Here is a 57,671-nt window from a genome sequence, read left to right on the forward strand (position 1 = left end):
TTGCCCATTTCCATTATTCCCTTGTTGAGACCCTCTTCCATTGTTCCCTTGCTCGTTTTCGTTATTTCCCTGTTGAGATCCTCTTCCGTTGTTCCCTTGCCCATTTCCATTATTCCCTTGTTGAGATCCTCTTCCGTTGTTCCCTTGCTGATTCCCATTATTTCCTTGTTGAGCTTCTCTACTGTTATTCCCTTGCCCATTTCCATTATTCCCTTGTTGAGATCCTCTTCCGTTGTTCCCTTGCTGATTCCCATTATTTCCTTGTTGAGGATTTCTTCCATTGTTCCCTTGCCCATTTCCATTATTCCCTTGTTGAGATCCTCTTCCGTTGTTCCCTTGCTGATTCCCATTATTTCCTTGTTGAGCTTCTCTACTGTTATTCTCCTGTTGATTCCCTCTATTTTCTTGCTGAGATCCTCTTCCATTGTTTTCTTTTATTTGCTTCGATGGCTGTTCCTCTGTTTTCTTTTGTTCTTTCTGCTCTTGCTTTTCATATTTTTTTTCTTTTACAGGAGACAAATCGAGTGTTGCATCAGGAGATGACTCCGGGTGTGATTGCACCTCTTCTTCGTTTTCCACCGGATTAGACGGGGTGACAGGAGGCGTAAGTGATTTGTTCTTCTCATTCTCTTGCTTTATATAAACACCTGTGCCAATTCCAGCTTTTCTAGCATTCTCTCGTATTTGCATTGTGCTACTTTGATATTCAACTGTAATATGTTTTAGCTCATATTCTTTCTTTAATTCTTTCATTGCCTTTTCCAAAAGTGGTTCTAGTGCCTTGTCCTTTGCAACAGCTGTTAGCATAACTTGCTTATCATTCGTTAAATACTTATCCTCTTGACTTTGCTTTATAATAGTACGTATTACTTCTTGTAATTGTTTATTTTCCCATTGCTTCAATTCTTTTAAAATACGCCTTCCATCATCATTACAAGCCTGCAAATTTATAACACGAAAATCCTTTGTTACGCTCACCTCTAAACTTGGATTTATATCAACTGAGACGTAAGCAAATACTTTTTCTTCTGGTTGGTTGTAGAAAAACAGCACTGCAAATAGAAAACAAGCAACAAGTATTGATGCAGGCTTTAAAAAGGAAGGAATCGAAAAATGCGATGCTTTTTGTTCTTGCTCATCAAACGAGATTTCCTCCCCGATTATGCAAGAATCCCCTTTTCTTTTACACGTAATAAACTCTCCATTTGGTGTTAAAACAACTACGCTATGCTTTTTTATATCCATCACAATTCCTTTATTCATCATGCTTTTCCCCTCTTATGTAATCCAGAATATATGTATAGTTGTTTGCAAAAATAATACACATTGCAATAATGTATTTTCTATGTCGTTCCAACGTTTTACGACTTACCCTAACACGCGGTTCAATCTGTTTAAGCGGTAACTTTTTCTTTCGGAACAGCTCTTCCATCATTTCCTCTTCTTTTATAATTATTTTCACAATTTCTATTAAGTGCTCACGTGTATCACGATGCTTAGGAGATTCTTTAGCAAGCTCTGAGAATGTGATTTTAAACTCAGCTAGCACACTTTGAAAATGAAGAATTTCCTCCTTACGGTTACTATTTTCCATCTCTTTCATATACTCCGTAAGCGACACTTGCATTTCTAACATTTCCTCTTGCTCATCTTCTTTTAAAAAGACAAAGTTATGTTTAGACTCCTTACGTATATAGTCAATTACATCTCTTTTTATAAGAAGATCAGCAAACGCTAAAAAGGATTTTCCTTTTGTATAGGAATACTTTTCAATTGCTTCGTTAAACGCAAACAATCCAATGCTATATTCATCATCCTGTTCTGTAATATATCGGCGGCAGACAGATGAGATTGATTTTCTAATAAAAGGTTGATACTGTACGATAAACGCTTCTTTATCTTCTTCATTATTTTGTATGTTACATACGATATCTTCTATTTTCGGTTTTCTTAAGATCTTCATTACTAAACTCAACACTTGTAATCTCCCAGCCTCCTTCAAATAGCAAAATGGCCACTACACAAGTGACCATTTAACCAGATTTTCTTGGTACTTTTCTTCGGTCTTGTTTTCTTGCTGTTAGTTATATTTTTAGAGTCTAACGTTTTCTTAATGATTTTTTCTTTTCTCTCGGCACTACAGTTAAGTTTGTATTTTTATCTACTTTCTTATTTTCTACCGTTCGTTTTGCTTATTCTTTTTCTATTTTATCTGCAATCCTTGAATAACTCTCCTCTATATAATTGGTAATTTCATCCTTTTACTTTGGATGCCCACTTAATCTAGTAATTTTATTAATACTTCTATATTCTTTCATAGTCATTTTTCTTCTATTTATTTTTTCCACTATACATATTCGGAGGAGTACAAAGTTTTATGGGGGTCAAAAAATATTTTCATAAAAAAATACATATTTATTTCAAAAATAAAAACCATCAATTTGAAAAAGGGTAATCAAATTGATGGTTTTCTTATAGTATCTATTAAATTAAGTTGGATTCTCATCATATCTAAAAAAAGTACTAGCTATCCTCTGCCGCTTTTCTCCACTTTTATCTTTCTTGGTTATCATAATATGTCTTATCTGCGTATTTTCTATCATTTCCTTTTAGATAAGCTAAAATTACTTTTGGATTTTTAAATAAAGTCCAGTCTCCATATGTATCAAATCTTCTGCATGAAGTTATCATTCCATTTTTAATAGTACCGAATTTCTTATTATTTTTCTTTCCCCACTCTTTTAAACGTTTTGCGAAATCTGCATCTTCTGCCATAAGCATGTTTTCATTAAATCCATTGATTGCCATAAAGTCTTTTCTATAGCACCAAAAAATCCCTACAGATATAGCTCCGTACTTAAAAAGTAAAGGGATTATGATTAACATTGCGGAGAGAAATATTCCTAAAGATATTCTTTCAAACTTCCCATTCACCCCACCACCAATGTATTTACCTGAAGCTAAATATTTATCTACATTAAACAACATAGACTCTGTCATTATCGTATCAGCGTCTATAGTAACGATTATTTCTCCACTGGCTATTTTAGCCCCTGCATTTCGAATTTTAGATAAGTTTTTATCGTTATTTTTCAATGTAATACAATTATAAGATTTTGCTATTTCCTCTGTTTTATCTGTACAACGATTTAAAACAACTATAACTTCCGTTTGCTCTTTATATGCCTCTGATGCCTTTGCAATTGAATCTAAACATTTTCTAATGTACTTTTCTTCATTATGCGCAGGAATTATAATAGAAAACTTCACATCTTTTTTCAAATTAACTCCTAAAGATTCGTTTGTCTCAGTCATAATATTCCCCCCTTATTTTATAAGGTAAATATCTGTTATACATAACGTATATTAAAATTCAATAAATTATATGATAGGAACTGCAGGTAAACTATTACTTGAGTATTAAAAAACAAAAACGTTATTCTTTCTAAATAAGCAAAATTACTAGAAAGAATAACGTTTTTTATTAGTTACATTAATATTTTATTCGTTGCTTTATTTCTTCAAAACGAGCATGTATAATTTTTCTGATATCTGGATGATTCTTATATAAAGTAACAGTATACATGATGGAAGATGCAAGAATAGTAGACCATATTAACCAACCTCCAGCATGAGAAAGAACTTTAATTATTTCACTCTTAAATTCTTCCTGTCCGTCATGAAATGTATAGCTGAGTAGTTACCTTATTTTTAAAAAAACATTCTGATTATTTCTTTTTCACTTCTTCTACAAATTCCCATGTCTCTCCGTTATCTTTTGATTGATAAAGTGCACTACTATCGCCATTGTAGTCTCCATCTGCCCCTTGTCCAACTAACATATTAAAAACCCCATCTTTCTCATATGGCATACTAGGAGAATCAAAAGGACTTATTGTGGACTGTGTATGATCTAATTTCACTTCATGCGGCGGATATTCTACCTTTTTGAAAGATACTCCCCCATCATCTGTGCGATATAACTCTCCTTCATTACCAGAAGGCCTAATTGCTCCTAAAAACCCAAGTTTATCATTTATAAAAATGATTCCTGATACACTACCAATCCCCCCATTAAATGGGTCTGGATTGATAACCTCCCATGTTTTCCCTTCATCACTAGTCTTGCTTAATGAATAAAAGGCGCTCCCTAATGCTTTATCTGTCATATTTAGTTTATAACCAACTTCTTTCGATAGGAAAAACTGTTCTTTTTCATTCTTTAAATCTTGTTGTTCCTTCTCTTTAAGCCTATCTTCTTTTGGAGGCGTCTTTGATTTACTCCAACTTGCGTCACTTATTAAATTATATCTAGCAGGGACTAGCTCTTTCTCTTTTCCAGGGACAAATATAGATACAGTATATCCAATGATATCAGAAGCTGCTTCTTTAACACTCTGCCTCTTACCATCCTCAGTAATATTAATAATTCCCTCTGTATTGGATCCCCAATTTCTTTTTCCATAATAAATCAACCCATACTTACTTTCATTCCATTTTTTGACCGTTTGCTTAACTGGGATCGCCTTAACCGTTTTAATTAAAGGTTCTACTAATTTATCATCATTATAATCAGGCTTTGCATATCCATCTCGTATTATAGTAATATCTTCTGATTTCTTCTTATTATAAGAGATTAAATAAGTTTCTTCTTTCCCATCAACATTTTTCCCATAAACAAATGTATCAAACGCTGTGATTGTTCCATCTGAATGAAATGTAAGATCAAAATCAGTTGCCATATACAATTTCTTTGGCAAAGGATATTTTTTATTGATATCTTCAAAAATACCTTCTACTCCAGATTTATATATATTATTATGTTTAAGTTTAACTGACCTTTCATGTTTTAACTTTTCTATAAACCATGCCAATTTGCCATTGTAATTTATTGCACTTTTATAAATCTGCATCCCATAAAATGATGTAATTGCAACAATAATGATAATAGAAATGGATCTCCATGCTATTGAATTTGTTAATTTTTTAGATTCATATTCTCTATTTTTTATCACCCGCATTGTAGTAAATGTAGTTATGGATATAAAAAGTACTATACATAATAACAAAATGTAAATATTATAATTCATTCTTCCGTACTGACAGTATAAGGCCAACTCATAACAAAAAATCCCGTATACAATTATTAGTATTGGATTTGTTACTAATGACAGAAGTATCCTTTTTGTATTTTCTCTAAATATAGAAACCACTCCTAAATATATGAATTACTGATATTAAGTATACTTTATGAATATTCACCATTCTTATCATTGGATTTATACACATTCAAATAATATTTTCCTTGTTTCGCTACGAGTTTTCCCTTTATAGTATTTCCTTCATCTTTACCACAAGCTACGTAATTTTACATGTCTGATTCATGATAAAGTACCCATGTCATCCCAATATTTTGTTCATTTATCACAGAAATAACTACTTCTTTCAGAACTATAACATCAAACGTTTAAACATCTGTCTGATCAGGAGTAATCAGATTCCCTTTTACAAGCGTATTGGAAGTCCTTCTCCTCTTCGAGGGATCCACCTGTTTGCAGTTCTTGTTTTACAGTAACTTTTGTTTGTTTTTTACTTTCTTTTCTTTTCCTCTACTATCTTCCACTGTTAGTTCCACATTATATGTTCCTTTTTCTCCATATACGTGGGTAGGATTCGCTTCTGTACTTGTTGTACCATTACTATAAAATTTATTTTCTTCATTAAAAAGCATTTTTAATTTTTTTATATACTCTTACTGTCGACGTTCAAAAGCTAAACGTACTGCAAGACCTGTCAATACGCTTGCCATAAGCCAACGCTGCACTCGCAGCCACGTTGGACGTGTGCCAAACCATTTCGCAATTTTACTTGCTGTACATACAATTAGAAGGTTAACTATAAAGCTAACAGTGATTTGCGTAAGGCCCAAAACTGCACCTTGAAAAAGCAACGATCCCTTCTCTGGATCTTCAAATTGAGGTAAAAGTGATACATACAAAATAGCAATCTTTGGATTCAGAAGATTAGTCATGAGTCCCATTAAAAATAATTTCCGTGGTGGTTCATTAGAAATCGTACGAGGTTCCATAATAGATATAGCACCCGGTTTAATCGAATTCCAAGCTAGCCAGAGTAAGTAAGCAGCACCTGCCCACTTTACTGCCTCATATACAGCGGGAACCGCAAGGAATAGAACTGTAAGTCCAAACATAGTTGCGATTATATAGATTACAAATCCGAGCATGATGCCCAATAAAGAAATAAATCCCGCCATACGTCCCTGCGTAATGGAACGGGAAATGAGATAAATCATATTAGGCCCAGGTGAACAAACCATGCTAAGCGAAACAATTGCAAAAGCTATCAAGGTACTCAAGCTGACCATAAACCTTCCCCCTTTATGTTACATAAAATTTCCTATTATACATTTTATCATGATTGGGGAGAGAAAAAATTAATATAAACCGATGCAGCTAAGTAATAGTATCGGATCGAATGTAGTGTAATCACATATTTCTCATTCTCTTAAGTAAGGACTAAAAATAACCTATCCATAGAGCTACTAAAACCACTACGAATAAAGCAAAGCAACATGTAATATTTCGAATCCACTTTTGTATATCATCAAAATACTTTTCTATAAATGCAGTGTAAATAGAAAGCATAAGAAGTAGCACAATGAAAGTAAAAAATCCCAATTTATCGTTAAATTTTTCATTAGTAAATGTACTTACATGAAGGAATAGAAAAACAAACGTTACTATGAATAGCTCAAATAATCTTTTTTTATTCAATCTGCCACCACCTTACAACAATTCCCTTTTATTCCATTTTATCAGAACATACTGTGTAGCAGTATATGAATATTATATTCATTTCAAAAAGGCCAACAATACAAGATCGTTAGCCTCTACTTTCCATATTCGCACCTTTTATCACTTTACTTCCTAACAACCGGAATCCACATTTCACCAAATACTAGGCCATTTCTCTGTCCCATCTCAACCGTTGTATTCGGTCCACCAACATAGGCAAAATCCTTTGCTTCTGGTAAAGCTTGACCGAAGGCGATGCCAGTAAGCTTATTACTTAGCTCTTTAGCCGTTTTGTCTTCCCCTTTCACTACTAAGTATTCTCCCCTCGGAAACTGAATCACTCTAGATTCTTCTTCTATTTGTGCTTCTGTCATGACACCCGCATAATACATCATTTTGTTATTCACCGCTTCGCTCACGGAAAAAATGTATTCATTTGTAGCTAAAGCTTTTAAAGTGTCCAGCCTTCCATCTTCTTTAACAGCCGACCAAAAGTCTTCCTTTTCTTTATTTATTCCAGCAAAGTTTGTGTATTCACTCTTAATTTCAGTTCCAATACCTAACACAATAAAGCTATCTTTTTCTTCTATAGTATAATTTTTCATATTCAAAACCTGCCTCTTTTTTTATTAATCAAACGATTTATCTTTTCATCTGATACGTTTATAATACCTTTAAACCATGTCAAAAAATGATACTGTTTAGGAGACCAAAATGAAAAAAGTTGAACGGATTAATACAATTATGCGGTATATCAACAACCGCTCTCACTTTACAATTTCTGAAATTATACAAGAATTTAACATCTCACGGTCGACAGCTATTAGAGACATTAGAGAAATTGAAGCTATGGGAATGCCACTGGTCGCTGAAGTTGGGAGAACGGGTGGATATTTTGTTATGCATAATTCTATCCTGCCCGTTGTTCGCTTTACTGATAATGAAGTGAAAGCTCTTTTTATTGCCTTTATGGCTACGAGGAATCAACAACTTCCCTACCTAAAGAGTCGTCAATCTTTAGCCGAAAAACTACTAGGACTCATCTCAGAAACCCAGCAAGATGATCTCGTTCTTTTAAATCAACTCTTGCTTTTCCAAGGGACTAACCCTCATAATCCCGATCTACTTGAGCTTTCTGATCTCCCCCATCCTATGTTAGAAAAACTCATTCAAATCCTTCTTTTGGATAACCATTTATTGATTACTATGAAAGAAGATGAAGAAATCAAGACTTATCCAATTTATCTATTGCACCTTTATCAAGAAAAAAGCCATTGGATCATTGAAGGGTTTGACTTAAAAAAAGAAAAGAAGATGATGTTTCCTGTCGATGATCTCATTAATATCGAACCATACACGACGAACAAAAGGCTAAATAAGAAAAAGATTTTAGAAAAACTAAGTAAGAAGGACGAAATAATCAACTTGGTACTTGAACTTGGACCAAAAGCAATTGCCCAGTTCAAAAAATACCATCCTTTAAAAATTTCAATATCTTATACTAATCCTTACCAATCTACAGCCATTTTAAAAACTTTTATCAATGTTAACAATCCCGATGAAGTGACGGAAATAATAAATTGGCTGCTTTTTCTAGGGAAGGATATTAAAATCAAAGAAATACCCGATGAAGTATTAGCAGATTTACAAAAACGAGTGTGCTTATACATTCCATAAGCAGTGAGCCTCAAATATTAAGCTTTATCACTGGATAATTATCCTATTTTTAAATACCATTTCATTTACTACAATGAGAGCATGATAAATAATAAAAGCACGGAAAATCTCCCGTGCTTTTCTAAATATATATTATTCCTGAAGGTTTCGTTTATCACGTTTCTTACCCTAACTGACGTTTAAATGCTTTACTGGCGAAAAAGTAAGAGATGACCATTATACCTACGCACCAAGCGAGCGCAATCCAAATATCGTTTCCAACAGTTCCTTCATATAAAAGAGCACGAATCGCATTCACGATTGAAGTTACAGGCTGATTCTCTGCAAACGCACGAACAATTTTTGGCATCGTTTCGGTAGGCACAAAGGCCGAACTAATAAATGGAAGAAAAACTAGCGGGTACGAGTAAGCAGTCGCCCCTTCCATAGACTTTGCCGTCAGCCCTGGAATGATAGCCAACCATGTTAGCGCTAACGTAAACATTCCTAGTATCCCAGCTACTGCAAGCCAATCTAGAATATTAGCACTGGAACGGAAACCCATTAAGAGTGCAACAAGAATAACCACCACGATAGTAAGTACATTAGCAACCAGAGAGGTTAGAACGTGAGCCCACAATATCGATGAGCGCTTAATAGGCATCGTAATGAAACGTGCCATCAGCCCACTCTTTACATCCGTAAAGAGTCGCACGGAAGTGTAAGCTACACCGGATGCGATAGCCATTAGCAAAATTCCCGGCAATAAATAATTAACGTAGTTTTCCGTTCCAGTTTTTATTGCGCCGCCAAACACGTAGACAAATAATAGCATCATCATAATCGGTGTAATCGCTACTGTAATAATTGTATCCGGACTGCGCATAATGTTACGCATTAAACGACCTAGTAATACACCTGTTTTACTTTTCATTTACATCTCCTCCTTTTTGCCAATGATCGCAAGGAATATTTCTTCCAATGTCGGTTGCTTCTCGATATACTCCACTTTTGCTGGCGGGAACATCTCTTTTAGTTCAGCAAGAGTACCTGTCGTAATAATTTTTCCGCCATGCAAAATAGCGATACGGTCTGCCAGTTGTTCTGCTTCCTCCAAGTACTGAGTCGTAAGCAAAATAGTTGTACCGCTACCAGCAAGTTCCTTGACTGTATCCCACACTTCGATTCGCGCTTCAGGATCAAGTCCAGTCGTTGGTTCGTCAAGAAAAATAACTGCTGGCGCCCCAATCAAACTCATCGCGATATCAAGCCGGCGCTTCATCCCGCCTGAATACTGATCTGCCCTTTGGTTTGCCGCATCAGTCAGGCTAAATCTTGCAAGTAGATTGTCAGCAACTTGAGCGGGATTGGAAACACCACGTAATTTGGCGATCATTATCAAGTTTTCCCTCCCAGTCAGCATACCGTCTAAAGCTGCGAACTGCCCTGTCAAACTGATACTTTGACGAACATGATCTGATTGACTCTGTACATCAAATCCACAAATACTTACTTCACCGCTATCTTGCTTCATTAGTGTCGAAAGGATGTTGACCGTTGTCGTCTTTCCCGCTCCATTTGAGCCTAGCAGCGCGAAAATTTCTCCACGCTGCACCTCAAAATCTACCCCTTTTAAAACTTCCTTGTCTTTAAAGGATTTTTTCAAGCCTTTTACAGAAATCGCTGCATGACTCATACTTTTTTCCTCCCTATAAAAATGTTTTGCGAAGACTATTTATTTACCTCTATCTATTTAGTATCACTGATATTCTGTATTACTTAGTACCGAGTTAAAAATATAACTGAATAGCTATGATGGCAATTCATATGTGTAACCAGCTAATCAGTCGGTACTACTTATTCCATTTATTTTTTTCTCAATTTCTTCATAATACTTTCATTCAAATCTTCACGATACTTGGAGACGTAAGTTTTAGCATTTGCCACTAGTTCGTCAGCAAAGGAAGCCACGTCATCCCCAGTAATGTCAAGCACTTGTCTTCCTTCTGCTGCACCAGCTTCAAACAAATCGATTAATTCATACTGTATGTGTAACATATCCATCCCGTTACCCGCTGAGAAATTCCACATGTAGTTTTGAATTTTCTTAAATACAAATTGGTAGTCCTCTGGCAGAGCCTCAACTCGTGCCATCATCATTTTGTACTCTTTTTTATCACCAATTAACTTTTTGAACATTTCTAACATCTTATTTTCCTCCTTTTTTATAAAACCGAACAAGAAATTCCCAAAGTATCGGCCGGAACGTTTTATCTTATGAACCTATTTTGACTTCAAGACGTTAATTTTTGACGATACAAAATCCCATTTTTTCCAAAACAATTCAAGCTCCTGGCGACCTTCTTCATTTAATGAATAAAACTTACGAGGCGGCCCCATATCTGATGGTTTCTTTTCAATATTCACAAGCTTTTTCTTCTCTAATCGTACGAGGATAGTATACACCGTACCTTCCACAACTTCGGTAAACCCAAGGTCATTCAGGTGGCGGGTAATCTCATAGCCATACGTTTCACGGCGACTAATGATTTCCAGTACACACCCTTCCAGTGAACCTTTCAACATTTCAGTTAAATTTTCCATATCCTGGTCCTCCTTTACCCCCTATTCTGTCTGACTTATATTAAGTATTACAGAGTACTAAGGCGAATTTTTTACTGAGTAGTTTTTTTGAATTCATACTATTCAGTATCACTTATTACATCCACATTGTATGACTAAGTAGCGATAGATGTCAACTGATTTTCAAATTTTTTCTAAAATCCGCTATTACCTATTGTCTACTGAAAATATTTTGAGAAACAATACTACTCAGTATTGCTTATTACAAGTACATTGTATGACTAAGTAGAGATGGATGTCAACTCGATTTTTATATTTTTCTAAAATCAACTATTACCTATTCGATACAGCCTATTTTCTTTTTTTATTTTGCCCCATACCTATCCCACTAAGAAAAGAAAATACCCCAAAACAAAAATTCTACATTTTTATTTTGGGGCGCTATACTATACCAAAGTTAATGAATATGGCTAGCTCTTCTTATTAATAAGACAGATCATTTTTTGTTACGATAACATCATAGCCATGTCTTCTGCTGCATTTGTAATTAGTTTTAAACCAAATGTTTCTTGTAATACATCAAGCACGCCAGGTGAAATAAATTCAGGGGCCTTTGGACCGATGCGAATATCTTGAATCCCAAGACTAAATAGCCCTAGTAAAATGGCAACCGCTTTTTGTTCAAACCATGATAGTACAATACTTACTGGCAATTCATTCACTTCACATTGAAAAGCATCAGCTAAAGCAGCCGCTATTTTCACTGTAGAAATTGAATTATTACACTGTCCTAAATCAATGTAACGCGGAATTTCCGTACCAGGTACAACACCGTAATCCACATCATTAAAGCGGAATTTCCCGCAAGAAGTTGTTAAAATAACCGTTTCTGGCGGAAGTGACGTTGCTAATTCACGATAATATTCTCCGCCTTTTCCCGGTGCATCACAACCGGCGATAACAAAGAAACGCTTTATCTTCCCCTCTTTTACTGCATCAATAATTTCTGGAGCTAATGATAATACTGTATTATGATGAAACCCTGTCACTAACTGTTCATCCGACTCCATATGTACTTCTGGAAGTTCTAGTGCTTTTTGAATCAATGATGTAAAATCATCATTTTCAATTTTTTGTACACCTTCTAAACCTGCAATTTCATATGAAAAGAATCGATCAGAGTACGAGCCTTTAATTGGCATAACACAGTTCGTTGTAGCTAATATGGCACCAGTAAATTTTTCAAAAAGGCGTCTTTGATCATACCATGCCTTACCGATGTTTCCTTTTAAATGTTTATATTTTTTCAGCTGCGGATATCCATGTGCTGGTAGCATTTCAGAATGCGTATAAATATTAATGTCTTTTCCTTCTGTTTGCTTTAATAGTTCTTCTAATGCAAATAAATTATGGCCCGTAACTACAATTGCTTTACCTTCTACACGATTTTGTGTAATTTGTACAGGCTCTGGCACACCAAAATGATTCGTATGTGCCTCATCCAATAACTCCATCACCCGTAAAGCTGATTTCCCAACTTTCATAGCCATATCAATATGCTCTTGTTCGTTAAAGTTAGAATTTGTTAATGTCATATATAAAGCTTCTTGTGTTGTAGCATCTACAAATGCATCCGTATACCCTAGCTGAGCAGCATGTGTGCGATAAGCTGCAATTCCTTTTAGCCCAAACACAATCGTATCTTGTAAACTCGCAATCGTTTCATTCTTGCCACAAACACCCATTACTTTACATCCGCCTGTTGGCGTTTGTTCACATTGATAACAAAACATATCATCCCACCCTCTCCCAATCATTCATTACACCTTAAGCATAATACCCATTGAAAAAAAGTGATGTGATATCAATCACAATAATATATAAAGATTTGTGACAGTTCATATTGTTGACATAATACTTTTATTGACATCCAAAAAATATACATTAGTGTACACACATCTTTCGATACTTTTAAATAGCTAAATAATTAATTTGGAGAAATATATACAACGAAAAATTTTTTTGAATCCCTTATACAAATAATTGCAATTCATCACATATGAAAATAGCGTATTTTTTATTTTAAGGAACTATCATTTTTTTATTACAGCCTTCATTGTAAACCTCTTTATTTACAATACATTTACACTATCTTAACATTACTTACATTATTTATATGATATATTTATATAGAAGCTACTTAAGAAATTTCATATACATTTTATCTTTATGATCTCTAATCTAATCAATAAAAAGATCATGTTATATTTTTATAACAGGGGTGAATTACGATGACTGAAACTTTAAAAACACTTATAATGCTTGATGCTACTTACGTTGTTATTGCAATTATGACAGTACTAGTATTTGTATACTTGGAATTAAAATCTCAGTAATATATGCTGACGTAATCGACAGATTCAGCATTTAAATATAGTTAGAAGAAAGAGAGGAGAAAATTATTTCTCCTTTCTTTTGTATTTCTACAATTTCTTATTTTAATAAATCCAATGTATGTAAAAGTAATCCCTTGTCTCCTACTTCTCCATGACCAGGTACTACCGAATTTATATTTCCATATCGCTTCAGCACATTCTCAATCGATGTAGACCATTCATTTACATACGCATCCGCAACATTTCCTAAATCTTTAGCTTCCGCAGATTTTACTAAACAGCCTCCAGCTAAAATTTGATATTGTGGCAACCAAACAACAATATTATCTTCTGTATGTCCTTTCCCTGGATAGAACGTTTCTACTTTTGTATTGCCAAACTTTAAACTCGTAATTGTTTGTAAATCTCCAAGCGGCTCTTCATATCCACTGTTCTTTGCTAGTTCTGCGGTTAATGCTGTACTATGCGCTTTAATGCCTCTTTCTTTCAACGCTGTTATTCCGCCAATTCGATCAGCGTGCGCATGTGTAATAATGACATCCGTTACGCGCTTCTGAAATTTCTTTTCTACCATTTCTATTAGTTCCTTCGTTAATTTGTTATCCCAAGAAGAATCAACAAGTACTAGCCCTTTAGAAGTATTAAGAACTAGACCGTTCGAAGGAACTGCTTCTCCATTAAAATAACCTAACTCCGTATGAACCCATACATTCTTGTTTAACTGAGATATTGAAATGGTTCCCGTCTCATTTTTGATTACTATTTGCTCTAGCTTTTGTTCTGCTTTCACAGAAGAAATTGTACTAACAAATTGAGTTATTCCTAGTAAACTAACACATACCCCTAATTTTAATAATGTATTCTTTTTCATTTTCTCCATCCTTCCTTTCAAACTAAATAGTTATTACCTATATTAGACAATTCATCTCAAATCTTTGTTCCATCGTTTTTTTACATTTTTTTACACAAATGATAAAAAAGCGTACAAAATGTTGTACGCTTTAAAACTTAATCTTCCATTCCATAATTCTCAAACTCTTCCTCATTCCCATAAAATACATTCAAATCAATATACTTTTCTTTTCCATTATAACCGCTTAATCTCCCGCGGTTCGTGTATTGCCAAAACGTCCATTTTCTCTCATCAGATAAACTCGGTTTTGTAAGAACACTACGAATCCATATATCACATTTTGGATTCGCATCCTTTATATATAAATCATACGCCTCTTGCGTTGCATACAATATTACTTTCTTATCGTAATGTTTTTCTAGCATTTCAATCATGACCGCCAACTCTTTCGTAACATCTTCACGCTTAGGCGGATTATCTTTTTTGTTAGCGTAAAACTCAACATCAATCACGGGTGGCAATGCTTGTTTATATTTTGGAACAGTTCGTATAAATTGCTCTGCTTGTGTTTCACCCTTACTATTGAAACTAAAAAAATGATACGCTCCGATGCGCATATCTGTCTTATTCGCATTCCTCCAATTTTTCGAAAAGTACTCATCCACAAACGAACTTCCTTCAGTCGCCTTTATAAACGCAAACTTCATATTTTGCTTTTCCAACTCTCTCCAATCTATATCCCCTTGATACGATGCGACATCTACACCTTTTATTTCATACTTATCAGCACTTATTTGATTCGGAATGAATATGCCTTGAAAAACTAAGTAAACGACAACACTTATTACACTTATTAAAGTAAAGATTCCTCCTATAAAAAGCTTCTTTTTCATTCATATCACCCATCTTTACAAATTAAAATTCTACTTACCATTCACGCTTTTTATTAATTTTCATTTTTTCTTTAAACGCCTTCTCTAAATCAATATTTAATTTATTTGCTAAATCACATACATTCCAAATTACATCAAACATTTCTAAACCGATTTCTCTTTTCGCATCTTGTATTGTATCACGCTTTAATATGACTTCCGCTAATTCACCTAATTCCGCCATCGTATATATCGTACGCTCTTCAATTGTTGTATCTTGAAATCCTTTTTCTTTACTGAAATTTGATACATACCTCTGAAACTCCACAATATTCATACTTAATCTCCCCTCATTACCAATACTCCATTTTTCTATTACACTTAAAACCTAAATTATATTTTGTTAAATTATAACATTCGGACTATAATTTATTTATAGTCCATTAACGGAGGTGTTTGCAATGACTCTCTTCGCTTCACCAACATTATTTATAGTAGCAATCATTTCATTTGCACTAGCTTATTTCATCGGAGTAAAGCAGTACACTTGGCTCTTATCAGGATTCAACGAACGCCGCGTGCCTGATAAAGTGAAACTATCAAAAATAGTAGGTCTTTATAATTTAATTGCTGGTGTCATTGCGACAATCGGTAGTGTCTTCACTACGCCTAATGTCACAATCGTTATTCCTATCACTCTAATTGGACACTTTATAATCGCCGCTTATGTAAATACACGCATGATGCAGTGAAAAAGATCACCCAAATGGATGATCTTTTTTATAATTTATCAACATATTGCTTCGCTTCTAGTAAGGAAAAACCAAAAGCTTCTCTTACTCTCTTAACTGCTGTAATTTTTTTGCCTTCTTCTACAAGCTGGCGTAGTTCTTTATTAATTTCAGGTTCTCTTTCTATAATTCCCATTTCTTTCGTAATTAATTGTAATCTATCTTCAATTCTCTTTAAACGCGCATCATTTTTCTTTTCAATTGTAGCTAATTTTTCAGCGATATAAATGAAACCAAAGGCTAATATTAGTATAACCATCCAGAATTCCATGAATGTTCCCCCTTACTAACTTTCATTTATTTTATTTCACTAACTTATGTAAATTTTACCACAGGACACATTTACTGTATAATACCACTATATCAAACTGTTAATAAAACCTATTATTTTAGGGGGACGCTTTATGAAAAGATTTTTAAATACGTTACTTCAATTTGTAGTTCTGTCAATCGTGCTACATTTATTATTTGATATAGTTGGTTGGCTTGTTTTCAATGCACCAATTAAAAACAAACAAATCATTATTTCTTTAATAACAATCTCATGGGTTATGTACATGTACCGAGACAAATTTTTTCAAAAGTTCACTTCAAACTAACTAAAAAAGAAAACACTTCATTGGTGAGGTTGTAAAAACGTTATCCTTATAATGAAAATAAAGAAGCTGTTCCTTCCAGCTTCTTTATCTATATAACATTTTTCGCAACAATTTTTATATGTTCTGGTGCGATAATCTCCGTTATACTTTCTTGGAAATCTTCCCGCAACATTTCTTCCAAATGTTCTAACTGCACTTCAACATGTGTGCATTCTAAATTATGTATATTTAACAGTGCATAATGATCTTTTTTCTTAATTACTAAATATTGATTTTCCTCTGTCACAAGTACAGAACCTAATCGGACTCCTAATAAGCGTTGATCATCAAACTTCATAATTACTTCTCCTTCCCTCATATAAACAAAACTACAATGAAAATAATTACATTTATGGAAAAACACGCTTATTTAGACTATATCATAATTTACTAAAATAGAAATATCTTTTTCTGTTTCAATAAAAATCCCTATTTTTTCATATATTTCGATACAAAAAACTTTCTCAACATTAAATTTGAATTTTCAGTTTTTAATTCCGTAAAAATCTATTATAATAAAGTTAATAAATGTTTGACCTCTCCTAATTCATGTACATATGGATGATCAGTAGTTATCGCTACTGATCTATTTTTTTGATTTCAGAAAGTACATACGCTGCATCCTTTCCTACACCACAAATAAGTGCGGAACCCCTTTGAGATTGCCATGGTAAACCGATATAATACAATCCTTTTACTGGACTGATTCCCTTTATATGATTAGGAAATCCTTTCTCATTCACTGCCTGTTCAATTTCAATCCAATTATAATTTTGAACAAAACCAGTTGACCATATAACGCTTTCTGCACTATAAATATCACCATTCTGAAACATAATGTTATTTCCTGATGCACTTACTACTTTTTCTTGCAGTTTGATTGCTCCATTACGAATAAGTTTCTTACCTTCAAAACCGAAAATAGGGTCCTTTCTCTTCTGAAACCATCTTCCCCTCTTTGTATTTATTTCAGCGTACAATAAACCCACTTTTTCTAGCAGATTAAAAATACTTTTTCCAAAAAGTTGTAACGGTAAAAACGTTAAAGGATGACTAATAGACACCGTAACTTCATGAGTCTTTGCCAGTTCTACTGCAATTTGCATTCCTGAATTCCCACCACCTACTACTAGTACTTTTCCCTTAGGAATTTGTGATGGTGATTTATATTGTGATGAATGCATTTGAAAAATATGTGATGATAGATTTGCTGAAACTGAGGGAATAAACGGTTGCTGAAAAGCACCTGATGCGATAATAACTTTTTTCGTTTGTAAAATTTCTGTAGGAGTATGTAATTCAAATATTTCTTTTTCTTTCTTTATTTTTAGAACTTCCGTTTGTAATTGTACCGGTAATTGAAAATGTTTTGCATATTCTTCTAAATAAGTTGCAATTTCATCTTTATATGGAAATTCATTTTTTTCACCTATTAACGTCATACCCGGCAAGCTACTGTAAGACCTTGAGGTAAAAAGCTGCAAAGAATCATATCGATTTCTCCATGAATCACCAACTCGTTTTCCTGCCTCAAGTAATAAAAAATTATACCCTTCTTGCTTCAAGTAATATCCCATTGTTAATCCAGCTTGACCCGCCCCAATAATAATTAGATCTTTCATTCTAATCCCTCCTCTTCTTAAACGTATGAATACTTGTTCATATATTCATACGTTTCCATAATCATAACATTTTCTTTTTATATGATTCAATATCTACTCAAAATAAAAAAGAGCAGTTTACCATAAAGTAAACTCCCCTTCATTCTATCTTCCCAGTCTTTAGCGCCTGTGCCCAGTCATATCTTTCTTGTTGAACAGCCAATCCAGCAGCTTCTTCCCAATTATAAGGAACTGAAATTTGTTCAATTGTCCATTCTCCCAAAACCTTTTCTATCACTACATATTTTGCATGCGGAGTTCCTGATTCCATTTTATGCATAACAGGTAACTCATCTTTGTATGCTGGAAGTCCTACACTTCCTGGATTTATAATGATCTTTCCGTTCGCTAAATAAACAACTCTAGGAATATGTGTATGACCACATACTATTATTTTTTGTTCTATATTTTGGAGTTGATCCATTATATTTTTTTCATTCTTTAATATTGCACCATTCTCATTCATCTCTTCTAACAAATACACTTCATCTGAAGTTGGCGTACCGTGACAACATAACATATCGTCTACAATAAATTGTGAAGGATGTTGTTTTAACCAACCTATATGATAATTTGTTAATTGATTTTGAACAAAAGTTAGTGTAGCAGATTGCTCTTGTATAGGTTCCCAAAGCATGCGATCACAATTGCCTTTAATATGTATCATCTCGCTACTCATTAATATTTCAATTGTCTCTAAAGGCTCTAACGGCCCATACACACTATCTCCTAAATTTATTATCATTTCGACCTTGCGACGTGTAATATCTTTTAATACCGATTTTAAAGCGTGACTATTTCCGTGGATATCTGAAATTATAGCTATTTTCATCTTAATCCCTACTTTAATATATTATTTATAAACATCTGCAGCCAATTCCCTCAAAACTTCTACATTCACTACTTCAAAACAACCATTGTTTTTCTTGATTATATTTTTATCACAAAAGAGATTCAAAGTACGTAATAAATGCCGATAACTCGTTCCTAACAACTCCGCTATTTCCGTTAAATTCCCACTAAACACAATTCTATTTTCATGCTGAACTGCTCGTTCCCCTGCTGCTAACATGTAACTCGCAAGTCTATTTTCAAGCGGATACAATAAATTAATTGTACTGTTTTTGGAAAGTCGGTTTAACTTATGTGCTAATGATCCGCAAATACATCTTAAAAATTTCGCATCATGAAATAGCTTATTTCTCACTTTTCCTAATGGTAAACCAACACAATATGAATCTGCCATTACTTGTACATTTGATGTAATCCTTTGGGAATGAATTAACTCCACATCTCCAAGTAACTGCAAACTATCATAAAAACACAGTAATACGGATTTCCCGTTACTTAATGTGTTAAACGCTTTCGCTTTTCCTTCAACAAAGAAATATAAATAATCTATCTCTTCATTTTCTCTACAAATAAACTCATTCTTTTTAAAAAATATAAGTTCCATATATGGCTTCATATCATGACTAAAAAATGAATCAATATTATTTTTCTTCATATACTCTGCTAATTTAATAGAATTACATACTTTCTTCATAGTTCCCCACCTTTACAACTCATCCCCATTGTAATCAAAATTTTCTTCTTCCACTATGACATATGTCATAACAATACACAATTTCAGCATGATACAGTCATTACAAATATGAAATACAAAGGGGATATTACATTGTATAACTTTCTTTCTGTCTTTATTGGTGTGCTCATCGCCGTTATGCTTCCACTGAATGGGATTTTATCTGAGTTAATTGGCAAGTACACAGCAAGCGTGGTCATTCACCTTGTCGGTTTAATTGCAGTTATCTTCATTTTAATCATAAACAAAAATAAAATTCGTTTCGATAAAAGTATTCCACTTTTTTTATATAGCGCTGGAGCGATTGGAGTATTCACTGTTCTTTTTAACAATATAAGTTTCTCCGTCCTTGGTGCTTCTATTACGATCGCATTAAGTTTACTCGGTCAATCTATTGCTTCCATCATTATCGATCATTTCGGCTTATTAGGAATGAAAGTTGCAAAGTTTGAAAAGAAAAAACTAATTGGATTATGTTTCATCTCTTCTGGAATTATAATCATGACAATTTATTAATGGGGGCAAGAAAATGTTATATATTACGATCGCTATTTTAGCTGGTGTTTCTATCGTCGTTGCTAGAATTATTAACGCGAATTTAGCAAAGGAAATTGGAAACTGGGAAGGCACATTTTTCAATTATATTACTGGATTATTTTTCTCTATGTTATTTTTAATTTTCAGTTCAGATTCATTGTATATCCCTATTCATACGTTGCAATCTATTCCTATCGCCGTGTACTTAGGCGGATTAGTAGGCGTTATCGTTATTTCATTATCCAACTATATTACTCCTAAAATATCAGCCTTTTATTTAACATTACTCATCTTTATCGGACAATTATTTGCGGGGACTATTATTGATTTCTTCCTGACAAATGAACTCTCAATTGGTAAAGTTATCGGTGGCATTTTCGTATTAATTGGGCTCACTTACAATTTACTCATAGATCGCCCGATAAAAACTGTGAAGCATAACCAAGTTCAACTATAATACTTTACGCTTACCTATCATATATTAATAGAAAAGCTCTTCACACGAAGTAATAGAGAGGAGAAAATCCTATTAAAAAAAGTATTTTATTGCTAGGTAGCGTATTAATTATTTGTGGAATTGTATGGTTTGTAAACTCGGGAAAATCTATTCAAGATCTCTATACCGCAAACAAACCGAAAAAGAAAGCTACTATTATTTCAAGCTCGCGAGATCCAAATGAGCCCCCTGTTTTTTTAGGAAAGCAGGAAATAAAAGATATACATGTAGAATCAATTAAAACAAAAAAGGATATCTTTCTCACAAAAACAGATGAATTAAAAACATTTATTAACAGTATGAATACCGCAAAAAAAGGCAAATTAACATTGGATGAAGAAGGATCAGATTTAATAGATTGTGATATGTGGATTACTTTCGAGGATGGAACTTATAAAAAATATTTCATATGGATAGTTGATCATCACAGCAGCGAAGTGATGATTGCTCAGCAAGATACTCCTGATGATGTAAACCTTACGTACTATCAGTTAAACGAAGATAGTTCAAAAAAAGTTTATAATTTATTTAAAAAAATTATTTAAATGAAAAAGTCATGAGCACACGAACTCATGACTTTTTGCACTATATATACTCCGGGAACACTCTACAACCCTTTTCCTGCTCTATATCATGACCAAAGAAAACAATTGGTTTCTCTTTCGCCACAACTTCTTTTAAACGTTTAATTGAAGATAAAGCTAATTCTGGATTAAATCCTGCGAACGGCACTTCATCTTCAAAATTCTCTTTCGTGTACGATGCATCAATCGTTAATAAAACTGAACCGGATTGCTCCGTCTCAATGAATAGCGACTGATGGCCTGGAGAATGACCTGGCGTATACAATACTTGAACACCTGGTACCACTTCATAATCCCCTTCAATAATTTTGTAGTTCAAATGCGGTAATATACATTCTTTCATATATTCTTCTCTATGAAGTGCTGCCTCATATTCGGTTCGCTGCACAATAATCGGTGTATTTGTAAAAGCACCGTTTCCTCCTGCATGATCAAAATGTAAGTGAGAGCTAATAATATATAAAAGGTCGTCTGGCTCATACCCTACACGCTTTAATATAGTCACGATTCTATCTTCTTCAGTCATTTTCGGTAAAATCTGTCCTTCAACAAATGTACCGTTAAAAAGCCCTTCATTATTAACTGCACTTTCTGGCATACCTGTGTCTACTAAAATAGGACCTTCTTCCGTCTCCAAAAGATAACACCACACCGGCAAGTTTAATAGTTTCCCCGGTGTTAACGCACTGTTAACAGACGAATGATCCAACATGCAACGACCTGCTGGGATGAAATAAAGTTTCTTTACTGTCATTATGTATCCACCTTTACATTTAGTTTTGGATAAAGTAATACAGTAAAAAATTCTTCTTTTTAGAAATAAACTCCTTCTAGACTATCAGTACAGCTTGCATAAAAAAAGGGTATTTTTTTACATAGCAATATTTCACCATCTATAATATAGAAGTAAAGGATTCTTACTTTAAATGAAACATTAACACCGATTAACGCTGAAAACTTAAAGAAAGCACATACACTACTTGAAAGCGGGCACACCATTGGGAAAATCGTATTAGAGAAATTTTAATCATGATAGTGATAGGTAGTATGTGAAATTATATTAACGATTTTTCGAATATATCTATCACAAATCAAATTATATCAACGATTCGACAAGTTATATCGATTTATCGACAAATAACAACAATAAGAAAAGGCTGTTCCAGATGAACAGCCTCTTCTTTATTTACTTGAAATCTCTTTATTATTTTGAACGTCTAACGGAGCTCGCTTTCCTATTCCGAAAGCATAGAAACTAATTGTAACGATAGCTAAGAAAATAATACCTACAACTAATGAAATGCGTGTATCATCGTTAAACCACATTCCGATTAATACCATAATTAAAAAGGCAATTGTTAAATAGTTTGTTACAGGAGCAAATGGCATTTTGAACGGATGATCTTTCATCTCTGCTCCCTTTTCTTTCCTAAAACGAATTTGACTAATTAAAATGACGAACCATGGTACCATACCAGGAAGTACACTCGCACTATATACATATACGAATAAGTTTTTCGGTGCGATGTAACTTAAAACAACACCAACCGCCAGACCGATAATTACGCCAACTGTACCAAATAAAGGCACACCATTTCCAGAAAGTTTCGTGAAATATTTCGGTGCTTGTCCATTTACACCTAACGTATACAGCATACGTCCAGCACTATAAATACCACTATTACAACCAGACATTGCTGCTGTAATAACAACGAAGTTAATAAGGCCAGCTGCTGCCGTAATACCAACCTTCGCAAAAGTTGCTACGAACGGGCTACCAATTGTACTTAATTGATCCCACGGATACACAGTTACAATAACGAAAATAGCACCGATGTAGAAAATTAAAATACGCCAAATTGTACTTTGAATCGCTCTTGTAAGTGTCTTCTTTGGATCCTTCGCTTCACCAGCAGTAATACCAATTAATTCCACACCTTGATACGCTCCAACTACAAGTGATAATGCAAAGAAGAATCCTGAAAAACCACCTGTAAAGAAACCGCCATTTGACCAAAGATTAGATATGCCAATCGCTTCTCCGCCGTTACCAATTCCGAAGAAAATAAGGCCAAATCCTGCAATAATCATTAATAGAATCGTAACGATTTTAATCATCGCAAACCAAAATTCAAATTCACCAAATGACTTCACAGAAATTAAGTTAGCTGCACCAAGAATAACCATTGCAATTATACCTGGTATCCAAGCTGGTAAATCCGGGAACCAATATTGCATATACGCTCCAACCGCGATAATTTCTGACATCCCAACGATAACCCACTGGAACCAGTTACTCCACGCTGTCATATAACCAGCTAGTGGATGAATATACTTATGACCGAATGTCGCAAATGAGCCTGTACTTGGCTCCATATACAACATTTCTCCCATGGCACGCATGATGAAGAAGATGAAAATACCTGCAATTGCATAAGCAAGCATTACTGACGGACCTGTCCATTTAATTGTGCTGGCTGATCCCATAAACAAACCAACACCAATCGTTCCGCCTAAAGCAATCATTTGAATATGACGTGCTTCTAAACCTCTTTTCAATTCTTTGTTTGCCACTTCACTTCCCCCTCTTAGATGATTCATAGCCGCATTTTAACACAAGATGCTTTCCCCTAATTCCTTTCGGCCCTGAAAATGATGAAGCAAACGTCATTTTACACTAGCTTTAAAGCTATCCTAAAATCGTTTTGTGCTCCTAATAAAATTCTCAGAACCTTTCATCTTCCAATATTCTATAAATCTTAAAATTACTTACCTTATATTAATTCATTAATCTGAAAAATTCAATTATTTTTTCAATAAATTATTATACATAAGTCTGATTAATTTTTAACTAAATTAACAATAAAATACATCTATTCAATATGATTCCGACATGTATATTATTACAATATAAATAAACGAGGAGATGCTATCTTCCTCGGTTTCATATCTCAAATACTTCAACCTTTATAGTTGATAACGTAATTTCCCACACATTCGATTCATATACCAATAAGGAATTTAATATATTAATAAACTACTAACTTCTTTACTCCAGCCAAATTTTGAGGCAGAAACCTTTCTGCCTCAAAACAACGGGATAAAATATAAAAGAGTCTCATTAAAAAATGAGACTCTTTTACGATTTCATATTTAAATCGATTTCGAAGTTTGCTTACCAAAGATAAATACCCTAGTAAACACTGCCATTATAACTACTATAACCAGAAAATAAAGTGGCATCACCAGTAACGAGCCCGTATGCAATTGACTCATTCCCCAAATTGTCATCGCTACAATTACATAGTATCCTAAGCTAAACAACGCTCCAGCTGTACCAATGACATCTTGAAAATCTACTAACGCTAAACTTAAACAATTAGGTAACGCTACTCCAATTCCTAATAGCAATATAAACATCGCTATTAAAAATACAACCATATATATTACATTCGGATTTGATCCCACAAACGTAATAACAGATAAAAGGATAGCTCCTCCTGTCATTACAAGACAACCGATATATATAATTTTCTCTGGTTTATAAGTAGCAAGTAAACGTTTTGAAATTTTCGCTCCAACAATAGAAGCAGACGCTACAACAATTCCTAGAAAGCCATACATACTAGGCGATAACTGAAAGTATTCAATAAAGATAAACGGCGCTTCTGCATAATAGCTAAATAAAACACCATTTGCTCCTCCAATTAACAGCCCATATGTTACCACTTTTGGATTTGTAATTAACCTCTTCAAGACTGAAAATACATTTATTTTATTCGTTACTGAGCCCGTTTTTGTTTCAGGAAGAGAAACAAACGTATACAGAAAAATACCGATACTCATAACTACTAAACTTAAAAATACTATTTTAAATCCAAACATTTGATCAAGAAAGCCACCAATTAACGGTCCTATCGCTGGTGTAAAAGCAATGACTGCTGAAATTTGAGCAAACATAACATGCCTCTTATGCCCTTCTACACTTTCACGAAGAATCGTTTGCGTCACAACTGATCCTGCACTTGCTCCAAACGCTTGAATAAAACGACTTACCAATAAAACTTCAATGGAATTTGCAATAAAGCACAAGAAACTCCCAGCGCCATATACGACAATTCCAAATAACATTGCCCGGCGACGGCCAATTATATCTGATAGCCATCCAATAAAAAATACACCTAAAGCAAATCCAGCAAAATACACACTAAGCGTTAACTGCACCTCATTATTACTTACATGTAACGCCTTTGAAATGTCCGGTAAAGACGGTGTGTAAATCGTTTCACTAATTTGCGGAAATGCGACAAGAACAATCATTAACAAAAGTGATGGTACTGAGACTTTTTTCATTTTTCATACCCTCCTATAACTTTGAAAATCTCAGAAATAAAAAGACTTTCCTTAGCTACGGAACAGGAGGGGCCATTATAGAAATCCGGTCATAAAACAACAAAGAAAACACCTCAATTACGTATGTTAATACTTATAGGAGGGTAATATTAACATCGATTTTTAAATATACTTTTTCAATTATATTACATATTGCGTTTCTTTTACTAGTGCTCAACCTTGAAGGATTGTTAAAAAGATAACTTGATGCATTCACCTTTTTATGGAATAATTAGAAATAGTTTGAATTCATAAACTTAATTATTAAACGATAGACTAGCATATTTTAATGTCACAAGCTTACAAACAGGAGGACTTTCGTAATGATTGAAATTTTAAGGACAGTATTAAACTTTCTAATTTCTCTATTCTCAGGAGAATTACCAATTGTATATTATGTATGGATTATTAGCCTATTCCTAATTCAAATAACCCAATCTACTCTAAACTATAAACTCTTTAACAAGAAAGACAATTTCAGCACTTATATATTGGAAGGATTACTTGCTTTTATTATTTTATTGTTTGGAGGAATATTAGTATCTAAGTTACTTGCTTACATAATAGACGATCCTACTATTAGTATGACGAATTTAACACATTATTTTATTTCTCTTATCATATTAACTATATTTGTTGTAATAACCTGTGTTAAAGACTTTATAGAAACATCTATAAAGAATAAAAATATCTCTCTTTTTAGCTTTTTAGTAATTTCCTTCATAACAAGTCTACTTTCATTCAAGTTTTTATCACCTTTAATTGAAGGTTCTTTTTCTCTTTCTAAATCTTTTATAACTACTTTAATCACTCTAGTAACCGTATCCATTCCTCTATTAATTTCTTTAGAGGAAAAATATGCAGGTGAAAAGGAAACAGAAAATTTATAGCTTCCCATTTACATAAAAGAAAGAGGGAGCCCCCCCTTTCTTTTATATCGTTCTATTTCACAAGACTAAATCATTCCTTTTAATATTAATCCTAAAACTGACATTATTATCGTGCTAATAATAATTCGCAAAATCCAAGTAGTGTTTGTACTTATTTTTTCTAATTGCTTATTGATTGTTGCTATATCTTTCTCATTAATAGTGGTACGCGTTTCTAAATTTCGAATGTCTCTCATCATTTCTTTTTGCTCCGCCTTGAGACTGTCAATTTTAGCGTAAACATCTTCCATATATTCACACCCTCTGTTCATCTTAATAGAAAAATCTATATATATTATGAGACAACCCTCTTACCTGTGAATACATTGCGTACATTCGCGTACCAAATTATTTGTACAATCTAATTGAATTACTCACATGTTTCTATTCTTCTATTTATAAATTAGCGTTAAGATACATTAAAATTTTAAAAGGAACCCCTTGTTTATTTAACAACAAATAAGGTGCAATCCAACATTTGGAATCTCCTACAATAATTTCTATTGTTTTCATATTTACAACTCCATATAATCAGTATGATTTTCTGAAGAAGCCAATTTTTGAACTGCTTAAAGTATACTAATATGAATACGAAATAGCTGTATTGATAAACTCTCTAGAACAATAAATATACTGGCTGAAACGGATCTATATCCGATATTTTTTCCAGTAACATGAATGGTTATTTCTGATAAATGCGTTTGTACATCATTGTTTTCAAAAATTTCATCCTCAACCTTTACAATATCTGCTTCACAATCTACTTCTTTAAAAGTTTTCAATAATTTTGTTTCCAATAAACTACAATCAAAGCTCTCATCTTTTATTACGGCAAATTTAACCTTCATATCGATTTCCCCATTTTTAACAAACTAAAATCACTAAATCAATATAAATATATATTATTCTATTAAATAATTCAAAATATACGCTTCTTATATGCATTATTAAAAATCAGTTCTAAAGAATTAAATAGTAGGCGTTCCACTAATCTTTCATATAATTCGTCTCTTAATTATTTTGCTCATTGCGCTTTTTTATTTTCCTCACTATTTCAACTAAACTTTCTGTAATAATACATATTTCAAATACATTATTTCCTTTCACTCATACTTTTATCATTGAGTTTTTATTCACAAATTCGTAACACATACATATGAGTTATCATGCTAAAATTAGTTTATTCACAAGAAGAAGTTCTTCTTAATAAATCAACCATTTTTAATACCCTGTTTAAAGCCTTGCCCCCCTGCAAGGTTTTTTCCTATTTAAATAGAGTAGTAGTTTTCGTTATGCTTCTCTCCCCCTTGTTCCTTACCCTACAAATAATACTTCATATTTATTTTAATTTTTCAGCATCCGTACTCGCTCTGTTCGAGAGCTCTTTACCAAATATTCAATCTAATGATAAGATTGACCAAATTAATATTTTCGTCCATAACTGTATCAAAAAGTACACTAAAGAAAAAATAGCACTCTCACAATTAAGTAAACGCGAGCTTTTTCTTCTATCTACTTACTATTTAAGGTTAATAGTGACATAACCAGATTTTAAAATTCGACTTAAATTCATTGATGAATGGAGAGGTTTATATGAAATTGAAAGACAAAGTAGCAATCATAACTGGTGGAGCAAGTGGAATTGGCGAATCTACTGTTCGTCTTTTTATCGAAGAAGGTGCAAAAGTAGTTATTGCTGACTTTTCTGAACGTGGAAAAGAACTATCAGATGAATTGAATGCACATGGATATAATACTTTATTTATTAAAACTGATGTAACAAAAGAGGCAGATATTAAACAGCTAATTCATGAGACAGTAAGTACATACGGTAAATTAGATATTATGTATGCCAATGCCGGCGTTGCTGATGATGCACCAGCAAACGAATTATCCTATGAAAAGTGGAAAAGGACTATTGATATTAATTTGTCTGGGGTATTCCTTTCTAATAAATATTCGATTGAACAATTCCTTAAACAAGGTACAGGTGGTGTCATCGTTAACGCTGGTTCGATTCATAGTTTTGTTTCATTACCTACCCCAACAGCATACTCCTCTGCAAAAGGTGGTGTGAAACTATTAACTCAAAATTTATGTACTGCCTACGCTAAATATGGAATACGTATTAATGCGGTGTGCCCCGGTTATATTGACACCCCTTTACTTGGTAGTGTTAATCCTGAACAGAAAGAATATTTAGCTTCACTTCATCCACAAGGCAGACTTGGAACACCAGAAGAAGTCGCTAAAGCTGTCTTATTTTTAGCAAGTGATGATGCTAGTTTTGTTAACGGTACAACACTTCTTGTTGATGGAGGCTATACTGCACGTTAATTTAAAAATTTTGAAGCACCCTAAGAAATATATAGTCTTCAACAAGAAAAAGCGCCATCACAAGTGACGGCGCTTTTTCTATGTAAGAGCAACTAGAAGGTATCCTTCTAGCCTACTCCCATTTATAAGTCCAAAACTGTTCAAGTTGCAGCCATTTTAATGTTGCTGCATCTTTGTTTTTTATTTTTGCATGCGTGTCTTCAAGCATTGCTTCTGTTTGTGAACGGTGCGCACCTAATGCAGTTAATTTATGATCAAATACTTCACTAATGTTATTTACAACATCCGGTTCTCCTAATACTGCTTCACGATTTTTCGTAATCGCAACAGCATGGATAACTGGGCGCTCTTCTTTTGGCATACGTGATACAGCGCGAACGACAGCGCGGCCAAATGCATTATGATCTGGATGTACACCGTGCTCTGGATAAAATGTAATAATTCGAGATGGATTTACTTCTTGAATAATTGCTTCAATTTTGTCAGCAACGAAATCAACATCTTCAAATTCTAACGTTTTATCATGGAAGCCAAGCATTCTTAAATCTTTAATACCCATCGCTTCACAAGCATCTTTCAATTCTTTCTTACGGATATGTGGAATCGTTTCACGGTTAGCGAATACGTTCTTACCCATGTTACGTCCCATTTGTCCTAGAGTACCACATGCATACGTTACAGGTACTCCTTGATCTGTTAATAAGCGAATTGTTCCTCCCGCAGCATATGCTTCATCATCTGGATGCGGAAATACAACAAGTACATGTCTCTCCATAAGTTTCCCTCCTTCTTACTTAAATGGTGTTAAGCTTAACTCAAGTGCAACTGCTAGACGACCTAAATTATCATGTCCAGCTAATAATAAACGCTCTTGATCGTCTACTTCCCAGTGCGTAATACCTTCAGCATATACCCAACCGTGATCCATTTTCAAACCAACTCGGTATGGATTTGTTCCAGTTATCTTCCCGCGTTCAAAACGGATAATCGCATTTCGAATGAAAGCACCAACTGTCATCATCTTTTCATTTATGTGTGATGCATACGCTCCGTTTGTCGTTTCTAAATGAATATATACATCTTTATTTACAAAACGTTCAATTTCATTTTGAATAAGAGAACTATCTTTTACTATTTCCATCGGAATTCACCTCTTTAAACCATTTTACGCAAAAATAATGTAAATTGCTATCTCTATATTAGAGGACAACGCTCACTTTTCCTAATAATTTGCACTGTGTTTTTTATATTTTTTATATGATATGTAAAAAATACATTTTTTCCTTCACTTTGTTAAATAGTTTTCTTTCTTTTTTGAATTTGCTACAATATATTTTATCCCGTATTATTGCAGCGAGATACATTTCGACAATTGAATACATAATTTAAAGAAGGTGACATGATTGGAACAGTCAGCACATGAAGTAGCAAATTGGCAATATTATTTTGCAATTGCCGTATTTTTAATCACGTACGGATTTATTATTTCTGAGAAATTGAATCGTGCTGTAATCGCACTATTCGGTGCTGCTATTATGATTATTTTTGGAGTTGTAGATTTACATACTGCTTTCACATCACATATTCAATGGGAAACGATTACCCTTTTAATTGGGATGATGATTCTCGTACATATTACGAGTCAATCAGGCGTCTTTGAATTTGTGGCCATTAAAGCGGCAAAAGCAGCTGGTGGAAAACCGATTCGCATTTTATTATTACTATCCCTATTAACTGCTGTCGGATCAGCATTTTTGGACAATGTAACGACTGTTTTATTAATCGTTCCTGTTACATTATCCATTACACGTATTTTAAAAGTAAATCCTGTGCCTTATTTGATTTCAGAAGTGCTGTTTTCAAATATAGGCGGAACAGCAACATTAATCGGTGATCCACCTAATATTATGATTGGATCAGCAAACAAGCATTTAGACTTTAACGCCTTTTTACTTAACTTAGCTCCAATCGTAATTATTATTTCTATCGTGACACTTGGCATTATTTACTTCATGTATCGTAACAAACTAAAAACAACACCTGAACAAATCGAAAAACTAATGGCATTAAACGAAAAAGATTACATTAAAGATCAAAGCCTCCTTTTAAAATCTATTTCGATTTTAGGACTAACTATTTTAGGCTTCGTACTTCATTCGATTATTCATGTAGACGCTGCTGTTATCGCGATGACAGGCGCTACACTTCTTATGTTAATCGGCGTGAAAGAACATGATATTGAAGATGTATTTGCCCATGTTGAATGGGTAACCATTTTCTTCTTCGCCGGATTATTTGTTCTCGTTGGCGGGTTAATTGATATCGGACTTATCTCTTCACTTGCAAGAGAAGTAATCGACGTAACAAACGGTGACATCGGATTCGCAGCTATACTTATTTTATGGGTATCTGGCATCGCATCTGCGACAATCGACAACATCCCATTTGTCGCAACGATGATTCCTCTTATTCAAGACTTAGCTACAGGACTCGGACTATCTGTCGATTCTCCGCAAATCGAAGTACTATGGTGGGCGTTATCTCTTGGAGCTTGCTTAGGAGGAAATGGAACACTAATCGGTGCATCTGCAAACGTAGTCGTTGCTGGTATTGCAAAACGTGAAGGACATGGCTTCTCTTATATGGACTTCTTAAAAATTGGTTTACCATTAACTATTGTTGCACTCTTGTTATCACATGCTTATATATATTTACGTTATTTAATGTAAAAGTTGTATTGCATGAAATTATGTCGTCAAATACAAAAGGTTTGCAGCATGCGTGCTGCAAACCTTTTGTCATCACCAAAATATACCGATAATTGCTAAACCACCTAAAATCATACCACCAATTTGTCCGACAATTGTTGGTGATAATTGAACACCTTTTCTCACTTCAACAATTGGTCTTTCGTGCCTTAGTTGCTGCACTTCACTTTGAAGTTGGTGCACACTTCCGTGCAACTCTTTAATAAGTTCTTTTAATTCGGCGACCTCTTCATTTACTGGTTTTGCCTTTTCTAAATTCATTTTACATGACTCCTTATAAATTCAATCAACACACTGTAAATTTTCGCCAATTACCATTATATCTCCTGCATACTACATATATAATTTCGAATGTACTTTCTAACCTTGCAGCTCTATCCATTCATCTCGCAATATCCCCATAATCATACGGTCAAAACACTTCCCATCTCTTTGAACCGCTTCTCTCATACAGCCTTCCATTTGAAAACCCATCTTTTTATACAATGCAATGGCAGGTTTATTATACGAAATAACATCGAGACCGATGCGGTGTAAATTCAATTCATAGAAAGCATACTTTAGAATAAGATGTATTGCTTCTTTCCCATATCCTTTTCCTCTATCATTCGTATCTCCTATACCAATGGCTAATAAACCTTTTCTGTTATTCCACTCTATACCATGAATCGCCACAAAACCAATTAAGCGATTTTCTTGAACTGTCCTTACCATGAAAGAAACACTATTCGATCTCCGTCCTTTTAATAACTCATCACTTGCTATTTCATTTAAAGATTGCGGGAATGCTACATCTGTATCAACATGTCTTAAATACTCACTATCTTCTTGCCACATAGCCATTACTTCAGCATCTGTTTCTCTCATAGCTGATAATTTAATCGTTTTATTTCGAAAAAGATTCATTGTCATTTCAAACTCCCCCTTTTAAATAACAGGGATACTTATTTTAGCCTATTTATCCCCTTATTCCATAAACTGTTTCATAAACGGGATACTTACAATAAGCGCTGACATTGGCACATCTCCTCCATATTGAATTAACTTCATTGTATAATTTTTTATTTATTCTAACAACAATAGAAAGGCCCTCCAAATTTAGAGGGCCTTTCCTAATAGCAAAACTATATTATTTCGTAAACATTTTCTCCGCTTCATCCATTGCCATTTTGTTTCCTAAAGCAGAATAGTCCAGCCATGGTTGATCATTGATAATGTATACGTGCTTGCCTTTAACTGCTTTTAAGTCTTTCCAAATTGGCGTTTCTTGAAGTTGTTTAAATGCTGCTTTTGCTTTATCATCTCTATTTACAACAACGAAAATCGCATCTGCATCAAAGTCAGGTAATACTTCTTGTGAAATGACTTCGAAAGGGCGGTTTCCATCAATTTTCTCTACACCATTTGCAGGCTGTAACCCTAAGTCTTGGAATAAAATTGGTCCCATCGGTCTTTTCGTACTAAATACACGCAATTCTTTTGCAGTAACGCGAATTGCCATTACTTTTTCGTTATTACCTAGCTCTTTATCTATTAAACCTTTTACTCGTTTTGATTGCTCTTCGTAATCTTGAATATATTTATCTGCTTCTTTCTCACGGTTTACAAGTTTACCAACTTGTTTTAAATGATCTCTCCACGTACCTTCATCTAAATTGAAAGAATGTGTTTTTGCAATTTTTTCGTATTTCGCTACATCTTTACCAGCATATTTTTCATCAACATAAATGTCAGTTGGCTTTAATTGAAGTAACGCTTCCATATTCGGATCTGTTACAACACCAAGCTTCTTCGTATCTTTCAACTGCTCTTTTGCGTGCGGTAAGAAATCTTTTAAATCTCCACCAATAACAGAACCTACTGGTGTAATTCCTAATGCAAGTAAATCATTCGTTAAATGAATAGACATTGAAGCAATTTTTGGGTCATTACTTTTTTCCGTTTTTTTCGTTGCCTCTTCATTAGCTTTCGTTTGACCACATGCTGCTAATACTAAAATACACATCATGCTAAATAAAATAGTAAGTTTCTTTTTCATATGTTCTCCTCTTTGAAGTATTTATTTTGTTTTTGTAAGTAAATAAAGAAAATACGGTGCTCCTAAAGCTGCCACTACTACACCAGCTGGAATAGAGTTTGGCTCAAATATAGAACGACCTATCGTATCTGCTAGCACTAAAATAATCATTCCGATAATGCCAGCTAAAGGAAGAAAGTGTTGATATGTAGTACCTACTAACTTCCTTGCGATATGCGGAGCAACTAAACCGATAAAACCAATCCCTCCTGCCATCGATACACTTGCGCAAGATAATCCAACCGCTGTAGCTAAAAGTAATAACCGTTCTTTTTGAACAGAAACACCAAGTCCTGCTGCTACACTATCACCTAGTGACAATGCATTTAACGTTTTAGATTTTAGCCATGCATACGGGGTTAGTATGAAAATCCAAGGTAATAATGCAAGGACATGAATCCAATCCCTTCCCCACACGTTACCAACTAACCATCTGGAAGCGAATGTATATGTCTCATCATTTAACTTGAGAGAGAAAAATAACGAAATCGCACTAAATCCAGCTGAAACAGCAATACCAACGAGAATAAGTCTAATGGGAAGTAAACCTTTTGATCGATCACTCGCAAGTATAATAATTAAAAATGCAGCTAGTATTCCCCCACCAAATGTAAATAACGGTATTAAAATCGATGCATTCTCATTAATAGAATGAAAGAAAGTAACAAATATAATTAGCCCGAAAGATGCACCTGAATGCAGTCCTAAAATACCAGGGTCTGCAAGTGCGTTACGTGATAATCCTTGTAAAATCGCACCGGAAATCCCAAGGCCAATACCAGCTAACATTGTGATTATAATTCTTGGCATACGATAATCGTATAGCACGGTTGCACTTTCAAAATCACCATAACCGAAAAGCGTTTGAATTACTTTGAGCGGTGCAATACTAAGTGTCCCTGTATTTAAGCTAAGTAAAATGACAGCGATACTAATACAACCGAATATTGTAGTTACAGTAATGGCTCTTTTTTTATCTGTGTTAATAAGACCCTTCACTTATAGCTCCCTCCCAACTTTACGTGCTATATAGAGGAAGAACGGAACTCCAACAAGAGCTACCATAATTCCTATCGCAAGTTCTTTAGGAGGGTTTACTGCTCTTGCTCCTAGGTCAGCTACAACTAATAACATAGCTCCTAATAATGCTGACATAGGAATAATGAGTCGATAATTAACACCAACTAATTTTCTAGCAATGTGCGGGATAACTAGTCCTACAAATCCGATAGAACCAACAGCTGAAACAGAAACACCTGCCAGAATAACTACTATAATCATCCCTAGTATTCTCGTTCGGTTCGTTTTCACTCCTAAATTTGTAGCAACATCATCTCCCATTGATATGAGTGAAATTGATCTCCCTAGCATTGTCGCAAAAATAATCGTTATAAGAATAATAGGGACTAAAAATTTCAAGTGTTCCCACTTAACCCCTGCAACACCACCAGCATACCAAAACGCTAAATCTTGGCTTAAATCATAATAAATCGCAACACCTGAACTTAATGAATGTAAAAGCGCTGCCATAACCGCTCCAGCAATCGTTAACCTCATTGGTGTTAACCCGCCTGATGTTGCTGATCCAATAACAAAGATAAGTACTGTACTTAAGACAGCTCCAATAAAGGAAACAATCATTAAATAGGAATACGACATATGTGGGAAAAAAGCAAAACTAAGTGCTACTACAAACATCGCACCTGCATTTATTCCGAGTACACCTGCATCAGCTAAAGGATTTCGTGTTACACCTTGCATAACAGCACCAGCAACCGCAAAAGCTGCCCCTACAACTGCTGCACCAATTACTCTCGGGAGCCTTAATTCATAAATAATTTGGTGCTGTGTTAGTTTCGGGTTGTAATCCAAAACCGCTGCCCACACCGTTTGTAAATGAATATCTTTTGCACCAAATGAAATGGCTAAAAATATAGATCCAATTAAACATAAAATTGTTAAGCTCATGAAACATATGAACTTAATATGTATCCAGCGGTTATTACCAGCATGTACAGTAGACTTATGTAACATGTTTCATTTCATCCTTTATATTCAGTTGTTTTTTATAATTATTTTTTATTTGTAATTATTATTGATAATAATTATCATTTTCATTTAGATATTATATCGCCACTTTTTTTAAATAGCAAACTATTTTTTCACTTCGCTAAATATTAAAATACTTATTACAATTCCCTTCCAAAAATTACAAATACACACAAAATAGACTACTAGCTTATTTTTAAAAGTGTAGTATACTTAATCATTATTTCGAGTTTTCAAATAAAAATACCGAAGGTGACCCAATGTTATATATAAAACAACTACTACACTTCACTTACGAGCAAGCATTATCTTGCTTATTCCCAGTCGTTATTTTCTTAACACTAGCCCTTTCAAAAATCGTTTCTATTCCAGGGTTATATCGCTATGATTTCATACTCATTGCATGTCTTCTTATGCAGTGGATTATGTACAAGACTGGACTTGAGACGAAAGACGAATTAAAAGTAATTACTGTCTTTCACCTCATCGGCCTTTTACTAGAAATATATAAAGTTCATTTCGGTTCATGGAGTTATCCTGAAGAGGCGTATTCAAAGATTTTTGGAGTTCCACTTTACAGCGGCTTTATGTACGCAAGTGTCGCAAGTTACATATGCCAAGCGTGGAGAAGGTTGCATTTAAAAATGCATCATTGGCCGAAAGCTATTTTTGCCGTGCCGTTAGGAGCTATGATTTACTTCAATTTTTTCACACACCACTTTACATACGATTTTAGATGGATATTAACTTTACTACTATTCATTGTTTTCTCTCGCACATTTGTACAATTTTCATTACAAGGCGTTACATATACAATGCCACTCGTTCTCTCCTTTTTCCTTATCGGATTCTTCATTTGGATTGCAGAAAACATCGCAACATTTTTCGGAGCATGGCAATATCCAAATCAACGGGAAGCGTGGAATCTCGTTCACTTAAGCAAAATTAGTTCATGGTTTTTACTCGTTGTTATTAGCATTATGATTGTTACACAACTCAAACATTTGAAAGAGTCGAAAAAATAATGCTGATTATGTAAAAATAGTTAGCCCATCACTCATTAGAAAGTGATGGGCTTTTTTACCTTCCTTATTAAAGTAGTTACATATTATGAGCTACTACTAGCAGAAGATGTTGCTGCAGATGAAGCGGCAATCGTTGCCATCATAGCTGCTTGTTGTGCTTGTATGAGGACTTCTATCATAGTTTGTAAACCTGTGTTGGTAGCTTTACTTTCCTCACCTTTCTGACTTACGAACAGTTGAATAGCAATAAGAATATTCGTATCTGTATGCCAACGGAATAATTTCTCCCCCTGCAGTTTTTCAATCAACGCTTTAATAGCATAAATCTCTTTTTCTCCATCTTCAAGTAACGCTAGTAGCCCGATTGCTGGATAATGCATCTGTTTCACTTTTACCTTTTCTTGTTTTAACAAATTCCATATGTTTGTACATGTTGCAACTAACATTCCTTCACGGACATCCTTCTTTAGTGAAAGAATATGACTTAAAAACTGAAGATCATTCCCTTTACGCAAACCAGCTTTCGCTAGTTTCTGATACAGACGTTCTACACGATCCATAAGTGTTTCTACATTCTCTGATTGTCCTGCTAATAAAACCGCGAGCGGATAATCATTTGTACTTGTAAGAAAGAGGTGATCCTTTTTCATGCGTTTATATACTTGCATCGAACGCTGAATGTGCGCGCCATGCTGTTCATTTTCTTCTGTTAAAAGCACAGCTGCTGCGAGATAAGTAAATATACTCCGGCTAAAGCCACTAGTGACCAATTGTTCATATAAATCTAAAAACGTCCGAAAAGCTTTCTTGTAATCTGTAAAGTGAATATCTAATGTTGCGGCCACTACAAAACGATGATAAGACTTTAAGTATGAAAACATCCCTACTTGATTCTTAATATAACTACTAATTTCTAAAAAACGTTCGAGATTAAACAATTTATCACTACCTGCATACATAGCAGCAATCATCATTCCTGTTCGAGAATCACTCGTTTTCCATTTTAGTTCTCCCTTTAACTGTACATATGTATGTTTATATTGCTCTAACTTTTGCTCTAATGTAATCATAGTATTCACCCCTATTTCTAGTTCTTCTCTATCATTATACTTATATTCCATATTTAGGAATACTACAATTAATAATCACAACCTAAAAAATTATAAAATTCTCTAATCCTTCAAGAAGTTATACAAAAAAGGTAGATAATAATTTATCTACCTTTTTTGTATATATTATTTAACATTACAACTGTATTGCTTGTTATATGCAATTAAGACTAAAGAGCTTTAATAATACGTTCCATCGCCTTCATTTGCCCAATATGATCAGCTTCATGATAAAGCATCATACCGTAAAGCTCACCAACAGTTTCCAATCCTAAAAACGGCTCTGGTAGTTTATTTTCAAATGCTTCTGCTGGCATTTCGTTAATACGCTTTGCTTGTTCTTTTAATTGAGTCGTTAACACTTCTAATGATGGTCCTTCTGTTTTCCATTTAGATGGTCTTGATCCATATCCAAACATACCTGGATATTCAGTTGGTAATTGTTTGAATTCTTTTCCAAACATGAAAACTTCTGCTGCTGTTAACACGTGACCAATATGCCAACGAATTGTATTGTTAAAACCCTCTGGCTGCGTATCTGCAATTTTATCATCTAGCGTCTCCATAAATTTAAGTAATGCCCCGCGCGTTATTTCAAATTGTTTTAAACCCACTAGTCTATTCATGTTATCGTTCCCCTTCTTGATGTACAATTTATTATGAACTAAGAATGTTCAATTCATTAAAGTTTTACCTTGTTTAATCTATCAGAAATAAATAAGAAATACATCTAATATGCTTATTAAAAATAATAAAAAGGTTCCCTCCTCGTAAATATAGAATTACTTACTATGTAAATAAAAGAGGAGTGTACTTACATGTTACATATTTTAAAACAACAATATAATCTTATTAGCTCTACAAGAGAAACTCTATTTTCATTTTTGGAAGAAATCCCACTAGAAAAATTACATAGCACTGTTCCGAATTTCGGGAGCGGTGGCATTATAAAGACACATATTCATGTAGCCGATTGCTATCGATACTGGCTTGGATCATTCGCATTCAAACAAAAACGAGCAGATTTTTCATTCGCTAGTGATTATAAAATTGAGCATGCAGATGTGGAAAAAGTCCGTGCTAGATTTAAGTTAGTAGATGAGACTGTACAACGTTTTTTAGATGAATACAATGACCGTTGGCTCGAAAATATAGCAAATGAAGTAAAGTGGCAAAAAGAACCTTGGAGTACAACACCACTATGGCTTTTAACTCATACAGAAACACATGAATTTCATCATAAAGGACAAATTGTATCAATGGCTAGGCATCTTGGATATACTCCTCCTGATACAGACCTTAGTTAATTCAATGGTCCATGATTACTAAAAAAATTAGAATGAATACAATTCGAGCATGCTTTGAAAACCACTCAAAACATGCTCTTAAAATATTCTATCTTACATTCTCCATTTCCTCATCAATACCAAATAGTCTCCGCATAATTATATGCATCACTATTCGGAATGGCATGTTTCCCCTGCGCCTGTGCCTTTCTTGGATCTAAATCATATACCATTGGCGTATAGCATGATGTTTGCCCTTTATTTACAACACCATTTCCTCCAGCACTGCCGCAAGTGTATGCCTTTCCATCTGTTTTTCTTACAATTCTTGCATCAGCTTCATTATTATATACTGCTGGGCGGGTTACAGTAACTTTTGCCCACGCTGTCTTACACGTCGTGCTAAATTTTAATTCCACATAAGAATTGGAATCAATCCATTTCTTTTCTTTCGTTACTGCTGATTGGTCACAGCTATTGTAATACGGACTTTTTCCATCATACGAATGATCTTCTGCATATGCTTTATCATTACCAGTCGTACTAAACACACTAGTTAAAACGAGCAATGATAGACAAAAACATGCGCTTAGCTTTTTTAAAAGTTTCAAAGTATTCCACTCCTTTTTAATAGCGTCCTGTTTTTCCATAACCGTTATTAAACGTAACCGCCTCAGCATCTGCTGTGTATCCGAAATCAGCAGTTAAATCAAATACCATTCCTGTATACGTGCTCGTTTGACCTGTTTTTATTGTACCGTTTCCCTGATTAGAAGTGACTGATTTTTGAAATACACCATTTTTGTATTTATTCACAACAGCGTACGCATACACTCCTCCAGACACAGCTGGTGCTGGTTGATCTAAAACAAACTTAGCCCAAGCTGCATGACATTTATTGCTGTAACGTAAATACACTGTCCCTACTTTTTTACTCCCTTCATACACAGCTGTAGACTTTGCATTAAATCCATCTGCATCACACGTTGTACTACCTCCGTATACTTTCGTTGTTGCTGGATTTTTCCCGTCATAGTAACTACTTAAATCAGTAGCAGCAAATGTACTTCCTTGGAAACTAAATAATAGCCCTACACTCGCTACACTTAATACACATACTTTCATTAACTTTTTAAACATTTTCAATTTCCTCCCTCAAAATAAGTACGTATAATAAAGACAATCTATCCCCTATGTACGCCCCTCCTTTCATGCTTCCTAGAGGCATCTTACGGAAACGACTAAACGTTGTAAATTTCCTTATGATTATTGGAATATACGAAGAAACTTACGTAACCGTCTAAGAAAAAAAGTTGAGAAATACACATTTTATAGCATCCTTTATTTAAAACATAAAAGAACCGATACTTGTTACATGCAAGCATCGGTTCTTTATACAAAATTGCCATTTTTTCTTTTATATAAAATAAATATTTCTCCACTTAATCTGTTGTAAAAAACTCCCTCGTTACATCAATAAATTGCTGCAGTGGCGCTGTCATCCATTTATCTTTATGCCAAGCAATTTGTGTATAAATCGGTGAGATTTCATTTTCTAAATGTAACTCTTTTATCATCCCTTCTCGTATATCTTTTTCTACTACTATTGCTGGTAACACAGCTATTCCTAAATCTGCAATAACACATTGTTTAATTGCTTCGACACTAACGAACTCAATTTTATTTGCTGGATACACATCTTCTGTACGAAGTAGCTCTTCAAATAAAGTCCGGTACGAGCACCCTAGCTCTGTTAGCAACAACGTCTCACTTTCTAAATCTTTTGTAGAAATGGAAGCTTTCTCGAGTAAATGATGCCCTGAAGCAGCTACTATTTTTAATTCTTCTTTCATAAGCGGCTCCACATGTAAAGTATCTTCTGTTTTACATTCGTCCAAAATAAATGCAAGATCGACTTTTCCCTCCATCAATTGTTCCTTCGCATCTTTATTGGAATGTGCCGGTTTAAATATAAGTTTTATTTGAGGAAATTGTGCTTTAAACTTCTTTAATATAGAAGGAAGTCTATATGTACATTGACTCTCTTGCGCACCGATTATTAACGTACCTGCTATTTCTTCATCATCTTTCACAGCCATTTTTGCTTCGTTGCTGAGCGCAATCATCTTGTCGGCATATAGTTGAAACTTCCTACCTGCTTCAGTTAAGAAAAGGCGTTTTCCTAATCTTTCAAATAACGGCGTACCTAACTCAGCTTCTAACGTTTTAATTTGCGCTGTCACACTCGATTGAGCAAAGTTTAATTTCTTCGCAGTTTGTGTAAAATTCAAAGTATCCGCCGCTACTTTAAATGTAATTAATTGTTTTATCTCCATTTATCGTCCCTCTTTTCAATCGATATTCCCGATTGATTTCATCGAAATAATCCTCTTTGTCTATTGATATTTGTATTGTATGATAAAGAGCATCTACAAACAATAAAAATGGAGGTATTCCATATGAAAGCACTTTGTTTCGAACAGTTCGGAAATCCGGATGTACTACAATATAAAGAACTAAATGATCCAATCATAAATCCAAATGAAATTATTGTCCGCACGAAAGCAATCGGTTTAAATTTCGCCGACATTTATAGACGCCGCGGTGATTATCATCTCGCTGGTACCCCGCCTTTTATATTAGGTTATGAAGGGGCTGGCATTGTTGAAAAAGTAGGAGCTGACGTTACGAATATTAATCCTGGAGATCGTATTGCATTTGCTGATGTCCCATTTGCAAATGCAGAGCTAGTTGCTGTTCCGTCTGAGAAAGCAATTAAGCTTTTAGATTCTATCTCTTTTGAAACAGCCGCTTCTGTCTTATTGCAAGGTCTAACCGCACATTATTTAACGAAAGATAGCTATGAAATAAAACAAGGTGATATAGCTTTAGTACACGCTGCAGCTGGTGGTGTTGGGCAACTTCTTATTCAAATAATTAAACTACTAGGCGGAAAAGTAATCGGCCTAACGTCATCAAAAGAAAAAGCAAAGATAGCTACATTAGCTGGTGCTGATCACGTTTTTTTATATACGGAAGCATGGCATACAAAAGTAGTTGAAATAACAAATGGTGATGGAGTAAATGTTGTATATGAATCAGTAGGTTCTACATTAGAGGAGAGTTTTAATGCTACTAAAACTGGCGGTACTGTCGTATTTTACGGAATGGCCGGCGGTAATCCTGCGCCAGTTGATCCACGTATGCTTATGGATACTTCGAAAACTTTAATTGGCGGAGACCTTTGGAACGTGCTTACATCTTATGAAGAGAGAATAGAACGCTCCTCTCAATTATTCGAATGGATTGCGACCGAAAAATTAAAGATTGCAAGTTCTACTACATTCTCTTTACAAGATGGTGCCCGTGCTCATGAATTATTAGAGAGCCGAAAAAGCACAGGGAAGATTTTATTGATCCCATAATCGTTCCAATAAAAAAGGAAGCTAGAATGTATTTCTTTGCTTCCTTTTTTAACGTTATTTATGTTCAATTGTAAAGTGATAATAAAGTTATTTAATTCTGATCTAAAAATATAAGAGCCTGGCTACAAATCATATTGTAGTAAAGCTCTTTAAAGTTGTTTAATTTCTAACCATTTAAATGTGCTTGTAGACAAAAATTAATAATAAAGTTGTTTAAATCTTGTTCAACTAAAGCACCCGTTAGTTCAATAAGAAAAAATTATCTATTATTATTAAAGTGGCCCACCTTCAAAACCAATAGGCCATCCATCGTTTTTAAATTTTACTTTATACTGAAACTCAAAGTGACCATCATAAATAAAAGCTAAACTAAACCCAGAAAATATATAATCGTCAAAATTAACCATCTTTCCAAAAAATATTGTGGATAGATAGTAGTTCTTCATTTCTTGATTAGGGAAGAACTTCTGTAAATATTTTAATGCACAGCTTATATGTAGATGGAGTTCATCGAATGTTTTTTCTGCCATTTCGATAATCTCCATATCAGGATTTTCATTATTCCCCTGAATAATAATCTCCACATCTTCCCATTCTCCGATATTAATACTATAAAACCACCGTTTTTGAATGAGATACTTCTCTTTTTCGTATACAGGGGGATTAACTAGTTTTAATTTTTTTACCTCATCTTTAGTTAATGGTTTATCAAGAATAAGCTTTTTATGCAAAATTTCTTTGATATTAGAGACAATATATTTAGATTTGTTTAATTCTAAAGAGTCCATTTTCCACCTCATAAATTATAAAATAAAGTAAATTCCCCCTTAAGTATATCATCATCCTTATTCAACTATCCTGCACCGTTAATTCAATAAGAATTAAACAACTTTATTATTTTCAAAGGACTTTATTGTAAATTAAACAACTTTATTATCTCTTAACATCAATCTCGCTTCTTTTCAATAACCCTGTTATTTATATTTTTTCTCTACGCTTCTCTTTCTAGGCCCCTCATTTTTAAGTTTATATAATAAATGAATCTAAATATTAAAGGAAAGAACAAACCTCCTGATATCAACGATCCAATAAATACAGTATCAATAAAAGAAAGAATCCCAAATAATAGCATTCCAAAAAAATAAAATACAACTGCACTCCAATAAATAAAACGTGGAAACTTAGTTTGGAACGAATCACCTTTTTCACACGGTTTCCCAAATAACAAATGAACGAATTTAATCAACATAATCACTTCTCCATATAATTGTTAATATTCTTTTCTTCTTAGAATTGAACATAAATCACATACCATGTACCACCCATATTCACACATTCCTTACTTTGTTTTATCCCGCTTTAATGGGCAGTAAGACCCCCACCTCAAAATGCAGCGAAAGCAAAGAAGTTAGGTGGGGGGCGGGCTGCCCATTAAAGTCCGATTGGTGAGGGATGATAATCAGTGGGGGATGAAGAAAACCCCACTGATTAAAGTTTCACTTTATTTCTCGTATACTTACTTTAGATTCCGAGATGAAATGTAAGGCTAATGTCCCTCCAATACACTGCAAACTAATTTGTTGTTCCTACTCTCTAATTATACCATTACAATAATTTTCATAGTTCATTTTTAACGGAATATTCCGATTCGAATTAATAAATGATATATTAAAAAATAAAAAGGAAGCTAGAGTTCTCTACCTTCCTTTTCTTATTTTTATATTTCCACACTTTCTTTCCCTTTTGCAACGTAACTCATATCTCCAACAGACTCAACTGTGTATGTTCCATCTTGATATACAATCTTCGTCACGCTAGCATTTTCCACTCCAAGTTTTGTTTTGCTACTGTCTAACATTTCTATTAAGGTAGTAATCAAAAGCCCATGAACGACAACTAAAACGTTACCGCCACCATTTGCAGCAGATTCTTCACTAATTTTATCTATCTCTGTTTTTATACGAGTAGAAAACAATTCCCAATCTTCCGCCTGTTTTGTCGGATCTGCTACTCTAATAAGATTAATCACTTCTTGAATAGAAAGCTTCAAGAGTTCTTCTGGTGATGCAACGCCTGCAGCTTTTCCAACCACATCCCACATATTCTCAAGTTTTTCACCTTCAAAAATACCGAAATTTAATTCTCGCAAATCTTTTCTTTGCTCAAGTTTTAATTTTGATTGCTCACTATATTTTAATACTAAATTAGCAGTTTCAATTGCGCGGCCGCTATCACTACTATATGCATTCATAAAATGAATATCTTTTAATCCTGTTCCTAAATTTGTGGCAACTTCAACACCTTTTTCTACTAAAGGAGAATCTGCCCAACCTTGCGCGCGATGATTCGTATTTAATATTGTTTTACCGTGTCTTGTAACATATAACGTCACTACATTCTCATTGCTATCTGTTTCTCGCTTATTCATTTCATTCTCTCCCTTTACGTTTCTATATCAATTTTAACACCTCAATTATTCATTGAGCAAAATATACGTCAGTAGATCCGCTTAATAAAAAAAGCTATCTTTCTGTATATCCATACAAAAAGATAGCATCTTTTATGATTACATTTCTTAACCGGTACTCCTACTCAGCAAAAGCACTCGAATATTGTACAATTCCTTCTACACCTCGAAGAGCATTTTCTGTTAATTCCATTATCATAAATACCTCTTCAGGCACTTCAAACGGTGCTTTTACATTCCACTCACTTGCTTTCTTAAAACCAAATTTCGGGTAGTACTCTGGATGTCCTAATACTACAACTGATCCGTATCCAAGTTCTTTCGCTTTTTCTAAAGCAGCCGTGATCAGTTTTCCGCCAATTCCTTTCTTCTGATGGCCCCTAGCAACTGACACTGGTGCAAGTGCTAGCGATTCTACAGAAGTTCCATCTTGTTCTATCGCAATTTTAGATAACATAATGTGACCGACTATTTCCTCATCTACTGCAACGATTGATAACTCCGGAACAAACGCGTCACATTCTCTAATACGTTTTACAAGTTCATGTTCTGTTTTATCACTAAATTCTTCAAGTGAAAATACTTCTTTTACGACTTCTTCTGTTTTTCTATAATCATTTTTTTGTTCTTGTCTAATCGTTACCATTTTAACTTATCCTCTATTCTTTCTTATTTCTTTTTGAATTTTACGCAGTGCTTTTTTCGATCCGCGCTCAATATCGTGTTGCATTTTTCTTTCTTTATAATCAACAAATAGTGTATTTAAATCGTATCCTTCTGGGTATAATTCTTTCGCTGCTACCTCTAAAGTAATACGTTTTACATTTACTTCAACGAATTCACCGTTATAATATACAACAACGTTATAAAAATTATCTTTTTCCTTATAGATGATACCAAAATCATCATAATCTAATAAATTCACACGATCGCCGATTTTGTACTCATAATGAAATTCTCTTTTTTCTTGTACAAATTTCGGTTTTCTAATTTTACTTTCATTCACTTTTTCTAAAGCGTACTCTTTATTTCCCATGTACTCTTTCGCTCTTTTCAGCACATGTTCTTTTACGCTCATTTTATTCGCAATCCAAAGTGCATTACTTTCTCCTGATTTTCCGATAACTAATTTATAAAGCGGCTCTAGCGTTTCACTATTAAACTGCATCGCTGCATTCATAAAGTCATCGTGCATTTCTGAGAATCGTTTAATTTCTCCGTAATGCGTACTCGCAACGGTAATACATCCCGCAAGGTACAACTCTTCTAAAATAGATATTGCAAGTGCTGCACCTTCATTCGGTTCTGTACCGCTTCCTATTTCATCAAATAAAAGTAACGTATTATTATTTGACATCCTCATAATCTCAGAAAGATTTTTCATATGAGATGAAAATGTACTTAGTGCATTTTCGATACTTTGATTATCACCAATATCTACAAATACATTTTCAAAAATAGCGATTTCTGTACCTTTATCTCCTGCAATATGAAGACCTGACATTGTAGCTAATGTTAACAATCCAATCGTTTTTAATACAATTGTCTTTCCGCCCGCATTCGGCCCTGTAATAATTAAACTACGATACTCTTGACCAATTTCAAAATTTAAGGGTACAACTTGCCCTGTTAAAAGCGGATGCTTACAATTCACTAAATGAACGTAGCCATGATCATTTAACTTCGGTTCTATTCCATTGATCGATTTACTAAACTTCGCTTTTGCAAATACCATATCATACTGACTAATTAGCTCCATGTTAATCTTTATACTATAAATGTTTTCTAACACCATTCCTGATAAAGTCGCTAAAATTTGATATTCTTCAACCGCTTCTTCTGCTTTCAAACCCGCTAGTTCCGCATTCAATTTCGTCACCGTATGCGGTTCTATAAATACAGTAGAACCTTTTGCCGAGGCTTCAATAATACTTCCAGCAACTTGGTTTTTATAGGAAGATTTAATTGGAATCGTATAACGGTCATCCTTTTTACTAATAAAGAATTCCTGAATGAATTTCTTATTTGCACTACTATTTAAAAACTTCGTTAAACGTTCTTTTATTTTCCCATCTACAGAATCGATATTATTTCGAATTCGTTTTAACTCTTTACTTGCAGCTGCATCAATACTATTTCCTTTAATTGAAAAGTTAATTTCCTCTTCAATACTTTTATATTCAGTCATTGAATTTGCATAAGAAGCTAATACTGGTGCAAAAAATTCTTTATCTAACATAAACTTTTTAATCTTTCTACATCCGCGTAAAAAGTCTGAAACACTGACTAATTCTTCTGGATCTAAAATCATCCCTTTTTCTAATTTTTGAATTGTACTAGCAATATTAGAAATGCCGAAGAAAGGAACATGCCCTTCTGCATCTAATATAGCTCGTGCTTCTGTCGTTTCATTCAACCGATTTCTCACTACTTTTATACTCGTACTCGGCTCTAATTTGTTTAATAATTCCTTACCTAATCCACTTACACAATAAGATTTCACTATATCCTTTAATTCGTTATATTGTAGCTTTTCAAAAGTCATCGTATTCATTTTGTTTCTCCTCACTATGATTGATTTTTATCATAAATGAAGATACCTACTCATTAGATTCCAATGAGTCATATATAAAATCCCATAATTATACAATAAAAACATATACAAAAAAGCTGCGGGAATACCGCAGCTTTTACATTTACAAGGCATTTGTAATAACATATGAGGAAATAAGCCATAAAAAAATAGATGGCAGTCCCTTATTACACGCTTTATAAAGTATTGTAGGTATCTTCATAGGTTTTGAAATAAATGCATGACAAAATTAGGGGTATGATGTACATAAAAATCCCCTGGTCTTATCCGATTTATTTCATTAAATTTTTCCTATTTAGTACCTACCGCACTCACAAAAAGCACCTCTCATTAATTTATATTATAGTCATTGAAATCTAATTTACTGAAATCATCATACTATATGTTTTGTAAGAAGTAAAGGTGTCAAACTATTTCCTTGCAGACTGTAAAATGTTCATATAATCAACCTTTTTCTCAAGGGTCTTTTTCGCATCTTCAGCCGTTACTATATAATCTACAGGAATATTTTGTAGTACATCCTTATTAATATTTGGCAACTGAATCGTTATATCTTCTACATTACTTTTACTATTTTCAATCGTTTTATTAAATTCCTGAATACTTCTTGCAACCCCCGCTAATGTTTCCATATGTACAGAATTGTTTACATCTAAAACAGTATTACTTTTAAAAACTGCCGTATAATACTGTTGCAAATTTTTCTTCGCTATTTGTTCCTCAGTATTCTTATCGGAAACATTATCCCCAGTCTGCATTTGATCAAAAGTAAATATAGTGTTTTTCTCTCCATAATATGTATTAAATCTTCCTTGTAAATTATTTGCTTCCTTTTTCTTTTCATAGTTATCATTATTTACTTCTGGAGAGATTTGCCCCTCGAAGTACAGTTGAAATTGCAAGTGTGGTTCATCGACTTGCTGCACAGTAACTATCCGCCCCTTTGGACCAAGGAAGTCCTTTCCGTTATCCAGAGTTTCAACTCCGTTTAATTTAACAACCATACCATACTCCGATTTTGTATAACTTTGTGCTTTTTGTTCAATTTCTTCATTCGATATATCACATGATGTTAATAGTAATAAACTAAACATTATACTATATTTCATTATTGTTCTTTTCATATTGCCTCTCCTTTTGCTACTACCACCTATACAGAAATGTGCCTATGGATTTTAAATTACGATTTATATAAAGAACTTCTTCTAAAAAGCGCTACATCAAACTATCTTCGCTAACTTGAATAATAAAAACTCATCATCTTGCTTTAGAAAACACTAATAACCACAAGTATAAAAATACCCATTAACTATCATTTTATGATAATAGTGTAATTTTGCATTATAATAATTTTATCGTAAAGCAAATATAATATCTATTAAAATCACATTAAAAACATACTAATATTTAGTTCTATAGCAATCACAGTAAGGAGATGTTCCTCGAGTACGAATAAGATGACATTATTTATTCCAATGCATCTCTTGGTGTTTCAAAAGCCGACTAGTTCATTTATAAACATAAAGATTTAGGAAGGATAACAATATAAAAAGAAGAGGAAAACTTATATTTCCCTCTCCTATTTCATCACCAAATTACTGCTGAACATATATGGAAACTGATCCTCCACTTACTTGGAATTGTCCCCAACCATCCTTATTAATTGTTACAGTATTTGTTTGATTACCCGTAATATCGTACCATACTTCCCCTGCGTTATTCTTTCCAACATCCATCCACTTTGCCCCTCCTGGTCCATCAGAGATTAATGTTGCTAAACCAGAATTAGCATGTACACTATCACCTTCTCTTGTCCAGCCAATCACATCTGGATGATCAAAATAATCACGTTGCGTACCATATGCAAAGTTTTTTCGTGCCGTCAAAATCGGATCAATTTTATCCTTTAACGCTGGAATTTCATAGTTACTATTTCCTTTTGTACCATAGTAATCACCATAGAAAACAGAAGGATACCCCTCTGCACGCGTTAAAATAAATGCATATGCCAGCGGCTTGAACCAAGGGCTCACTACAGATTCCAATGACTGACCAGGCTGTGAATCATGATTTTCAACTAGAGTAACCGCAAGTGTAGGATGATTCGCAACTACCGTTCCTTTTAAAATATTTCTCATATCATAATTTCCATTTCCTGTTGAAGCATAATGAAAATTATAATGAAGTGGTGCATCGAACACAGATTGATTATAATTAACCTTCGCTAAATAATTATTTAAAGTCTGGATATCATTTTGCCAATATTCAGCTACTGTAAACATTTCTTTCCCTGTTTGCTGTCTAACGTGATTTACCCAATCGCGCAAGTATTCATGATCAATATGTTTAACAGCATCTAAACGAAAACCATCTAAATTTAATTCATTCGCATACCACGTTCCCCATTTTTTCATTTCATTCGCAACATCTGGATGATCAAAATCAAGATCTGCATACATCAAATAATCATAATTCCCATTCTCGCTAGACACTTCCCAGTCCCATGCTTTACCTATGCCCCTAAATTTATAAATTCGGTTTAATTTCCTTCCTTCATCCCAATCCGTTCCATCAAAATGATACCATTTCCATTTGAAATTAGAATAAGAATCTCCACGCCCTGGAAAGTTAAATCCCGTCCACGCACTAATTTCATAATCACCTGATACTTCAATATTCCGATTGCTCGGGTCTACCTCAACTGCTGTGACAGTTTCTGTATAATCAGCCCCACCTTTATGATTCATAACTACATCACCGTATACATTGATGTTTTTCTTATGTAAAGCGTCAATTGCAGACTTCAATTGTGCTTTCGTCCCATATTTCGTCCGCACTGTTCCCTTTTGATTGAATTCCCCCAAATCATATAAATCATATGCTCCATATCCTACGTCATTTTGCGTAGTTCCTTTATATGCAGGTGGTATCCAAACAGATGTAATTCCTTTTTGCGCTAAATTTTCAGCATCAGTACGCAAACGATTCCAATGATTTCCATCATTCGGAGCATACCACTCAAAATACTGCATTAACGTTCCATTGTTAACTGTGTCTGCATATGCTTTACTCCCGTCATATATACTAGGTAAAAACATAACAACTGACAATCCGACTATTGTTATTCTTTTAAACATCTGTACACCATCCCCTTCCAAGAAAGCGTTTGCATAGTTTATCAGAATTATTATAATATTCGTCCCACCGTTAGTAAAGTAGCAATCTCTCACTCTCTCATATTATTTTTAATCTAATTTCAAATATTCAACGTAGTTTTAATTTCACATCCTATTCAAGATTGTTTACAATTTACCTATAAAAGCATAACGGAGGGATTTCGATGACAGACTTTCAAAAACAATTTTTCGCACGATTACATATAGAAGAAAAAGACACAGTTTCATTTGAAGATTTATCTAACATTATGTACGCAATGGCACAAACTGTTCCTTTTGAAAACTTAAATATTCTCGAAAAGAATTTTAAAGAAATATCAAAAGAAAATTTGAAAGAGAAAATTTTAGTAAATAACCGTGGCGGTCTTTGTTATGAACTCAATCCTACTATGTATTACTTCCTGAAAGATTCTGGATTCGATGTTCATCTCGTTTCAGGAACAGTTTATAACGCTACAAACTCCATATGGGCTGTTGATTCTGGCCATATTGCAACCGTTTTAACACATCATAATGAACTTTATTTAATTGAAGTAGGATTCGGATCATACTTACCTCTTGCCCCTGTCCCTTTCTCAGGTGAAGTCATTCACTCTGTTACAGGAGATTATCGTATTCGTAAAGAAATGACCGAAAAGGGAAACTACATTTTAGAGATGCGGAAAAACAATGAGTTCTTGGATCAATCTTCTGCTGATGATTGGACGTTAGGCTATGCATTTTATATAGAAGAAGTGGATGAAGAAAAAGCAAATACAGCACAAAAAATTATCGTTGAACATGAAGGGTCACCCTTTAATAAACTACCTCTTATTGTAAAACTAACTGAAGATGGGCATGCCTCTTTAACGAAAGATAGCCTTACAGTAACGAAAAATGGTAAAAAAACGAAAGAAACCGTTACAGACATGCAATTTACAAACCTTTTACATTCAAAATTTGGAATTACACTATAAGTATGTAAGCCTTGTTATTTTAGCAAGGCTTTTCAATTTTCAGCAGGGATTTTTTGCAATTTGTTGTATTTCATAGTTATATAGAAATATAACTACATGTTTAGAAAGGAAATGATTATGACAGAACTTAAAGATCGATTACAAGTAGCTGATATAGAAAAATGGGATTTAACAGACATTTACCATACAATTGAAGATTGGGAAAGTGATTTTCATAAAATTGAAGTATTAACGAAGGAATTACACGAGTTTAATGGCAATATTCACGATGGCAATAGTTTATTAGCTTATTTAACGAAGAGTGAAGAAATTTCTAGCATAATATCTTTAATGTTCGCTTATGCACGATTACAATCTGACCTTGATACACGCGATACTGACGCGCAATCTCTTGTCGATAAAGTATCACAATTACACGTGAAAGTAAGTGCAGCTAAATCTTTCTTTTCCCCCTTCTTACTTAGCATAGACGAAAGCACATTACATTCTTACATAGAAGAAACAGAAGGCTTACAATATTATAAAGAAGACTTATTTGAATTATATCGTTATAAAAAACACGTATTGAATAAGGACCAAGAAGCAATTTTATCACAGATGGGTGAAGCTCTTTCTTCTCCACAGCACACATTTGGTATGTTAAACAATGCAGATATATTATTTGGTGAAGTGACGACTGACGATGGAGAAAAAGTGAACTTAACACGCGGAATGTATGCAAAGTTAATAGAAGATACGAATCGTGAAAAGCGTAAAGAAGCTTATAAAGCATATTACAAACCATATGTTCAGTTAAAGAATTCCATCGCATCTACTTTATCCGCTGCTATTAAAAATAATGTTACCGTTTCGAAGCTAAGAAACTATCCATCAGCGCTAGAGAAATCATTATTTGGCGATATGGTTCCGAAAGAAGTATATGAAAACCTTATTGATACAACGAAAAAAAACATTCAAACATTACATACATACAATGAAATTCGAAAAGAAAAATTAAACGTAGATGAACTAAGACAATACGACTTAGGCGTCGATTTAGTAGAAGGTGCAAAACAAGACATCCCATATAGTGAAGCATTTGACATTATGATTGCATCACTAGCTCCTTTAGGAGAAGAATATATTGAGACATTAAAAAGTTTTAAAGATAAACGATATATAGACGTAAGAGAAACACCAGGAAAACGTTCTGGTGCTTATAACTTTGGTGTATATGGTGTTCATCCTTTCATTCTTTTAAATCATCACGATGATTTAAATAGCCTGTTCACTCTTACTCATGAATGCGGGCACGGTATGCATACGCACTATTCACATGGATACCAACCAAGAATTTCTGCACATTATTCTATCTTTGTGGCAGAAGTCGCTTCTACAGTAAATGAAGTGTTATTAATTCACTATTTATTAAAAGAAGCAAAAGAAACGAACGTGCGTAACCATTTAGTTAACCATTTTATTGAAAAATTCAAAGGTACTTTCTTTACACAAATTATGTTTGCAGAATTTGAAAAAATCACACATGAAATGGCGGAACAAGGTAAACCATTACATGCACAAGTCTTCAGTGAAATTTATGAAAAACTATTTAAAGAATATAACGGTGATTCACTTGTATTTGATGAAGAAGTAAAATACGGATGGGCTAGAATCCCTCATTTCTATCGCCCGTTTTACGTATACAAATATGCAACTGGATTCGCATCTGCCATTCAAATCGCTGATAAACTATTAAGCGGTGATCCGAATGCTCAGAAAAATTATATTGAATTCCTTAAAGGCGGAAGTTCAGACTACCCATTAAACTTATTGAAAAAAGCTGGCGTCGATTTAACAACGCCAGAACCGATTGAAAGTGCATTAAAACAATTCACTCAACTTGTTGAGGAGTTTTCAGCTCTATAAAAAAGAGCCTCTCGCTAGAGGCTCTTTTTTATATTCCCTTTCCTTCTATTAAATCATTCGCCATTTTCCTAAATTCTTGATTAAATGCATCATTCATACCATTTTGGACGTTAGAAAATAATATGACAAACGTTCGTTTATCCCAGTTAAAATTATTAAATGTGTTCCAACCAGCTAATACACCGTGGTTATGATAATAATCTGGGTAAATATAGAAACTAAATCCATATTTTCTTGCAGGTGATGCAGAAAACATATCTGATACACTTTGTTTAGAAAGTAGTTTACCATCCATAATAGCTTCATCTAACTTTTTCATATCTTCAACAGTCGTATACATTTCACCACAACCATACAGCCAGTTCATTTTTAAGCGAGGTGTGGCTATTAATTTATTATCTTTTTTCGTATACCCTTCTGCTAAGAAAATATCTTCTGGGAGTGTTGCGCCCATTCCAGATTCATTCATTCCAACAGGAGTCAAAATATTTTCTTTCACATATTCAGCAAGTGGTTTATTTGATATTTTTTCTACAATATATGCAAGCACCATATAATTATAATCTGTATATTTCCATCCTGTCCCTGCTGGAAATTGTAACGTTTGTGCCCCAATCCACGTTACTAACTTTAACCGTGATGCTGCGTCAACACTACCTTGTCCCTGTTCTGGTAATCCAGACGTATGTGTTAACAAGTTTCGTAACGTAATATTTTTATCTGCTGGAAACGATGGGATATATTTATTTACATTGTCTTCAATGTTCAACTTCCCTTTTTCTTTTAGTTGCATAATAGATATTGCAACAACTGTTTTCGTAATAGAACCAATGCGATATTTCGTTCTTGGCGTTGTTAATACTTGATCTTTCACATTCGCATAACCGTAGCCTTTTCGTAAAATGACATGATCTTTACTTGCTACAAGAACACTCCCATTAAATCCTTTATCTTTTAAGTACTGATCTAGTTTTCCAGCTGCAATTTCATAACGCTTTTTCTCATTCGCATCAATTTCCTGCTTAACATCTTTTTGCTTACTATTTACATTAGAAAATGCCTTTGTATCATATTTTTTTCCTTTATTTGCATGTATTAGTGTAACAACACTTCCACAAAAAACAGCAAAAATAAAGAAAATGATTAACCATTTCTTTAACATACTAGGAACCCTCTTTTATCTAGTTTCACTTAACGTATATCCATTCTATTTTATATCTTTTAATTATCAAGTATATTATAATATTATTTAATATTCACTCTGTTAAAACTAGATTCCTTTTTCTCATTTTCAATTTTGACTACTCTCTATTGTATTTCTTTCTTGCAAAATTTCCAACATACAATCGGATGCATTACACTATAATTTCAAATTCTTTTGTAACATTTGTTACATACTAAAAAGAATGGAGATGTACTATGAAAAACACCGATAAACGCAATCGTTTAGATGATAAGATGTTTCATTATCGGATAACAAAAAATAACATGTTATTAATTGAATATTACGGAAAACAAATTATTACATTAAAAGGAAATGACGCTAAAAATTTTTTAAATAAAATAAATCATGCAAATAACGATAAAGAAAAACAGCTAATTATGGCTAAAATTACAGGTAATTTCAAAAGAGGCAATGAACGAAAGTGAAAACGAATCTCATTTACATTTTGATTATACAACAAATAAAAAAAGAAATGTCGCTCATTCAACATTTCTTTAGACTTTCTTCATAAAAAATTTACATTGCTAACATTCCTTCATTTTCTATACTTCCCATATAAGCTAACCGCTGAAATAGTTAGTAATACAACTATACATAACCACGCATACGTATATCCCTTCTTATCTACAATATAACCAAATAAAGCAGGCGCAGCAATAATGGCAATTTGATTTAATGTAAGTGCAAAACTCACTGTCATCCCTACCGATTCTTCACTTGCTGATTCCGCAACTTCAGTTATGAAAAGGCTAAACCATCCAATTGCAAAGAACCCTAACAATGCACTTACACCATACAATACATTCGTTATTGTATGTATGCTCATTACTAATATTAGAATGAAGAAAATAGAAATACAAACAGTTATAAATAAGAGGGTACGCCTATTCCCCTTATAAAATAAATCACTAGTAGCTGCTAATATAACCCTACCAACCATTCCAGAAAAGAACATAACGGAAAATACTTTTCCAGCTAAAATTGGCGTGATTGATTGTTCCAATACTAAAAATTTTATAAAGTGCGCAACTAACACCATTTGCAATGAAATCATACAAATGCCAGTTATATAAATTGCATATAACTCTTTTTTACACATCACTTCTTTTAACTGCATCCAAAAAGAAAGTTTACTACGTTCTTGTTTAACTTTCTCTTGAATATATGGTTCCTTATAAAATATAAAAAATAAAAACCCTCCAATTATACAAATACATGCAATACTATTTACCGCATAGGCCATATTATATTTTATTGTAAGAAACGGGATCAATACTCCCGCTAATGTACCACCAATCGGTATACCGGCTTGTCTAATCCCCATCGCTAACCCGCGATTTTCTTTTGAGAACCACTTCATTATCACCTTACTTCCTCCTGGCTGCGAAACACTATAAAACGTTCCTACTAATAAAAGTACAAAGAGTAACCCATTAAATCCATTGACCATATTAGTCAGTAAAAACGAACCTCCTAGTAAAAATGAACTTATCGAAATTAACAACTTTTCATTGTATTGATCAAGTAGCCGCCCGACAAAAAGCATACAAAATAGCGGTCCTATATTTACAACACTTACTAACAATCCAATCTCCGTATTCGTAAGTGCATATTCTTCTTTCCAAAATAAAGCAAACGCTCCAACACCATACGTTATAAGTGTCGCTGTTGTTTGAGCAACCGTCGCAAAAATTAACATAACCCACTTATAAGTACTATTCACCCTTTCTTCCATTAACACAATAATCCCTCCATCCCCTTCCATTGTATGAAAGTTCTGATATCATATAAAATAAAGATTTATCATGTAATTCATCAAAAAAAATGATACCTTTTCTGGAGGGATGATACTTGGATATAAAAGATTTAACTGTATTTTACGAAGTTGCGAAAGAAAAAAACATATCTCACGCGGCTAAAAATTTAAACTATGTACAGTCTGGCGTAACAATGCGTATGAAACAACTAGAAAACGAATTAGGTGTGCCTTTATTTTACCGAAACGGAAAAGGTGTAACTTTAACTTCTAACGGTGAGATTTTATTAACATACGCCAAACAAATTATCTACTTAATGGATCAATCTGTTAAAGCAGTTCAAAGTAATGGGATCGAACCAAGAGGCACTTTAAAAATTGGATGTACAGAATCTACAACCGCTGTAAGACTTCCATCTATATTAACGGCCTATTATGAGAAATACTCAAAAGTCGAATTGATTTTAGAATCAAATACGACGGAACAATTGATTAGGCTTGTACTAGAACGAAAACTGGACGGAGCGTTTATAGCTGGCTCTACTCAGCATGCTGAACTTCATACAAATATATTTCGTGAAGAAGAATTAGTTCTCATTAGCAAAAAGCCTTTATCTTCCTTTAAAGACATAGGAGACATGAATTTACTTGCATTTAGTCACGGGTGCTATTATAGAAATTTATTAGAAGGTTGGCTTCAAGAAGAAGGAATTTCACCTAAGCGAGTAT

General features: G+C 33.9%; 62 protein-coding genes and 3 pseudogenes (1 of these 65 running past the window's edge). 17 read left to right on the plus strand and 48 right to left on the minus strand.

Translation table 11 applies throughout. From position 1 onward, the window contains the following. From HMPREF2590_RS19310 to HMPREF2590_RS19345, 9 genes and pseudogenes are all read right to left on the minus strand, one after another. Positions 1-1,266 (minus strand): anti-sigma factor domain-containing protein (locus HMPREF2590_RS19310; protein WP_083325431.1); only part of this gene is annotated, 1,266 nt, incomplete at its 3' end. After that, the gene (gene sigI, locus HMPREF2590_RS19315) at positions 1,256-1,978 is read right to left on the minus strand and encodes an RNA polymerase sigma factor SigI (RefSeq protein WP_044584719.1); all 723 of its coding nucleotides are present in this window, start codon (positions 1,976-1,978) and stop codon (positions 1,256-1,258) included. The genes HMPREF2590_RS19310 and sigI, both read right to left, overlap by 11 nt. A 575-nt stretch (positions 1,979-2,553) precedes the next feature. After that, positions 2,554-3,315, minus strand: a complete 762-nt coding sequence (locus HMPREF2590_RS19320; protein WP_000140998.1) for a glycosyltransferase family 2 protein — start codon at positions 3,313-3,315, stop codon at positions 2,554-2,556. 178 nt (positions 3,316-3,493) lie between these two features. Next, positions 3,494-3,688, minus strand: a pseudogene (locus tag HMPREF2590_RS29260) (hypothetical protein); the annotation flags it as partial. A gap of 40 nt (positions 3,689-3,728) precedes the next feature. Then, positions 3,729-5,213: a WD40/YVTN/BNR-like repeat-containing protein gene (locus HMPREF2590_RS19325; RefSeq protein ID WP_074595564.1), complete on the minus strand. Its 1,485-nt coding sequence runs from the start codon at positions 5,211-5,213 to the stop codon at positions 3,729-3,731. Between the two features lie 35 nt (positions 5,214-5,248). Further along, positions 5,249-5,704 (minus strand): annotated as a pseudogene (locus HMPREF2590_RS31145) (PKD domain-containing protein); the annotation flags it as partial. A gap of 48 nt (positions 5,705-5,752) precedes the next feature. Next, positions 5,753-6,385, minus strand: a complete 633-nt coding sequence (locus HMPREF2590_RS19335; protein WP_000254104.1) for a LysE family translocator — start codon at positions 6,383-6,385, stop codon at positions 5,753-5,755. A gap of 151 nt (positions 6,386-6,536) precedes the next feature. After that, positions 6,537-6,794: a DUF3963 domain-containing protein gene (locus HMPREF2590_RS19340; protein ID WP_050822010.1), complete on the minus strand. Its 258-nt coding sequence runs from the start codon at positions 6,792-6,794 to the stop codon at positions 6,537-6,539. A 146-nt stretch (positions 6,795-6,940) separates the two neighbouring features. Further along, on the minus strand, positions 6,941-7,420 hold the full coding sequence (locus HMPREF2590_RS19345; RefSeq protein WP_000801052.1) for a GyrI-like domain-containing protein: 480 nt from the start codon (positions 7,418-7,420) through the stop codon (positions 6,941-6,943). A gap of 109 nt (positions 7,421-7,529) precedes the next feature. On the opposite strand from HMPREF2590_RS19345, the gene HMPREF2590_RS19350 reads away from it, so the two are divergent. Next, the gene (locus tag HMPREF2590_RS19350; protein WP_000755022.1) at positions 7,530-8,492 is read left to right on the plus strand and encodes a helix-turn-helix transcriptional regulator; all 963 of its coding nucleotides are present in this window, start codon (positions 7,530-7,532) and stop codon (positions 8,490-8,492) included. A 163-nt stretch (positions 8,493-8,655) separates the two neighbouring features. Here HMPREF2590_RS19350 and HMPREF2590_RS19355 read toward each other — a convergent pair whose 3' ends face one another. The 8 genes from HMPREF2590_RS19355 to HMPREF2590_RS19390 form a co-directional block, all read right to left on the minus strand. Beyond that, positions 8,656-9,405 (minus strand): ABC transporter permease, encoded by a 750-nt coding sequence (locus tag HMPREF2590_RS19355; protein WP_000837819.1) that lies wholly within the window; start codon positions 9,403-9,405, stop codon positions 8,656-8,658. Then, the gene (locus tag HMPREF2590_RS19360) at positions 9,406-10,167 is read right to left on the minus strand and encodes an ABC transporter ATP-binding protein (protein ID WP_000017473.1); all 762 of its coding nucleotides are present in this window, start codon (positions 10,165-10,167) and stop codon (positions 9,406-9,408) included. Between the two features lie 170 nt (positions 10,168-10,337). After that, positions 10,338-10,679, minus strand: a complete 342-nt coding sequence (locus HMPREF2590_RS19365; RefSeq protein WP_000891986.1) for a DUF1048 domain-containing protein — start codon at positions 10,677-10,679, stop codon at positions 10,338-10,340. Between the two features lie 75 nt (positions 10,680-10,754). Further along, entirely contained in the window at positions 10,755-11,075 is a 321-nt protein-coding gene (locus HMPREF2590_RS19370; protein WP_000429488.1) for a PadR family transcriptional regulator, read from the minus strand. A 485-nt stretch (positions 11,076-11,560) separates the two neighbouring features. Next, positions 11,561-12,847, minus strand: coding sequence for a hydroxylamine reductase (gene hcp / locus HMPREF2590_RS19375; RefSeq protein WP_002098191.1), 1,287 nt, complete (start codon positions 12,845-12,847; stop codon positions 11,561-11,563). Between the two features lie 700 nt (positions 12,848-13,547). Beyond that, positions 13,548-14,321, minus strand: a complete 774-nt coding sequence (gene bla2, locus HMPREF2590_RS19380) for a BcII family subclass B1 metallo-beta-lactamase (RefSeq protein WP_000742461.1) — start codon at positions 14,319-14,321, stop codon at positions 13,548-13,550. A gap of 137 nt (positions 14,322-14,458) precedes the next feature. Continuing rightward, positions 14,459-15,196: a glycoside hydrolase family 25 protein gene (locus tag HMPREF2590_RS19385; protein WP_000727666.1), complete on the minus strand. Its 738-nt coding sequence runs from the start codon at positions 15,194-15,196 to the stop codon at positions 14,459-14,461. Positions 15,197-15,230: 34 nt separating this feature from the next. Beyond that, positions 15,231-15,512 carry a MazG nucleotide pyrophosphohydrolase domain-containing protein gene (locus HMPREF2590_RS19390; protein WP_001028132.1) on the minus strand — a complete coding sequence of 94 codons (282 nt, stop codon included), beginning with the start codon at positions 15,510-15,512 and terminating at the stop codon, positions 15,231-15,233. Positions 15,513-15,636: 124 nt separating this feature from the next. On the opposite strand from HMPREF2590_RS19390, the gene HMPREF2590_RS19395 reads away from it, so the two are divergent. After that, on the plus strand, positions 15,637-15,927 hold the full coding sequence (locus tag HMPREF2590_RS19395) for a DUF3784 domain-containing protein (protein WP_050822011.1): 291 nt from the start codon (positions 15,637-15,639) through the stop codon (positions 15,925-15,927). A 28-nt stretch (positions 15,928-15,955) separates the two neighbouring features. On the opposite strand, the gene HMPREF2590_RS19400 is transcribed toward HMPREF2590_RS19395, so the two are convergent. Further along, positions 15,956-16,237 carry a hypothetical protein gene (locus tag HMPREF2590_RS19400; protein ID WP_050822012.1) on the minus strand — a complete coding sequence of 94 codons (282 nt, stop codon included), beginning with the start codon at positions 16,235-16,237 and terminating at the stop codon, positions 15,956-15,958. A gap of 133 nt (positions 16,238-16,370) precedes the next feature. Here HMPREF2590_RS19400 and HMPREF2590_RS19405 point away from each other — a divergent pair, with 133 nt between their 5' ends. Continuing rightward, positions 16,371-16,565, plus strand: a complete 195-nt coding sequence (locus HMPREF2590_RS19405) for a hypothetical protein (protein ID WP_000819660.1) — start codon at positions 16,371-16,373, stop codon at positions 16,563-16,565. An 88-nt stretch (positions 16,566-16,653) separates the two neighbouring features. On the opposite strand, the gene HMPREF2590_RS19410 is transcribed toward HMPREF2590_RS19405, so the two are convergent. From HMPREF2590_RS19410 to yeiL, 4 genes are all read right to left on the minus strand, one after another. After that, positions 16,654-16,902 (minus strand): hypothetical protein, encoded by a 249-nt coding sequence (locus HMPREF2590_RS19410; RefSeq protein ID WP_000666948.1) that lies wholly within the window; start codon positions 16,900-16,902, stop codon positions 16,654-16,656. Between the two features lie 280 nt (positions 16,903-17,182). Further along, positions 17,183-18,226 carry a flavin-containing monooxygenase gene (locus HMPREF2590_RS19415; RefSeq protein WP_050822013.1) on the minus strand — a complete coding sequence of 348 codons (1,044 nt, stop codon included), beginning with the start codon at positions 18,224-18,226 and terminating at the stop codon, positions 17,183-17,185. A gap of 139 nt (positions 18,227-18,365) precedes the next feature. Further along, on the minus strand, positions 18,366-19,097 hold the full coding sequence (locus HMPREF2590_RS19420; RefSeq protein WP_000684254.1) for a metallophosphoesterase family protein: 732 nt from the start codon (positions 19,095-19,097) through the stop codon (positions 18,366-18,368). Positions 19,098-19,118: 21 nt separating this feature from the next. Further along, positions 19,119-19,811, minus strand: a complete 693-nt coding sequence (gene yeiL, locus HMPREF2590_RS19425; RefSeq protein ID WP_000754829.1) for a transcriptional regulator YeiL — start codon at positions 19,809-19,811, stop codon at positions 19,119-19,121. 108 nt (positions 19,812-19,919) lie between these two features. Here yeiL and HMPREF2590_RS19430 point away from each other — a divergent pair, with 108 nt between their 5' ends. The 3 genes from HMPREF2590_RS19430 to HMPREF2590_RS19440 all read left to right on the plus strand — a co-directional run bounded on the left by HMPREF2590_RS19430 (position 19,920) and on the right by HMPREF2590_RS19440 (position 21,428). Next, a complete protein-coding gene (locus HMPREF2590_RS19430; protein WP_002005482.1) occupies positions 19,920-20,366 on the plus strand; it encodes a DMT family transporter in 447 nt (148 codons plus the stop codon). A 13-nt stretch (positions 20,367-20,379) separates the two neighbouring features. Continuing rightward, a complete protein-coding gene (locus tag HMPREF2590_RS19435) occupies positions 20,380-20,844 on the plus strand; it encodes a DMT family transporter (RefSeq protein WP_000965812.1) in 465 nt (154 codons plus the stop codon). An 89-nt stretch (positions 20,845-20,933) separates the two neighbouring features. After that, positions 20,934-21,428 (plus strand): YhfM domain-containing protein, encoded by a 495-nt coding sequence (locus HMPREF2590_RS19440; protein ID WP_000901696.1) that lies wholly within the window; start codon positions 20,934-20,936, stop codon positions 21,426-21,428. A gap of 40 nt (positions 21,429-21,468) precedes the next feature. Here HMPREF2590_RS19440 and aiiA read toward each other — a convergent pair whose 3' ends face one another. Next, the gene (aiiA, locus tag HMPREF2590_RS19445) at positions 21,469-22,221 is read right to left on the minus strand and encodes a quorum-quenching N-acyl homoserine lactonase AiiA (RefSeq protein WP_000216583.1); all 753 of its coding nucleotides are present in this window, start codon (positions 22,219-22,221) and stop codon (positions 21,469-21,471) included. A gap of 165 nt (positions 22,222-22,386) precedes the next feature. Here aiiA and HMPREF2590_RS29275 point away from each other — a divergent pair. Next, positions 22,387-22,494, plus strand: a pseudogene (locus HMPREF2590_RS29275) (zinc-binding alcohol dehydrogenase family protein); the annotation flags it as partial. A gap of 155 nt (positions 22,495-22,649) precedes the next feature. Here the strand turns inward: HMPREF2590_RS29275 and HMPREF2590_RS19450 are convergent. Then, on the minus strand, positions 22,650-24,041 hold the full coding sequence (locus HMPREF2590_RS19450) for an amino acid permease (RefSeq protein ID WP_001284405.1): 1,392 nt from the start codon (positions 24,039-24,041) through the stop codon (positions 22,650-22,652). A 579-nt stretch (positions 24,042-24,620) separates the two neighbouring features. Continuing rightward, complete coding sequence (locus HMPREF2590_RS19455) at positions 24,621-25,820, minus strand: multidrug effflux MFS transporter (protein WP_000758012.1); 1,200 nt, start codon at positions 25,818-25,820, stop codon at positions 24,621-24,623. Between the two features lie 362 nt (positions 25,821-26,182). Between HMPREF2590_RS19455 and HMPREF2590_RS19460 the strand changes: the two genes are divergently transcribed. Then, on the plus strand, positions 26,183-26,749 hold the full coding sequence (locus HMPREF2590_RS19460; RefSeq protein WP_000570030.1) for a DUF5823 family protein: 567 nt from the start codon (positions 26,183-26,185) through the stop codon (positions 26,747-26,749). A 65-nt stretch (positions 26,750-26,814) separates the two neighbouring features. On the opposite strand, the gene HMPREF2590_RS19465 is transcribed toward HMPREF2590_RS19460, so the two are convergent. Together HMPREF2590_RS19465 and HMPREF2590_RS19470 are read right to left on the minus strand one after the other, a co-directional pair. Further along, positions 26,815-27,039, minus strand: a complete 225-nt coding sequence (locus HMPREF2590_RS19465) for a hemolysin XhlA family protein (RefSeq protein WP_000390471.1) — start codon at positions 27,037-27,039, stop codon at positions 26,815-26,817. 318 nt (positions 27,040-27,357) lie between these two features. Then, complete coding sequence (locus tag HMPREF2590_RS19470; protein ID WP_000865018.1) at positions 27,358-27,636, minus strand: hypothetical protein; 279 nt, start codon at positions 27,634-27,636, stop codon at positions 27,358-27,360. A 745-nt stretch (positions 27,637-28,381) separates the two neighbouring features. Between HMPREF2590_RS19470 and HMPREF2590_RS19475 the strand changes: the two genes are divergently transcribed. Continuing rightward, complete coding sequence (locus tag HMPREF2590_RS19475; protein WP_000768020.1) at positions 28,382-29,125, plus strand: SDR family NAD(P)-dependent oxidoreductase; 744 nt, start codon at positions 28,382-28,384, stop codon at positions 29,123-29,125. A 112-nt stretch (positions 29,126-29,237) separates the two neighbouring features. Here the strand turns inward: HMPREF2590_RS19475 and bshB2 are convergent, their stop codons facing one another. Together bshB2 and HMPREF2590_RS19485 are read right to left on the minus strand one after the other, a co-directional pair. Next, the gene (bshB2, locus tag HMPREF2590_RS19480; protein ID WP_000439483.1) at positions 29,238-29,900 is read right to left on the minus strand and encodes a bacillithiol biosynthesis deacetylase BshB2; all 663 of its coding nucleotides are present in this window, start codon (positions 29,898-29,900) and stop codon (positions 29,238-29,240) included. Positions 29,901-29,915: 15 nt separating this feature from the next. Then, positions 29,916-30,266 carry a YojF family protein gene (locus HMPREF2590_RS19485; RefSeq protein ID WP_000407045.1) on the minus strand — a complete coding sequence of 117 codons (351 nt, stop codon included), beginning with the start codon at positions 30,264-30,266 and terminating at the stop codon, positions 29,916-29,918. A 262-nt stretch (positions 30,267-30,528) separates the two neighbouring features. Between HMPREF2590_RS19485 and HMPREF2590_RS19490 the strand changes: the two genes are divergently transcribed. Continuing rightward, complete coding sequence (locus HMPREF2590_RS19490) at positions 30,529-31,854, plus strand: ArsB/NhaD family transporter (RefSeq protein ID WP_000437992.1); 1,326 nt, start codon at positions 30,529-30,531, stop codon at positions 31,852-31,854. A gap of 72 nt (positions 31,855-31,926) precedes the next feature. Here HMPREF2590_RS19490 and HMPREF2590_RS19495 read toward each other — a convergent pair whose 3' ends face one another. The 5 genes from HMPREF2590_RS19495 to HMPREF2590_RS19515 all read right to left on the minus strand — a co-directional run bounded on the left by HMPREF2590_RS19495 (position 31,927) and on the right by HMPREF2590_RS19515 (position 36,004). Continuing rightward, a complete protein-coding gene (locus tag HMPREF2590_RS19495; RefSeq protein WP_001047298.1) occupies positions 31,927-32,154 on the minus strand; it encodes a coiled-coil domain-containing protein in 228 nt (75 codons plus the stop codon). Positions 32,155-32,253: 99 nt separating this feature from the next. Continuing rightward, complete coding sequence (locus HMPREF2590_RS19500) at positions 32,254-32,805, minus strand: GNAT family N-acetyltransferase (protein ID WP_000178504.1); 552 nt, start codon at positions 32,803-32,805, stop codon at positions 32,254-32,256. A gap of 217 nt (positions 32,806-33,022) precedes the next feature. Beyond that, positions 33,023-33,931, minus strand: coding sequence for an iron-hydroxamate ABC transporter substrate-binding protein (locus HMPREF2590_RS19505; protein ID WP_000728222.1), 909 nt, complete (start codon positions 33,929-33,931; stop codon positions 33,023-33,025). A 21-nt stretch (positions 33,932-33,952) separates the two neighbouring features. Beyond that, a complete protein-coding gene (locus HMPREF2590_RS19510; RefSeq protein WP_000677269.1) occupies positions 33,953-34,969 on the minus strand; it encodes a FecCD family ABC transporter permease in 1,017 nt (338 codons plus the stop codon). After that, positions 34,970-36,004 (minus strand): FecCD family ABC transporter permease, encoded by a 1,035-nt coding sequence (locus tag HMPREF2590_RS19515; RefSeq protein ID WP_000902722.1) that lies wholly within the window; start codon positions 36,002-36,004, stop codon positions 34,970-34,972. It abuts the gene before it with no gap. A gap of 275 nt (positions 36,005-36,279) precedes the next feature. On the opposite strand from HMPREF2590_RS19515, the gene HMPREF2590_RS19520 reads away from it, so the two are divergent. Next, positions 36,280-37,044 carry a DUF817 domain-containing protein gene (locus HMPREF2590_RS19520; RefSeq protein WP_000965751.1) on the plus strand — a complete coding sequence of 255 codons (765 nt, stop codon included), beginning with the start codon at positions 36,280-36,282 and terminating at the stop codon, positions 37,042-37,044. Between the two features lie 83 nt (positions 37,045-37,127). Here HMPREF2590_RS19520 and HMPREF2590_RS19525 read toward each other — a convergent pair whose 3' ends face one another. Both HMPREF2590_RS19525 and HMPREF2590_RS19530 read right to left on the minus strand, forming a co-directional pair. Further along, positions 37,128-38,165: a DUF4003 domain-containing protein gene (locus tag HMPREF2590_RS19525; RefSeq protein ID WP_002098183.1), complete on the minus strand. Its 1,038-nt coding sequence runs from the start codon at positions 38,163-38,165 to the stop codon at positions 37,128-37,130. Between the two features lie 158 nt (positions 38,166-38,323). Beyond that, on the minus strand, positions 38,324-38,779 hold the full coding sequence (locus HMPREF2590_RS19530) for a DinB family protein (RefSeq protein ID WP_001081117.1): 456 nt from the start codon (positions 38,777-38,779) through the stop codon (positions 38,324-38,326). 192 nt (positions 38,780-38,971) lie between these two features. Here HMPREF2590_RS19530 and HMPREF2590_RS19535 point away from each other — a divergent pair, with 192 nt between their 5' ends. Continuing rightward, positions 38,972-39,460: a DinB family protein gene (locus HMPREF2590_RS19535; RefSeq protein ID WP_000902395.1), complete on the plus strand. Its 489-nt coding sequence runs from the start codon at positions 38,972-38,974 to the stop codon at positions 39,458-39,460. Between the two features lie 113 nt (positions 39,461-39,573). Here HMPREF2590_RS19535 and HMPREF2590_RS19540 read toward each other — a convergent pair whose 3' ends face one another. The 3 genes from HMPREF2590_RS19540 to HMPREF2590_RS19550 form a co-directional block, all read right to left on the minus strand. Continuing rightward, positions 39,574-40,050: a DUF2690 domain-containing protein gene (locus tag HMPREF2590_RS19540; protein WP_000771044.1), complete on the minus strand. Its 477-nt coding sequence runs from the start codon at positions 40,048-40,050 to the stop codon at positions 39,574-39,576. Between the two features lie 16 nt (positions 40,051-40,066). Beyond that, positions 40,067-40,579 (minus strand): YjfA family protein, encoded by a 513-nt coding sequence (locus HMPREF2590_RS19545; RefSeq protein WP_000473746.1) that lies wholly within the window; start codon positions 40,577-40,579, stop codon positions 40,067-40,069. Between the two features lie 302 nt (positions 40,580-40,881). Continuing rightward, positions 40,882-41,775 carry a LysR family transcriptional regulator gene (locus HMPREF2590_RS19550; protein WP_000403877.1) on the minus strand — a complete coding sequence of 298 codons (894 nt, stop codon included), beginning with the start codon at positions 41,773-41,775 and terminating at the stop codon, positions 40,882-40,884. A gap of 123 nt (positions 41,776-41,898) precedes the next feature. On the opposite strand from HMPREF2590_RS19550, the gene HMPREF2590_RS19555 reads away from it, so the two are divergent. Beyond that, positions 41,899-42,864, plus strand: coding sequence for a quinone oxidoreductase family protein (locus tag HMPREF2590_RS19555; RefSeq protein WP_030026781.1), 966 nt, complete (start codon positions 41,899-41,901; stop codon positions 42,862-42,864). 272 nt (positions 42,865-43,136) lie between these two features. Here HMPREF2590_RS19555 and HMPREF2590_RS19560 read toward each other — a convergent pair whose 3' ends face one another. The 7 genes from HMPREF2590_RS19560 to amyS form a co-directional block, all read right to left on the minus strand. Beyond that, positions 43,137-43,652 carry a hypothetical protein gene (locus HMPREF2590_RS19560; protein ID WP_030026782.1) on the minus strand — a complete coding sequence of 172 codons (516 nt, stop codon included), beginning with the start codon at positions 43,650-43,652 and terminating at the stop codon, positions 43,137-43,139. 203 nt (positions 43,653-43,855) lie between these two features. Further along, a complete protein-coding gene (locus HMPREF2590_RS30855; protein ID WP_000905655.1) occupies positions 43,856-44,113 on the minus strand; it encodes a hypothetical protein in 258 nt (85 codons plus the stop codon). Positions 44,114-44,581: 468 nt separating this feature from the next. Then, positions 44,582-45,292, minus strand: coding sequence for a histidine phosphatase family protein (locus HMPREF2590_RS19570; RefSeq protein WP_001042050.1), 711 nt, complete (start codon positions 45,290-45,292; stop codon positions 44,582-44,584). A 160-nt stretch (positions 45,293-45,452) separates the two neighbouring features. Then, complete coding sequence (locus tag HMPREF2590_RS19575; protein WP_000256478.1) at positions 45,453-45,977, minus strand: GNAT family N-acetyltransferase; 525 nt, start codon at positions 45,975-45,977, stop codon at positions 45,453-45,455. Between the two features lie 6 nt (positions 45,978-45,983). Then, a complete protein-coding gene (locus HMPREF2590_RS19580; protein WP_001095189.1) occupies positions 45,984-47,885 on the minus strand; it encodes an endonuclease MutS2 in 1,902 nt (633 codons plus the stop codon). 449 nt (positions 47,886-48,334) lie between these two features. Continuing rightward, on the minus strand, positions 48,335-49,048 hold the full coding sequence (locus HMPREF2590_RS19585) for a hypothetical protein (RefSeq protein WP_000831441.1): 714 nt from the start codon (positions 49,046-49,048) through the stop codon (positions 48,335-48,337). A gap of 471 nt (positions 49,049-49,519) precedes the next feature. Beyond that, complete coding sequence (gene amyS / locus HMPREF2590_RS19590; protein ID WP_044584728.1) at positions 49,520-51,061, minus strand: alpha-amylase; 1,542 nt, start codon at positions 51,059-51,061, stop codon at positions 49,520-49,522. A 203-nt stretch (positions 51,062-51,264) separates the two neighbouring features. Between amyS and HMPREF2590_RS19595 the strand changes: the two genes are divergently transcribed. Further along, the gene (locus HMPREF2590_RS19595) at positions 51,265-52,056 is read left to right on the plus strand and encodes an arylamine N-acetyltransferase family protein (protein ID WP_044584729.1); all 792 of its coding nucleotides are present in this window, start codon (positions 51,265-51,267) and stop codon (positions 52,054-52,056) included. A 117-nt stretch (positions 52,057-52,173) separates the two neighbouring features. Continuing rightward, positions 52,174-53,961 carry an oligoendopeptidase F gene (gene pepF, locus HMPREF2590_RS19600; protein WP_030026791.1) on the plus strand — a complete coding sequence of 596 codons (1,788 nt, stop codon included), beginning with the start codon at positions 52,174-52,176 and terminating at the stop codon, positions 53,959-53,961. 28 nt (positions 53,962-53,989) lie between these two features. Here pepF and HMPREF2590_RS19605 read toward each other — a convergent pair whose 3' ends face one another. Next, positions 53,990-55,123 (minus strand): serine hydrolase domain-containing protein, encoded by a 1,134-nt coding sequence (locus tag HMPREF2590_RS19605; protein WP_000915174.1) that lies wholly within the window; start codon positions 55,121-55,123, stop codon positions 53,990-53,992. A gap of 257 nt (positions 55,124-55,380) precedes the next feature. Here HMPREF2590_RS19605 and HMPREF2590_RS19610 point away from each other — a divergent pair, with 257 nt between their 5' ends. Then, positions 55,381-55,611: a hypothetical protein gene (locus HMPREF2590_RS19610; protein ID WP_050822015.1), complete on the plus strand. Its 231-nt coding sequence runs from the start codon at positions 55,381-55,383 to the stop codon at positions 55,609-55,611. Positions 55,612-55,721: 110 nt separating this feature from the next. On the opposite strand, the gene HMPREF2590_RS19615 is transcribed toward HMPREF2590_RS19610, so the two are convergent. Continuing rightward, positions 55,722-56,951 carry an MFS transporter gene (locus HMPREF2590_RS19615; protein WP_050822016.1) on the minus strand — a complete coding sequence of 410 codons (1,230 nt, stop codon included), beginning with the start codon at positions 56,949-56,951 and terminating at the stop codon, positions 55,722-55,724. 86 nt (positions 56,952-57,037) lie between these two features. Here HMPREF2590_RS19615 and HMPREF2590_RS19620 point away from each other — a divergent pair, with 86 nt between their 5' ends. Continuing rightward, positions 57,038-57,671: the 5' portion of a LysR family transcriptional regulator gene (locus tag HMPREF2590_RS19620; RefSeq protein ID WP_000351695.1), read on the plus strand. Its footprint extends 218 nt past the window's final position; the window shows 634 of its 852 coding nt (coding positions 1-634); it begins with the start codon at positions 57,038-57,040; its stop codon lies off the right edge, out of view.

Source organism: Bacillus sp. HMSC036E02 (genome assembly GCF_001836235.1).
Taxonomy (GTDB): domain Bacteria; phylum Bacillota; class Bacilli; order Bacillales; family Bacillaceae_G; genus Bacillus_A; species Bacillus_A cereus.

Excerpts from the sequence above, each read along its gene's own strand:
- HMPREF2590_RS19320 (WP_000140998.1), bottom strand. The coding sequence starts at position 3,315 with ATGACTGAGACAAACGAATCTTTAGGAGTTAATTTGAAAAAAGATGTG.
- HMPREF2590_RS19335 (WP_000254104.1), bottom strand. The coding sequence starts at position 6,385 with ATGGTCAGCTTGAGTACCTTGATAGCTTTTGCAATTGTTTCGCTTAGC.
- HMPREF2590_RS19345 (WP_000801052.1), bottom strand. The coding sequence starts at position 7,420 with ATGAAAAATTATACTATAGAAGAAAAAGATAGCTTTATTGTGTTAGGT.
- HMPREF2590_RS19350 (WP_000755022.1), top strand. The coding sequence starts at position 7,530 with ATGAAAAAAGTTGAACGGATTAATACAATTATGCGGTATATCAACAAC.
- HMPREF2590_RS19355 (WP_000837819.1), bottom strand. The coding sequence starts at position 9,405 with ATGAAAAGTAAAACAGGTGTATTACTAGGTCGTTTAATGCGTAACATT.
- HMPREF2590_RS19360 (WP_000017473.1), bottom strand. The coding sequence starts at position 10,167 with ATGAGTCATGCAGCGATTTCTGTAAAAGGCTTGAAAAAATCCTTTAAA.
- HMPREF2590_RS19365 (WP_000891986.1), bottom strand. The coding sequence starts at position 10,679 with ATGTTAGAAATGTTCAAAAAGTTAATTGGTGATAAAAAAGAGTACAAA.
- HMPREF2590_RS19370 (WP_000429488.1), bottom strand. The coding sequence starts at position 11,075 with ATGGAAAATTTAACTGAAATGTTGAAAGGTTCACTGGAAGGGTGTGTA.
- hcp (WP_002098191.1), bottom strand. The coding sequence starts at position 12,847 with ATGTTTTGTTATCAATGTGAACAAACGCCAACAGGCGGATGTAAAGTA.
- bla2 (WP_000742461.1), bottom strand. The coding sequence starts at position 14,321 with ATGAAAAAGAATACATTATTAAAATTAGGGGTATGTGTTAGTTTACTA.
- HMPREF2590_RS19385 (WP_000727666.1), bottom strand. The coding sequence starts at position 15,196 with ATGAAAAAGAAGCTTTTTATAGGAGGAATCTTTACTTTAATAAGTGTA.
- HMPREF2590_RS19390 (WP_001028132.1), bottom strand. The coding sequence starts at position 15,512 with ATGAATATTGTGGAGTTTCAGAGGTATGTATCAAATTTCAGTAAAGAA.
- HMPREF2590_RS19395 (WP_050822011.1), top strand. The coding sequence starts at position 15,637 with ATGACTCTCTTCGCTTCACCAACATTATTTATAGTAGCAATCATTTCA.
- HMPREF2590_RS19400 (WP_050822012.1), bottom strand. The coding sequence starts at position 16,237 with ATGGAATTCTGGATGGTTATACTAATATTAGCCTTTGGTTTCATTTAT.
- HMPREF2590_RS19405 (WP_000819660.1), top strand. The coding sequence starts at position 16,371 with ATGAAAAGATTTTTAAATACGTTACTTCAATTTGTAGTTCTGTCAATC.
- HMPREF2590_RS19410 (WP_000666948.1), bottom strand. The coding sequence starts at position 16,902 with ATGAAGTTTGATGATCAACGCTTATTAGGAGTCCGATTAGGTTCTGTA.
- HMPREF2590_RS19415 (WP_050822013.1), bottom strand. The coding sequence starts at position 18,226 with ATGAAAGATCTAATTATTATTGGGGCGGGTCAAGCTGGATTAACAATG.
- HMPREF2590_RS19420 (WP_000684254.1), bottom strand. The coding sequence starts at position 19,097 with ATGAAAATAGCTATAATTTCAGATATCCACGGAAATAGTCACGCTTTA.
- yeiL (WP_000754829.1), bottom strand. The coding sequence starts at position 19,811 with ATGAAGAAAGTATGTAATTCTATTAAATTAGCAGAGTATATGAAGAAA.
- HMPREF2590_RS19430 (WP_002005482.1), top strand. The coding sequence starts at position 19,920 with ATGAAATACAAAGGGGATATTACATTGTATAACTTTCTTTCTGTCTTT.
- HMPREF2590_RS19435 (WP_000965812.1), top strand. The coding sequence starts at position 20,380 with ATGTTATATATTACGATCGCTATTTTAGCTGGTGTTTCTATCGTCGTT.
- aiiA (WP_000216583.1), bottom strand. The coding sequence starts at position 22,221 with ATGACAGTAAAGAAACTTTATTTCATCCCAGCAGGTCGTTGCATGTTG.
- HMPREF2590_RS19455 (WP_000758012.1), bottom strand. The coding sequence starts at position 25,820 with ATGAAAAAAGTCTCAGTACCATCACTTTTGTTAATGATTGTTCTTGTC.
- HMPREF2590_RS19460 (WP_000570030.1), top strand. The coding sequence starts at position 26,183 with ATGATTGAAATTTTAAGGACAGTATTAAACTTTCTAATTTCTCTATTC.
- HMPREF2590_RS19465 (WP_000390471.1), bottom strand. The coding sequence starts at position 27,039 with ATGGAAGATGTTTACGCTAAAATTGACAGTCTCAAGGCGGAGCAAAAA.
- HMPREF2590_RS19470 (WP_000865018.1), bottom strand. The coding sequence starts at position 27,636 with ATGAAGGTTAAATTTGCCGTAATAAAAGATGAGAGCTTTGATTGTAGT.
- HMPREF2590_RS19475 (WP_000768020.1), top strand. The coding sequence starts at position 28,382 with ATGAAATTGAAAGACAAAGTAGCAATCATAACTGGTGGAGCAAGTGGA.
- bshB2 (WP_000439483.1), bottom strand. The coding sequence starts at position 29,900 with ATGGAGAGACATGTACTTGTTGTATTTCCGCATCCAGATGATGAAGCA.
- HMPREF2590_RS19485 (WP_000407045.1), bottom strand. The coding sequence starts at position 30,266 with ATGGAAATAGTAAAAGATAGTTCTCTTATTCAAAATGAAATTGAACGT.
- HMPREF2590_RS19495 (WP_001047298.1), bottom strand. The coding sequence starts at position 32,154 with ATGAATTTAGAAAAGGCAAAACCAGTAAATGAAGAGGTCGCCGAATTA.
- HMPREF2590_RS19500 (WP_000178504.1), bottom strand. The coding sequence starts at position 32,805 with ATGACAATGAATCTTTTTCGAAATAAAACGATTAAATTATCAGCTATG.
- HMPREF2590_RS19505 (WP_000728222.1), bottom strand. The coding sequence starts at position 33,931 with ATGAAAAAGAAACTTACTATTTTATTTAGCATGATGTGTATTTTAGTA.
- HMPREF2590_RS19515 (WP_000902722.1), bottom strand. The coding sequence starts at position 36,004 with ATGTTACATAAGTCTACTGTACATGCTGGTAATAACCGCTGGATACAT.
- HMPREF2590_RS19520 (WP_000965751.1), top strand. The coding sequence starts at position 36,280 with ATGTTATATATAAAACAACTACTACACTTCACTTACGAGCAAGCATTA.
- HMPREF2590_RS19525 (WP_002098183.1), bottom strand. The coding sequence starts at position 38,165 with ATGGAATATAAGTATAATGATAGAGAAGAACTAGAAATAGGGGTGAAT.
- HMPREF2590_RS19530 (WP_001081117.1), bottom strand. The coding sequence starts at position 38,779 with ATGAATAGACTAGTGGGTTTAAAACAATTTGAAATAACGCGCGGGGCA.
- HMPREF2590_RS19535 (WP_000902395.1), top strand. The coding sequence starts at position 38,972 with ATGTTACATATTTTAAAACAACAATATAATCTTATTAGCTCTACAAGA.
- HMPREF2590_RS19545 (WP_000473746.1), bottom strand. The coding sequence starts at position 40,579 with ATGTTTAAAAAGTTAATGAAAGTATGTGTATTAAGTGTAGCGAGTGTA.
- HMPREF2590_RS19550 (WP_000403877.1), bottom strand. The coding sequence starts at position 41,775 with ATGGAGATAAAACAATTAATTACATTTAAAGTAGCGGCGGATACTTTG.
- HMPREF2590_RS19555 (WP_030026781.1), top strand. The coding sequence starts at position 41,899 with ATGAAAGCACTTTGTTTCGAACAGTTCGGAAATCCGGATGTACTACAA.
- HMPREF2590_RS19560 (WP_030026782.1), bottom strand. The coding sequence starts at position 43,652 with ATGGACTCTTTAGAATTAAACAAATCTAAATATATTGTCTCTAATATC.
- HMPREF2590_RS30855 (WP_000905655.1), bottom strand. The coding sequence starts at position 44,113 with ATGTTGATTAAATTCGTTCATTTGTTATTTGGGAAACCGTGTGAAAAA.
- HMPREF2590_RS19570 (WP_001042050.1), bottom strand. The coding sequence starts at position 45,292 with ATGAATAAGCGAGAAACAGATAGCAATGAGAATGTAGTGACGTTATAT.
- HMPREF2590_RS19575 (WP_000256478.1), bottom strand. The coding sequence starts at position 45,977 with ATGGTAACGATTAGACAAGAACAAAAAAATGATTATAGAAAAACAGAA.
- HMPREF2590_RS19580 (WP_001095189.1), bottom strand. The coding sequence starts at position 47,885 with ATGAATACGATGACTTTTGAAAAGCTACAATATAACGAATTAAAGGAT.
- HMPREF2590_RS19585 (WP_000831441.1), bottom strand. The coding sequence starts at position 49,048 with ATGAAAAGAACAATAATGAAATATAGTATAATGTTTAGTTTATTACTA.
- amyS (WP_044584728.1), bottom strand. The coding sequence starts at position 51,061 with ATGTTTAAAAGAATAACAATAGTCGGATTGTCAGTTGTTATGTTTTTA.
- HMPREF2590_RS19595 (WP_044584729.1), top strand. The coding sequence starts at position 51,265 with ATGACAGACTTTCAAAAACAATTTTTCGCACGATTACATATAGAAGAA.
- pepF (WP_030026791.1), top strand. The coding sequence starts at position 52,174 with ATGACAGAACTTAAAGATCGATTACAAGTAGCTGATATAGAAAAATGG.
- HMPREF2590_RS19605 (WP_000915174.1), bottom strand. The coding sequence starts at position 55,123 with ATGTTAAAGAAATGGTTAATCATTTTCTTTATTTTTGCTGTTTTTTGT.
- HMPREF2590_RS19610 (WP_050822015.1), top strand. The coding sequence starts at position 55,381 with ATGAAAAACACCGATAAACGCAATCGTTTAGATGATAAGATGTTTCAT.
- HMPREF2590_RS19615 (WP_050822016.1), bottom strand. The coding sequence starts at position 56,951 with ATGGAAGGGGATGGAGGGATTATTGTGTTAATGGAAGAAAGGGTGAAT.